General features: G+C 54.2%; 46 protein-coding genes and 4 tRNA genes (1 of these 50 running past the window's edge). 44 read left to right on the top strand and 6 right to left on the bottom strand.

The window, feature by feature from the left end:
* The 19 genes from mltG to DKB62_RS00095 all read left to right on the top strand — a co-directional run bounded on the left by mltG (position 1) and on the right by DKB62_RS00095 (position 26,155).
* The gene (mltG, locus tag DKB62_RS00005; protein ID WP_107195548.1) at positions 1–1,077 is read left to right on the top strand and encodes an endolytic transglycosylase MltG; all 1,077 of its coding nucleotides are present in this window, start codon (positions 1–3) and stop codon (positions 1,075–1,077) included.
* A complete protein-coding gene (locus DKB62_RS00010) occupies positions 1,074–1,664 on the top strand; it encodes an O-methyltransferase (RefSeq protein WP_107195547.1) in 591 nt (196 codons plus the stop codon). Before mltG ends, DKB62_RS00010 begins: the two co-directional genes overlap by 4 nt.
* An 18-nt stretch (positions 1,665–1,682) precedes the next feature.
* Positions 1,683–2,906 carry a peptidase U32 family protein gene (locus DKB62_RS00015; protein WP_107195565.1) on the top strand — a complete coding sequence of 408 codons (1,224 nt, stop codon included), beginning with the start codon at positions 1,683–1,685 and terminating at the stop codon, positions 2,904–2,906.
* Positions 2,899–3,144, top strand: a complete 246-nt coding sequence (locus DKB62_RS00020) for a DUF4911 domain-containing protein (protein ID WP_107195546.1) — start codon at positions 2,899–2,901, stop codon at positions 3,142–3,144. Before DKB62_RS00015 ends, DKB62_RS00020 begins: the two co-directional genes overlap by 8 nt.
* Positions 3,145–3,461: 317 nt before the next feature.
* A complete protein-coding gene (locus DKB62_RS00025; RefSeq protein WP_087477341.1) occupies positions 3,462–4,613 on the top strand; it encodes a glucose-1-phosphate adenylyltransferase in 1,152 nt (383 codons plus the stop codon).
* 3 nt (positions 4,614–4,616) lie between these two features.
* Positions 4,617–5,732 (top strand): glucose-1-phosphate adenylyltransferase subunit GlgD, encoded by a 1,116-nt coding sequence (gene glgD, locus DKB62_RS00030; RefSeq protein ID WP_232818745.1) that lies wholly within the window; start codon positions 4,617–4,619, stop codon positions 5,730–5,732.
* Between the two features lie 19 nt (positions 5,733–5,751).
* Positions 5,752–8,181 carry a glycogen/starch/alpha-glucan phosphorylase gene (locus tag DKB62_RS00035; protein ID WP_107195545.1) on the top strand — a complete coding sequence of 810 codons (2,430 nt, stop codon included), beginning with the start codon at positions 5,752–5,754 and terminating at the stop codon, positions 8,179–8,181.
* A 21-nt stretch (positions 8,182–8,202) separates the two neighbouring features.
* Positions 8,203–10,257 (top strand): 1,4-alpha-glucan branching protein GlgB, encoded by a 2,055-nt coding sequence (gene glgB / locus DKB62_RS00040; RefSeq protein WP_095628717.1) that lies wholly within the window; start codon positions 8,203–8,205, stop codon positions 10,255–10,257.
* Positions 10,258–10,297: 40 nt separating this feature from the next.
* Positions 10,298–11,737, top strand: coding sequence for a glycogen synthase GlgA (gene glgA / locus DKB62_RS00045; RefSeq protein ID WP_095628718.1), 1,440 nt, complete (start codon positions 10,298–10,300; stop codon positions 11,735–11,737).
* A gap of 66 nt (positions 11,738–11,803) precedes the next feature.
* Positions 11,804–15,202 carry a 4-alpha-glucanotransferase gene (gene malQ, locus DKB62_RS00050; RefSeq protein ID WP_107195544.1) on the top strand — a complete coding sequence of 1,133 codons (3,399 nt, stop codon included), beginning with the start codon at positions 11,804–11,806 and terminating at the stop codon, positions 15,200–15,202.
* Between the two features lie 30 nt (positions 15,203–15,232).
* Complete coding sequence (locus tag DKB62_RS00055) at positions 15,233–16,480, top strand: NAD(P)-dependent malic enzyme (RefSeq protein ID WP_232818744.1); 1,248 nt, start codon at positions 15,233–15,235, stop codon at positions 16,478–16,480.
* 161 nt (positions 16,481–16,641) lie between these two features.
* Positions 16,642–18,276: an ATP-dependent nuclease gene (locus tag DKB62_RS00060; RefSeq protein WP_233127846.1), complete on the top strand. Its 1,635-nt coding sequence runs from the start codon at positions 16,642–16,644 to the stop codon at positions 18,274–18,276.
* Between the two features lie 42 nt (positions 18,277–18,318).
* Positions 18,319–20,457, top strand: coding sequence for a DNA topoisomerase III (locus DKB62_RS00065; protein ID WP_107195543.1), 2,139 nt, complete (start codon positions 18,319–18,321; stop codon positions 20,455–20,457).
* Between the two features lie 71 nt (positions 20,458–20,528).
* The gene (locus tag DKB62_RS00070; protein WP_107195542.1) at positions 20,529–21,815 is read left to right on the top strand and encodes a PDDEXK family nuclease; all 1,287 of its coding nucleotides are present in this window, start codon (positions 20,529–20,531) and stop codon (positions 21,813–21,815) included.
* Positions 21,816–21,913: 98 nt separating this feature from the next.
* Positions 21,914–22,438: a dCTP deaminase gene (gene dcd / locus DKB62_RS00075; protein WP_107195541.1), complete on the top strand. Its 525-nt coding sequence runs from the start codon at positions 21,914–21,916 to the stop codon at positions 22,436–22,438.
* Positions 22,439–22,459: 21 nt separating this feature from the next.
* The gene (locus tag DKB62_RS00080) at positions 22,460–23,344 is read left to right on the top strand and encodes a DNA adenine methylase (protein ID WP_107195540.1); all 885 of its coding nucleotides are present in this window, start codon (positions 22,460–22,462) and stop codon (positions 23,342–23,344) included.
* Positions 23,345–23,426: 82 nt separating this feature from the next.
* On the top strand, positions 23,427–24,314 hold the full coding sequence (locus DKB62_RS00085) for a type II restriction endonuclease (protein ID WP_107195539.1): 888 nt from the start codon (positions 23,427–23,429) through the stop codon (positions 24,312–24,314).
* Positions 24,314–25,060, top strand: coding sequence for a TRM11 family SAM-dependent methyltransferase (locus DKB62_RS00090; RefSeq protein ID WP_107195538.1), 747 nt, complete (start codon positions 24,314–24,316; stop codon positions 25,058–25,060). The genes DKB62_RS00085 and DKB62_RS00090 overlap by 1 nt, the downstream gene beginning before the upstream one ends.
* Positions 25,061–25,171: 111 nt before the next feature.
* Positions 25,172–26,155 (top strand): P1 family peptidase, encoded by a 984-nt coding sequence (locus DKB62_RS00095; RefSeq protein WP_107195537.1) that lies wholly within the window; start codon positions 25,172–25,174, stop codon positions 26,153–26,155.
* A 66-nt stretch (positions 26,156–26,221) separates the two neighbouring features.
* On the opposite strand, the gene DKB62_RS00100 is transcribed toward DKB62_RS00095, so the two are convergent.
* Both DKB62_RS00100 and DKB62_RS00105 read right to left on the bottom strand, forming a co-directional pair.
* Entirely contained in the window at positions 26,222–26,548 is a 327-nt protein-coding gene (locus DKB62_RS00100) for a DMT family transporter (RefSeq protein WP_107195536.1), read from the bottom strand.
* Positions 26,538–26,906 (bottom strand): DMT family transporter, encoded by a 369-nt coding sequence (locus DKB62_RS00105; RefSeq protein WP_198643453.1) that lies wholly within the window; start codon positions 26,904–26,906, stop codon positions 26,538–26,540. The genes DKB62_RS00100 and DKB62_RS00105 overlap by 11 nt, the downstream gene beginning before the upstream one ends.
* A 100-nt stretch (positions 26,907–27,006) precedes the next feature.
* Between DKB62_RS00105 and DKB62_RS00110 the strand changes: the two genes are divergently transcribed.
* A complete protein-coding gene (locus tag DKB62_RS00110; protein ID WP_087477352.1) occupies positions 27,007–27,825 on the top strand; it encodes a MerR family transcriptional regulator in 819 nt (272 codons plus the stop codon).
* Positions 27,826–27,912: 87 nt separating this feature from the next.
* Here the strand turns inward: DKB62_RS00110 and DKB62_RS00115 are convergent.
* From DKB62_RS00115 to DKB62_RS00130, 4 genes are all read right to left on the bottom strand, one after another.
* A tRNA-Arg gene (locus tag DKB62_RS00115) sits at positions 27,913–27,989 on the bottom strand.
* Positions 27,990–27,999: 10 nt separating this feature from the next.
* Positions 28,000–28,073 (bottom strand) — tRNA-Gly (locus tag DKB62_RS00120).
* An 11-nt stretch (positions 28,074–28,084) separates the two neighbouring features.
* A tRNA-Pro gene (locus DKB62_RS00125) sits at positions 28,085–28,161 on the bottom strand.
* Between the two features lie 179 nt (positions 28,162–28,340).
* Positions 28,341–29,444, bottom strand: coding sequence for an NADH-dependent flavin oxidoreductase (locus DKB62_RS00130; protein WP_107195535.1), 1,104 nt, complete (start codon positions 29,442–29,444; stop codon positions 28,341–28,343).
* 211 nt (positions 29,445–29,655) lie between these two features.
* Between DKB62_RS00130 and DKB62_RS00135 the strand changes: the two genes are divergently transcribed.
* The 24 genes from DKB62_RS00135 to mfd all read left to right on the top strand — a co-directional run.
* Complete coding sequence (locus DKB62_RS00135) at positions 29,656–32,175, top strand: excinuclease ABC subunit UvrA (RefSeq protein ID WP_107195534.1); 2,520 nt, start codon at positions 29,656–29,658, stop codon at positions 32,173–32,175.
* A gap of 63 nt (positions 32,176–32,238) precedes the next feature.
* Positions 32,239–33,768 (top strand): cobyric acid synthase, encoded by a 1,530-nt coding sequence (locus DKB62_RS00140; RefSeq protein ID WP_107195533.1) that lies wholly within the window; start codon positions 32,239–32,241, stop codon positions 33,766–33,768.
* A gap of 2 nt (positions 33,769–33,770) precedes the next feature.
* Positions 33,771–34,715, top strand: coding sequence for an adenosylcobinamide-phosphate synthase CbiB (gene cbiB / locus DKB62_RS00145; RefSeq protein WP_087477356.1), 945 nt, complete (start codon positions 33,771–33,773; stop codon positions 34,713–34,715).
* On the top strand, positions 34,715–35,572 hold the full coding sequence (locus DKB62_RS00150; RefSeq protein WP_107195532.1) for a GHMP family kinase ATP-binding protein: 858 nt from the start codon (positions 34,715–34,717) through the stop codon (positions 35,570–35,572). The genes cbiB and DKB62_RS00150 overlap by 1 nt, the downstream gene beginning before the upstream one ends.
* A 5-nt stretch (positions 35,573–35,577) precedes the next feature.
* Positions 35,578–36,657 carry a threonine-phosphate decarboxylase CobD gene (cobD, locus tag DKB62_RS00155; RefSeq protein WP_107195531.1) on the top strand — a complete coding sequence of 360 codons (1,080 nt, stop codon included), beginning with the start codon at positions 35,578–35,580 and terminating at the stop codon, positions 36,655–36,657.
* Between the two features lie 263 nt (positions 36,658–36,920).
* Positions 36,921–38,249 (top strand): branched-chain amino acid transport system II carrier protein, encoded by a 1,329-nt coding sequence (gene brnQ, locus DKB62_RS00160; RefSeq protein ID WP_107195530.1) that lies wholly within the window; start codon positions 36,921–36,923, stop codon positions 38,247–38,249.
* A 135-nt stretch (positions 38,250–38,384) separates the two neighbouring features.
* Positions 38,385–39,761, top strand: a complete 1,377-nt coding sequence (locus tag DKB62_RS00165; protein WP_087477360.1) for an amino acid permease — start codon at positions 38,385–38,387, stop codon at positions 39,759–39,761.
* A gap of 327 nt (positions 39,762–40,088) precedes the next feature.
* Positions 40,089–40,164, top strand: a tRNA-Ala gene (locus DKB62_RS00170).
* A gap of 128 nt (positions 40,165–40,292) precedes the next feature.
* On the top strand, positions 40,293–41,462 hold the full coding sequence (locus DKB62_RS00175; protein ID WP_107195529.1) for an SLC13 family permease: 1,170 nt from the start codon (positions 40,293–40,295) through the stop codon (positions 41,460–41,462).
* 115 nt (positions 41,463–41,577) lie between these two features.
* A complete protein-coding gene (locus DKB62_RS00180) occupies positions 41,578–42,927 on the top strand; it encodes an MATE family efflux transporter (protein WP_107195528.1) in 1,350 nt (449 codons plus the stop codon).
* 70 nt (positions 42,928–42,997) lie between these two features.
* A complete protein-coding gene (gene pgeF, locus DKB62_RS00185) occupies positions 42,998–43,825 on the top strand; it encodes a peptidoglycan editing factor PgeF (RefSeq protein WP_107195527.1) in 828 nt (275 codons plus the stop codon).
* Positions 43,826–43,829: 4 nt separating this feature from the next.
* Positions 43,830–45,962 carry an ASKHA domain-containing protein gene (locus DKB62_RS00190; protein ID WP_107195526.1) on the top strand — a complete coding sequence of 711 codons (2,133 nt, stop codon included), beginning with the start codon at positions 43,830–43,832 and terminating at the stop codon, positions 45,960–45,962.
* Between the two features lie 30 nt (positions 45,963–45,992).
* Positions 45,993–48,455, top strand: coding sequence for a homocysteine S-methyltransferase family protein (locus tag DKB62_RS00195; RefSeq protein ID WP_232818743.1), 2,463 nt, complete (start codon positions 45,993–45,995; stop codon positions 48,453–48,455).
* 12 nt (positions 48,456–48,467) lie between these two features.
* Complete coding sequence (locus DKB62_RS00200) at positions 48,468–49,289, top strand: MBL fold metallo-hydrolase (RefSeq protein WP_095628830.1); 822 nt, start codon at positions 48,468–48,470, stop codon at positions 49,287–49,289.
* A gap of 9 nt (positions 49,290–49,298) precedes the next feature.
* Positions 49,299–50,279, top strand: coding sequence for a Gfo/Idh/MocA family protein (locus DKB62_RS00205; protein ID WP_107195524.1), 981 nt, complete (start codon positions 49,299–49,301; stop codon positions 50,277–50,279).
* A 205-nt stretch (positions 50,280–50,484) separates the two neighbouring features.
* On the top strand, positions 50,485–51,021 hold the full coding sequence (locus tag DKB62_RS00210) for an ECF transporter S component (protein WP_107195523.1): 537 nt from the start codon (positions 50,485–50,487) through the stop codon (positions 51,019–51,021).
* A 16-nt stretch (positions 51,022–51,037) separates the two neighbouring features.
* Entirely contained in the window at positions 51,038–51,865 is an 828-nt protein-coding gene (locus tag DKB62_RS00215; protein WP_095628833.1) for a pyridoxamine kinase, read from the top strand.
* A 13-nt stretch (positions 51,866–51,878) separates the two neighbouring features.
* Positions 51,879–52,535, top strand: a complete 657-nt coding sequence (locus DKB62_RS00220; protein WP_095628834.1) for a TatD family nuclease-associated radical SAM protein — start codon at positions 51,879–51,881, stop codon at positions 52,533–52,535.
* A 237-nt stretch (positions 52,536–52,772) separates the two neighbouring features.
* Positions 52,773–53,231 carry a low molecular weight protein-tyrosine-phosphatase gene (locus tag DKB62_RS00225; RefSeq protein ID WP_107195522.1) on the top strand — a complete coding sequence of 153 codons (459 nt, stop codon included), beginning with the start codon at positions 52,773–52,775 and terminating at the stop codon, positions 53,229–53,231.
* A 54-nt stretch (positions 53,232–53,285) separates the two neighbouring features.
* Positions 53,286–54,005 carry a TraX family protein gene (locus DKB62_RS00230; protein ID WP_107195521.1) on the top strand — a complete coding sequence of 240 codons (720 nt, stop codon included), beginning with the start codon at positions 53,286–53,288 and terminating at the stop codon, positions 54,003–54,005.
* A 109-nt stretch (positions 54,006–54,114) separates the two neighbouring features.
* Entirely contained in the window at positions 54,115–54,471 is a 357-nt protein-coding gene (locus DKB62_RS00235) for a molecular chaperone Hsp90 (protein WP_087477373.1), read from the top strand.
* Positions 54,472–54,562: 91 nt separating this feature from the next.
* Positions 54,563–55,471, top strand: a complete 909-nt coding sequence (locus tag DKB62_RS00240; RefSeq protein ID WP_107195520.1) for a PHP domain-containing protein — start codon at positions 54,563–54,565, stop codon at positions 55,469–55,471.
* The gene (locus DKB62_RS00245; RefSeq protein ID WP_232818741.1) at positions 55,468–56,214 is read left to right on the top strand and encodes an N-acetylmuramoyl-L-alanine amidase; all 747 of its coding nucleotides are present in this window, start codon (positions 55,468–55,470) and stop codon (positions 56,212–56,214) included. Before DKB62_RS00240 ends, DKB62_RS00245 begins: the two co-directional genes overlap by 4 nt.
* Before the next feature lie 138 nt (positions 56,215–56,352).
* Positions 56,353–57,671 carry the 5' end (the start) of a transcription-repair coupling factor gene (mfd, locus tag DKB62_RS00250; protein WP_107195518.1) on the top strand. It continues 1,972 nt past the right edge of the window, so 1,319 of the gene's 3,291 nt are visible here — the first part of the coding sequence; the start codon lies at positions 56,353–56,355; the stop codon falls past the right edge of the window.

Raw genomic sequence — 57,671 nt, forward strand, 5'->3', positions numbered from 1 at the left:
ATGGAACATAACAATAAGTATTCAGAAAAAAACAAAGAACATAAGGAAACGCAGGAAGTACGCAATACAGCTCCGGGCCGCCGAAAACGGCGCGCCGCAGGGGCTGTTCTTTGCGCGCTTCTTTTGTCTGCGGCCTTCGTGGCGGCGGCCTATGGCGCGCCGAATCTTTTCCTGCCGGAAAAACGAGGCTACGTCCATGTTCGCAGCGACATGACGGCGTCGGAGGTAGCCGATATGCTCAGTGAACAGGGCTATATTGCCAGCCCCCTCCTGTTCCGCGCGGCGGCCGTGGCTACGGGGCAGGCCGGCGATATCAAGGAAGGCGAGTACGTCATCGATACGTCTATGAGCGTCCACTCTATCCTGGAAAAGCTGACCAGCGGCAAGTCGGAGGCCCTGCGCCTGGTCGTTCCCGAGGGCTACACGGTGTGGCGCATTGCCAAGGAAGTGGCGGCTATGGGAAAAATTTCCGAAAAGGATTTCCTAGCGGCGGCTAAAAAGGAAGAATATCTCTATCCGTATATGAAGAGCCATCGCGACGTAACCTTCCCGACAGAGGGCTTCCTCTTTCCCGACACGTATTTTATTCCCCTGAACGCGACGGCCGACGACATCGTCAAGATGATGCTGAAAAACTTCGACGACCACTTGACGGAGGAAATGAAAAAGGGCATCGACGAGGAAAATCTGTCTATTTACCAGTTCGTCACCTTGGCGTCGCTCATTGAAAAGGAAGCGAAGTATGAAAAGGACCGGCCCCTCATCGCCTCGGTATTCCTCAACCGCTTGGACAAGCACATGAAGCTCCAGTCTGACGCCAGCATTTCCTATGCCATGGGGACCCATAAGGCGGCGTACAGCATCGCCGAGACGCGCTACGATTCGCCTTACAATACGTACATGTACGAAGGCCTGCCGCCGGGACCGATCGGCAATCCCGGCATGGACTGCATGAACGCCGTACTGAAAGCGCCTCATACGTCGTATTTGTATTTCGTAGCCGATGAAGACGGCCACAACTACTTTGCCGCGACGTACGAAGAGCACATGAAAAACGTAGAGGAGCATATGCCATGACGGAGCTGTGGGATGAGATGAAGGCCTATGCCAAGATCCATCAGGTTCCGATTCTGCGCGACGCTGAGCTGCCCTTATTCCGCGGCCTGGTGACGGCGGCTCGTCCGTCGTCGGTCTTGGAAATCGGAGCGGCTATCGCTTACTCGACCTTGCAGATTGCCTCGTGCCTGGCGGCGGAAAGCCGCATTACGACGATTGAAATCGACGCAGAACGGATTGCCGCGGCCCGGGATTTTATCGGCCGCTCGCCTTACGGGCCTATGATACGCCTTCTCGAAGGAGACGGCACGGCCCTCCTCGACGGGCTGGACGAGACGTGGGATTTCGTCTTCCTCGACGGCCCGAAGGGCCAGTATTCGCGGCAGCTGGCCAAAATCATGCCTAAGCTGCGGCCCGGCGCCGTCGTCGTAGCCGACAATATAAGCTACCATGATATGTTTTATATCGAAGGGACGGTGCCCCATAAGCACCGCACGGCCGTAGGCCGCCTGCACGAATTTTTGGACATGATCTATGACGATGACCGTTTTGAATCGGTATTTTTTGAAAATGGAGACGGCATGACCGTTTCCCGATGGAAAGGATAGATAATACGCATGCAGAAAATGGAGTTGCTGGCTCCGGCCGGCAATATGGATAAATTGAAAATGGCCCTGTTGTACGGGGCTGACGCCGTGTATTTAGGCGGCAAGTCCTTTGGACTGCGGGCGTTTAGCGACAATTTTTCCCTAGAGGAAATGGAGGACGCTGTCCGCTACGCCCATGGGCTGGGGAAGAAGGTTCATGTGACCGTTAATATCTTTCCCCACAACGCCGACTTAAACGGTTTGCCCGAATACCTGACCAGCCTGCGGGATATTCATGTCGACGCCGTGCTCATCGCCGACCCCGGTATTTTTAGCCTGGCCCGGCAAATCGTACCCGACTTGCCCGTTCATATTTCGACGCAGGCCAACGTGACCAACTGGGCGTCGGCGAAGTTTTGGCATGATGCCGGCGCAAAGCGCGTCGTCATGGCCCGCGAGGTCAGCTTAAAGGACGTAAAGGCCATTCACGATAAGGTGCCCGTCGAGCTGGAAGGCTTCGTGCACGGTGCGATGTGCATTTCCTATTCGGGGCGCTGCCTGCTGAGCAATTACTTTACGGAAAACCGCGATTCCAACCGAGGCCAGTGCGTCCAGTGCTGCCGGTTTAAGTACAACGTCGTCGAAGAAAAGCGGCCGGGCCAGTATTTCCCGGTCATGGAAGACGAACGGGGCACGTATATCTTCAATTCCAAGGACCTGTGCCTTCTGCCGTATCTGCCCGACTTGTACGACGCCGGCTTGTGCAGCCTGAAAATCGAGGGGCGCATGAAGAGCGTTCACTACGTCGCGACGGTCGTCAAGGTATACCGTCAGGCCATCGACGCCTATGAACGGGACCCGGAACATTTCCGCGTCCTGCCTGAATGGGTAGAAGAATTGGAAAAAATTTCTCACCGCCCCTATACGCGGGGCTTTTCCGTGTCCCGTCCGACGGAAGCCGATCAGGTGTACAGCCATTCGAGCAATACGCAGACTCATGAATTCATCGGCCTCGTCCGCTCTTATGATGCGGAACGGAAGCTGGCCTTGATCGAGCAGCGCAACCACTTCAAGGTCGGGCAGACCGTCGAATTTCTCCAGCCCAAGGGGCGTCTGGTACGCTGTGCCGTCCGCCGCATTCTCGATGAAGACGGACAGGACCTCGACGCGGCCCGCCATGCCCAGCAGGTCGTCGCCGTACCTGTAGACGAGCCGTTGGAGGCCTATTCTATGATGCGCCGGGAGATGAAGAACCATGCTTGAGCCGGAATGGGTATACTTCCGCATCCCGCCGCAGGAAATGACATATCTCACGCGGATTCTCGAGGGCTGCGAGTACCTGGGCGTCGTCACGGCCATAGACGGAAAAGCCGGCGTCGGCTTCGTCCGGACGACGGCTGATACGGTAGCGGAGACGCAGGACGTTCTGCAGTCCTTGCCCTTTCCTGTCACCTTACTTTCGTATGAAGAAGCCTGCCGTTGGCAAATGGGAAAAGGATAAATTATTAATTTATAAATATTTATAATATGCGTGAAAGCTTACGAAACCGCTTCTGTTCGCCAGAGGCGGTTTTTTTGTTGCAAAAGGGTAATCTTTCCGTAAAAAGTCAATAATATCTGTGAAAAAGGCGCAATTTGCAGCGTGATTTGCTCTTAATTTTCTCGGCAAAATGGTGTATAATTAGCGTATATTATTTAAAATATGCATAGCTATTCGCGGAAGTATATTTACAAAAGAAAATCCTATAGCATATAGACATAACGTGTGTATTCGGTGGAGTATTGCTGGGATTTTCTTGATGTGAGGAGGAATTTTATATGAGAAAATCCAATTGTCTGGCAATGATTCTGGCGGGCGGGCGAGGGAGCCGTCTGGGCGTCCTGACGAAGGACCAGGCCAAGCCCGGCCTCTTGTTCGGCGGCAAATACCGCATTATCGACTTTCCGCTCAGTAACTGCCGCAACTCTGGTATCAACACTGTCGGCATCCTGACCCAGTACCAGCCGCTGGAGCTGAACTGGTATGTCGGCAACGGCAGCTCGTGGGACTTGGACTCCGACCGGGGCGGCGCGTATATCCTGCCGCCGTATGAAAGCGATGGCGGTTCCAACTGGTACCGTGGCACGGCCGACGCTATTTATCAGAACTTGAATTTCGTCGAAATGGTCGGAGACGACTACGTCCTCATCTTGTCGGGCGACCATATCTATTCTATGGACTACGCTAAAATGCTGGCCTTCCACAAAAAGCATCAGGCGAAAGTCACCATTGCGACCATCCGCGTTCCCTGGGACGAAGCCAGCCGCTTCGGCATCATGGTCGCCGATGAAACGATGCGCATTAATAAATTCCAGGAAAAACCGGCTAAGCCCGAAAGCAACCTGGCTTCCATGGGCATTTATATCTTCGACCGCGACGTATTGGAAAGCTATTTGAAAGCCGACGCAAAGGACGAAAAATCGGAACATGACTTCGGCAAAAACGTCATTCCCGCTATGCTGAAGGACAAGCTGCCCCTGTACGCCTATCCCTTTGAAGGCTACTGGAAGGACGTCGGAACGATCGACAGCCTGTGGCAGGCTAATATGGACCTCATCGCTGACGAACCGCCCCTCGACCTGAACAATCCGGCATGGCGCATTTATTCTGCCAGCCAGAGCATGCCGCCTCATTTCGTAGGTCCCGAAGGCAGCGCCAAGAGCTCTATCGTCGCCGAAGGCTCGGCTATCCTGGGCAACGTCATCAACTCGATCATCTTCTATGACGTGACGATTGAAAAGGGCGCGAAGGTAAGCAATTCCGTCATCCTGCCGGGCACGGTCATCAAGAAAGGCGCCGTCGTCGACAAGGCGATTATCGGCGAACGCTGCGTCATCCATGACGGCGCCGTCGTACAGAACGAAGACGGCTCTATCGCCGTATTGGGCAGAAACGAAGAAAAGCTGGCAGCTAAAAAAGGGGAGGCATAACATATGAACAGCAACATGATTGCAATAATTAACCTTAGAAACGAAAGCCCGCTCCGCGAGCTCAATGAAAAACGGCCCTTGGCGACCATTCCCGTAGGCGGCAAATTCCGCCTCATCGACTTTACGCTGTCCAATCTGGTCAACGCCGGCGTATCGCAGGTCGGACTCTTGTTGTCGGCCCAGTCGCGCTCCGTATTGGACCACATCCGCTCCGGTAAGGAATGGGGCCTGGCACGCAAAGGCGACGGCCTGTTCTATCTGCCGGAAGAAGTAGAAGATGTCGTTCATCCTACAGAAGGCGACGTACCGGCTTACTATAAAAACCTCATGTTCGTCGAACGGGGCAATAAGCCGTACATCTTGCTGACAGGCTGCGACATGGTGCAGAACATCGACTACGACGAAGTGCTCCATTTCCACCGCCGTCACAACGCCGACGTCACCCTCATTTACCAGAAGCAGAAATACGAATTTAACCGCAGCGGCTACGCCCTGAATATCGGCGAAAACGACCGCGTCCTGGACATTGAATCGCGGGAAACGCTGGCAGCCGGCGAAAACCTGTATCAGCGGGGCGTCCTCATCGACAGCAAGGTCTTTGAAAGCTGCATCCGCAAGGCCTATACGCAGGGGTACAACTACCTGATTACGGACGTGCTGAAGCGCAATGTAGACCGCTTGCGCATTTTCGGTTATAATTATCAAGGATATGCGAAGCGGATCGATACCATCGATTCGTACTTCCAGGTCAACATGGATCTGCTCGACGCCAAGACGTGGCACGACTTGTTCCTCAAGGACAAGCAGCACCACATCTACACGAAGATCAAAGACGAAGCGCCGGCTAAGTACATGGAAGAATCGCATGTCAGCAATTCTCTCGTAGCAAACGGCTGCATTATCGAAGGCCGCGTCGAAAATTCCATCTTGTTCCGCAAGGTCAAGGTCGGCAAGAACGCCGTCATCCGCAACAGCATCATCATGCAGCATACGGTCATCGGCGACGATGCCCAGCTCGACTACGTCGTATGCGACAAGAACGCCGTAGTGCAGCCTGAGGCCATTTTGTCCGGCACCAAGGACAAACCGCTGTGCATCGGAAAATGCACTGTAATTTAAGAAGAGGTATAGAAGAACAATGAAAAAATGGCAGGATAAGGAAGAATTCAAGAAGATATTTACTGAAAAGGCGCATGTCTTGTGGGAAAAAGAACTCAGAGATCTGACGCTCAACGAAGTATACCAGACGATTGCCTACATGATACGCGACTTGGTCAGTGAAGATTGGATTCGTACGAACGAAGTGTACGCCGAGCAAAAGGCGAAACAGGTCTATTATTTCTCGATTGAATTTTTGCTGGGACGCTTGCTCCAGTCCAACCTCATCGGCATCGGCTTGGAAGATATTTGCCGGCAGGGCTTGGAAGATCTGGGCTGGAAGCTGGAAGACGTCGTTCCGCAGGAACGGGACCCGGGCTTGGGCAACGGCGGCTTAGGCCGTCTGGCAGCCTGCTTCATCGACTCCCTGGCGGCGCTGCAGCTGCCGGGACACGGATGCAGCATCCGCTACCAGTACGGGCTGTTCAACCAGCGCATCGTCGACGGCCAGCAGGTAGAGCTTCCTGACAACTGGCTGGTCAACGGCTATCCCTGGGAAGTCAAGCGAGTAGATAAGGCCGTAAACGTCCGCTTCGGCGGCAACGCCTACATGCGGCCGACGGAAGACGGAGAGCTCGAATGCGTTCACGAAAATTATTCGTCTGTCCGCGCCGTCCCGTACGACGTTCCTGTCATTGGCTATCATAACGACACCGTCAATACGCTGCGCCTGTGGCGGGCCGAATACTCCCGGGAAGACTTGTACCGCGAGCTGACCCTCGGCGACCGCCACCGGGCGTTCCGCTACAAGAACAACGTACAGCTCATTTCCCGCTTCCTCTATCCGGAAGACAGCACGGAAGATGGCCGCCGCCTGCGCCTGATGCAGGAATACTTCATGGTTTCGGCAGGCCTGCAGAGCATCGTACGTCACTATAAGAGAAAATACAAGGAAAGCATGTACAAGTTCGACCAGTACATCGCCATCCACATCAACGACACCCATCCGGCTCTGGTCGTGCCGGAACTGATGCGCATCCTCCTCGACGAGGAAGGCATGGCCTGGGAAGACGCATGGGATATTACGTGCCGTACCGTGGCCTATACGAACCACACGATTTTGCCGGAAGCCATGGAAAAATGGTCTATCCCCATGTTCCAGTCGCTCCTGCCGCGCATTTATCTCATCGTCGAAGAAATCAACAACCGCTGGCTCAAGGAAGTGCGCCGCCTCTATCCGGGCGACGAAAACAAAGCCCGCAGCGTAGCCATCCTTTGGGACGGTCAGGTTCACATGGCTCATTTGTCCGTACTGGGCAGCCACAGCGTCAACGGCGTTGCGGAAATCCACTCGCAGATCCTGAAGGATTCGACGCTCCATCAGTTCTACACGATTTTCCCGAACCGTTTCTCCAACAAGACCAACGGCGTTACGCACCGCCGCTGGCTTATCGAAGCCAATCCGCAGCTGTCGGACCTCATCGACGAAGCGATCGGCGACGAATGGCGTCTTGAACCGTCCAAGCTCATCCGCTTGAAGACCGTTTCCAGCGACAGCGCCTTCCTGGATAAGCTGGCGAAGGTGAAGAAAGCCCGCAAGGAAATTCTGGCTGACTATATCAAGAAGGAATACGATACGAATATCGCCGTCGATTCGATTTTCGACATTCAGATCAAGCGCATTCATCTATACAAACGGCAGCTGTTGAATATCCTCGGCATCCTTCACCTGTACTATACGCTGAAAGCAAATCCGGACCTGCGCGTCCGCCCGCACACGTTCCTGTTCGGCGGCAAGGCTGCGTCGGGCTACGGCGAAGCTAAGCAGACGATCAAGCTTATCAACGTCGTGGCCAACATGATAAACCGCGACAAGCAGGTGAACAAGCAGCTGAAGGTACTGTTCCTGGAGAACTACAACGTATCCTTGGGACAGCTCCTGTTCCCGGCGGCCGACGTGAGCGAGCAGATTTCCACGGCCGGCAAGGAAGCGTCCGGCACGGGCAATATGAAATTCATGATGAACGGGGCCATTACGCTGGGTACGATGGACGGGGCCAACGTAGAAATCTGCCGCGAAGTCGGCATGGAACACTGCGTCATCTTCGGCCTGCGGGCGGAAGAAGTCATGAATTACTACATGCACGGCGGCTATTCGTCGTGGAACATGTACAGCTCGGACCCGCGTATCCGCCAGCTCATGAACTCGCTTGTAGACGGCTCCATCAACGGCGAACATTTCGGCATGCTGTACGAATCGCTGCTGGACCGCAACGACGAATTCTTTGTCCTCAAGGATTTCGCCGCCTACTGCGAGGCCCATACGGAAATATCCCGCCGCTACGCAAATCAAAAGCAGTGGTTCCATTCCAGCGCCATCAACATCGCCCATTCGGGCTACTTCTCCAGCGACAGGACGATTCAGCAGTATGCATCTGACATTTGGCGTATTAAACCCGTCAAGGTATAATCAGTCAGGGGGAATGCTTACATGAAACTCAGTGCAATTGACGAATACGGTACGTTTCTGTACCATCAGGGAACAAACTACGCCAGCTACCGTTTGTTCGGCGCTCATTTTACCGTTCTCCGCCGCAGATCGTGCGTGCGCTTTTCCGTCTGGGCTCCCCATGCCCAGAAGGTAAGCGTCGTCGGCGATTTCAACCAGTGGGACATTGAAGCCAATCCTATGGAACGGTGCGGCGCCGGCAACGGCATCTGGGTTACGTATATCGAAGGCCTTCAGGAAGGGGACATTTACAAATACGCCGTCACGACGGCGTCGGGCGAAGTGCTCATGAAGAGCGATCCCTATGCCTTCTGGTCGGAAGTGCGCCCCAACACGGCCTCTAAGATCACCAAGCTCCGCTATACGTGGAAGGACAAAAAGTGGCAGAACAGCCGCGAGCAGTACGACTCGTACCGCAAGCCCATGCTGACCTATGAAGTGCATCTCGGCTCGTGGTGCCGCGACGAAGAAGGCAATATGCTGACATACCGCGAAATCGCCGACAAGCTCGTGGAATACGTCACGTCTATGAACTATACGCACATCGAAATCATGCCCCTGTGCGAATATCCCTTCGACGGCTCGTGGGGCTATCAGGCGACAGGGTACTTCTCGGCGACGAGCCGCTACGGTGCGCCGGAAGACTTCATGTACCTCGTCGACACATGCCATAAGCACGGCATCGGCGTCATCCTCGACTGGGTGCCGGGCCATTTCTGCCGCGACGCCCACGGTCTGCGCTATTTCGACGGCGAGCCCTGCTATGAATCGGGGAACCCCATGCTGGCAGAAAACAAAGAATGGGATACGATGAATTTCGACTACGGACGGACGGAAGTACAGTCCTTCCTCATTTCCAGCGCCATGTTCTGGCTCAGCCAGTTCCACATCGACGGCCTGCGCATCGACGCCGTGGCCAACATGCTGTATCTCGACTACGGCCATCCCGATGGAAATTGGCAGCCCAATAAGTACGGCGGCCGGGAAAACCTCGAAGCCATTGATTTCCTGCGCAATTTGAATAAAGCTGTGTTCAGCGAATTTCCCCATGCCCTCATGATTGCCGAAGAATCGTCGGCCTGGCCGCTAGTGACCAAGCCTGTCGACGTCGGCGGCCTGGGATTCAACTATAAGTGGAATATGGGCTGGATGAACGACATGCTCCGCTACATGTCCATGGACCCGCTGTTCCGCAAGGATAATCACAATCTCGTTACGTTTTCCCTGTGCTACGCCTTTTCGGAAAACTTCATCCTGCCTTTGTCGCACGACGAAGTCGTCCACGGCAAGCACTCGCTCTTGGACAAGATGCCCGGCGACTACTGGCAGAAATTTGCCGGCCTGCGGGCTTTCTACGGCTACTGGATGTCTCATCCCGGCAAGAAGCTCCTGTTCATGGGCAGCGACTTCGGCCAGTTCATCGAATGGAAATACGACGACAGCCTCGACTGGCATCTGCTCGAATATCCCATGCACAAGGCCATGCACGACTACGTCAAGGAGCTGAATACGTATTATGTAGAGCATCCTGAATTCTGGGAAGAAGACTGCGACTGGTCGGGCTTCTCGTGGATCAGCTGCGACGACCGCGACAACAGCGTCATCGCCTTCTTCCGCAGCGGCCAGGAAACGGATGACATGACCGTCGTCGTATGCAACTTCACGCCTGTCGTCCGCCATTCGTACCGCTTCGGCGTGCCGCGCAAGGGGACGTATGTCGAAGTATTCAACAGCGATTCCGAAGCCTTCGGCGGCTCCAACGTCCTCAACGAAGGCGAATTTGAAGCGCAGGATATTCCCATGCACGGCATGGAACAGTCTCTGGAGCTGACGCTGCCGCCGCTGGCGACTATATATTTACAGCTCAAGACGTCGGCCGATAAAAAAAAATCTCTGAAGGCTGGCAGCAGTACTGCCAAGACGCGGAAGACGACTGGCTCGGCTAAAAAGGCCAAGAGCAGCGAAAAGAAACCGGCTTCCAAGACGACGAGAAAACGCGCCGTTAAAAAGACGACGAAAAGCGACGCGGCGAAATAAATAGTAAACTGCATTCCAAAGGGAAAGTGGGGGAGTTAAGATGGAAAAAATATTATTCGTGGCGTCAGAAGCCGTGCCTTTTATCAAGACGGGCGGCTTAGCCGACGTCATGGGCGCTTTACCGAAGGAATTGGCCGCCAAGGGCATGGACGTCCGCCTGGTCATTCCGAAATACAGCCTGATTAAAGACGAAGCAAAGCAGCAGATGAAGCAGGTGACGACGGGGATCGTCAATCTGGCCTGGCGTCAGCTGTACTACGGCGTCGACGAAATCGATATGGACGGCGTCAAGGTATACTTCATCGACAATGAATGGTACTTCAAGCGCGACCGCCTGTACGGCTATGCCGACGACGACGAACGGTTCGCCTATTTCTGCCGCGCCGTGCTGACGATGCTGCCGCGCATCGGCTTCCAGCCCGACATCATTCACGGCAACGACTGGCATACGGGCATGCTGGGCGTCTTCTTGAAGGAAGATTTCTACCATGACGATTTCTACAAAAATATGAAATTCGTCTATACCATTCATAACCTGAAATATCAGGGGATTTATCCGGCGTCTATCATGCAGGATATCATCGGCCTGCCGCAGCACTTGTTCGACAACGGCAATCTGGAATGCGACGGCTGCGTCAACTACATGAAATCGGGCATGGTCTACGCCGACTACATCACGACGGTCAGCCCGACGTACGCTCAGGAAATTACCTATCCGTACTTCGGCGAACGGCTGGACGGCTATATCCGCAGCAATCAGGACAAAGTCGTCGGCATTATCAACGGCCTCGACGAAGATGCCTATAATCCCGAAACGGACCCCTATATTGCCCAAACGTATACGTCGAAGGACGCCCGCGCCGGCAAGCGCGTCAACAAGGACGCCCTGCGCAAGGAATTGGGGCTGCGCATCAAGCGCGGCGTGCCCATGGTCGCCATGGTATCGCGCCTCGTCGAAGACAAGGGCATGGATTTGGTAACGCGCATTATGGACGAGCTCGTCGAAGACGACGTACAGCTGGTTATCGTCGGGACCGGCGACTGGCAGTATGAAGAAGCCTTCCGCGATTTGGCCCGCCGCTATCCGACAAAGGTATCGGCCAACATCATGTTCAACGAAGGCCTGGCGCACCGCGTCTATGCGGCGGCGGATATCTTCCTCATGCCCTCGCGGTATGAACCGTGCGGACTGAGTCAGCTCATCGCCCTGAGATACGGCGCCGTGCCCGTCGTCCGCGAAACGGGCGGCCTGCGAGATACCGTCGTTCCCTTTGATAAATACAAAAATCAGGGCAACGGCCTGACGTTCCCGAACTTCAATGCTCATGAACTGTTGTTTACGGCAAAGACGGCTTTGGGATACTACGAAGATACCGCCTTGTGGGATCACATCGTCAAGAACGCCATGGAAAGCGACTACAGCTGGAAGCGTTCGGCTCAGGCGTATGCAGACTTGTACAAAAAGGTATTGAACCGATAAGAACAATACAGCCAAATCCCCCGCCGTACTTGCTCGGCGGGGGATTTTACAAAAAAAGGAGATTTCATGGATTTAGGACTGTATCACAATTCACATGAATTTTATTGCCGCTCTGTTTTCGGCGCCGTTCCCTCGGGTAGCCAGGTCGTCCTGCGCCTGCGGGCCGACAAAAATATAGAAGAAAACTGGCAGGCCAGCGTGCGCCTGTGGCAGAGCAACGCCGGCGAAACGATCGTTCCCATGACTTGGGAAGGCGAGGCCTTCAAGGCGACGCTGACCATGCCGGATAAGGGGTGCCTCCTTTGGTACTATTTCATCGTTTCCTACGACGGCAAGACCGTCTATTACGGCAATAACCACGAGCAGCTCGGCGGCAAGGGCCGCATTACGGCTCAGGAGCCGCCGTCCTATCAGATTACCGTATACGATAAGGACGTCAAGACGCCGGACTGGTTCAAGAATGCCATCGTCTATCAGATTTTTCCCGACCGGTTCCGCCGTGGCAAGGATACGACGGCGGTGCTTACGGGCAAGAAGGGCGCTGTCATTCACAGTGACTGGGACGACATACCGGCCTATTGGAAGAACCCCGATACGGGAGAGATTGCCTTTTACGATTTTTACGGCGGCAACCTGGCGGGTATCCGGGAAAAGTTTTCGTATCTGAAAGAATTAGGCGTGACGGCGATTTATCTCAACCCTATTTTTGAAAGCTGCACGAACCATCGCTACAGCACGGCCGATTATCACCGCGTCGATCCCTTCCTGGGGACGAACGAAGAGTTTGCCGCGTTCTGCCGGGCAGCTAAGGAAGAGGGCATGGCCGTCATCCTGGACGGCGTGTTCAGCCATACGGGGGCCGACAGCATTTATTTCAACCGCTTCGGCCATTATGACAGCGTCGGCGCCTACCAGTCCAAGGAATCGCCGTACTATTCGTGGTACCGGTTTAAGGAGTACCCGAACGACTACGAGTCGTGGTGGGGCGTCATGGACTTGCCCAACGTAGAGGAAACGGAGCCGTCGTATATGGACTTTATCATCCACAACGACGACAGCGTGCTGCGCTACTGGATGCGCCAGGGCATCAGCGGCTGGCGTCTCGACGTCGTCGACGAGCTGCCGGCGGCGTTTCTCCGCGATTTCTATAAGACGCTGAAGGAAGAAAATCCCGACGCCGTGCTCATAGGCGAGGTGTGGGAGGACGCGTCGAATAAAATCAGCTACGGCGAACAGCGCGAATACCTGTGCGGCTACGAGCTCGACAGCGCTATGAACTACGCCTTGCGGACGATTGCCGTCGATTTCATCATGGGCCGCAAGGAAGGCCGGCGCATGCTGGCTGAAATGACGCACCTCATTGAAAATTATCCGCCGGAGCACTTTTACGCCATGCTTAACCTCATCGGCAGCCACGACATCGAACGCATCTTGACAGTCCTGGCAAAAGACGCCGACTCCAATACGCTCTCGGCCGAGGACATTGCCAAGAAGCGCCTGCGCATGCTTCTGACCTGGCAGATGACGATGCCCGGCGCACCCTGTATTTATTACGGCGATGAAGCCGGCGTGACCGGCGGAAAGGATCCGGACAACCGCCGCACCTATCCGTGGGGGCATGAGGACGAAGAAATCCTGTCGTGGACGAAAGGGCTGACGGGACTGCGCCGTAGCAGCGACGCCCTGCGCACGGGCCGTTTCATCCCGCTGTACGCCGACGGCGACGTCTTCGCCTATGCCCGCAGCATCGAAGGCGGCCGGGATATATTCGGACAGAAAAAAGAAGACGGCTTCTTTATCATCGCTATGAATAAAAACACTACGTCCCTGCGGACGGTCAGCGTGTACACGAACGGATTGGCCTACGGCGAGCTGACCAACGCCCTGTATCCCCGCATGAAGCCTATCCGCACGATCAACAGCCGGTTCACCCTGACGCTGCCGCCGCTGAGCGCCGTCGTCCTGAAAGGGCAGGAAGCCCGCAAAAAACGGGCCGGCGTCTTCCTGCATCCGACGTCGCTGCCTTCGGCCGGCGGGAACGGCGACCTGGGGCCTAACGCCTATCGGTTTATCGATTTCCTCAAGACGGCCGGCCAGAGCCTATGGCAGATTCTGCCGCTGACGCCGCCGCTCATGGGCGATTCGCCCTATCTGGCCCGATCGGCCTTTGCCGGGAACGAACGGCTCATTTCCCTCGACGTGCTCCACGAATGGGGATGGCTGTCTGCCGAAGAACTGTGCGAATATAAGGAAGTCGTCGGGAATACGAAATCCTGGGACGAAGCCTGGAAGGTCAAGAAGGACGCGCTCTGGCGTATGTCCCATAAGAAAGACCTGAACGTGCCGTGGTCGCCTTACGCCGATTTCTGCAAGGAAAACGCGTACTGGCTCGACGACTACGCCTTGTTCCGTTCTGTCGGCGATTTCTTCGGAGGCAAGGTCTGGACAGAGTGGCCCGACAATATCCGCTGCCACGCTGCCGACGGCATAGCCTATTATAAAAAAGAATTGTCCGGCGCCATATCCCATTATAAATTCTTGCAGTATATTTTCTACTGCCAGTGGCAGGCTCTTCGGAAATATGCCCATGACAACGGCGTGCAGATCCTCGGTGACATGCCCATGTTTGTCGCCCACAACAGCGCCGACTGCTGGGCTCATCAGGAGCTGTTCCAGCTGGACGAAGGCGGCAATCCCACGGCCGTCGCCGGCGTGCCGCCCGATTATTTCAGCGCCGATGGCCAGCTGTGGGGCAACCCGCTGTACGACTATGAGGCCATGGCTGCCGACGGCTATCGCTGGTGGGTAGAGCGGTTCCGCGCGATATACCAGTTTGTAGACGAAGTGCGCATCGACCATTTCCGCGGCCTCGAATCGTACTGGGCTGTGCCCGCCGAAGCCAAGACGGCCCGCGAAGGCGCCTGGGTCAAAGGGCCGGGCCTCGACCTGTTCCGTGCCGTGTATAAAGAGCTCGGTTTCCTGCCCATGGTGGCGGAGGATCTGGGCATCATTACGGACGACGTATGCGCCCTGAAAGACGCCCTGCGCCTGCCAGGCATGAAGATACTCCATTTCCACATGGCAGAACGGGCCGACGGCCGGTATTCCTTTGATACAGAGCCGAACTGTCTCGTCTACACGGGAACGCACGACAACAACACGACGCTGGGCTGGTATGAAGAAGACCTGGACGAATCGGAACGGCTACAGCTGCGCCAGGCCTTGGGCCTGCCGGACGACGCTGCGCCGGAAGCTGTCGTCCGCGCCGTCATCGCCTACGTTTACAGCCGCCGCGCCGAAACGGCCGTCGTACCCCTGCAGGACATACTGGCCCTGCCGGGAAACTGCCGCATGAACGTGCCCGGAACGGCTGAAGGAAACTGGCAGTGGCAAATGGACGGCGGCATGCTCAAGCTGGACATCGCCAAATGGCTGTCTGAATTATGTAAAGAATACGGACGATAATTGCGCCCGTTTCAGAGGGGGAAAAGACGCATGTCTGATATGACAGATAAAAATGAAAAATTTAAACGGGCCTTGGAAGTCCACGCCCAGCTGCACGGCAAACTAGCCATTCACAGCAAATTGCGGGCCGATTCCAAGGAAGCCCTGTCCATCTTATATACGCCCGGCGTCGCGGCGCCGTGCCTGGAAATCGCCCAGGATAAAGAGCTGGCCTATACGTATACCGGCAAGGGCAACGACGTGGCCGTCATTACCGACGGCAGCGCCGTCCTGGGGTTGGGGAATATCGGCCCTGATGCGGCCATGCCGGTCATGGAAGGGAAGTGCCTGCTGTTCAGCGAGTTTGCCGGCATCAACGCCGTGCCCCTGTGCGTAGGCACGCAGGACGTAGACGAATTTGTCCGCTTCGTCCAGCTGGCCAGCCCGTCCTTTGGCGGGATCAACCTGGAAGATATCAGCAGCCCGCGCTGCTTTGAAATCGAAAAGCGGCTTCGCGAAACGCTGAATATCCCCGTGTTCCACGACGATCAGCACGGCACGGCCATCATCGTCCTGGCCGGCGTCATCAACGCGCTGGAGTATTTAGGAAAGTCTGCCGAAACGGCGTCGGTCGTCATCAACGGCGCCGGCGCAGCCGGCATCAGCATCGCCAATCTGCTGCTGGAATACGGTTTTACAGATGTGACGCTCTGCGACATCAACGGCGCCGTCTGTGAAGGCGACGATACGCTCAATCCGGCTCAGGCCGCCATGGCGAAGCGGACGAACCGCCGTCATGCCAAGGGCAGCCTGAAGGATGTACTGGCAGGCAAGGACGTGTTTATCGGCGTGTCCCGCGGCGGCCTCGTGTCCCAGGAAATGATTGCCTCGATGGCTGAGAAAAACGTCGTCTTCGCCATGGCCAATCCCATCCCGGAAATCTATCCCGACGAAGCGAAGGCTGCCGGCGCGTCCGTCGTCGGCTCGGGCCGGTCCGATTTCCCCAATCAGGTCAACAACGTCCTCGTATTTCCTGGAATTTTCCGCGGGGCCATCGACTGCCATGCGTCGGATATCAGCGAGGGCATGAAGCTGGCTGCGGCGAGAGCCATTGCCGACGTAGCGAAGCAGGACGGCCTGCGGGAAGACTACATCCTGCCCGACGCCTTTGACCATCGCGTCACCATCGCCGTAGCGGCTGCCGTTGCCGAGGCTGCGGCAAACGAAGGCATCGCCGGCAATCCCTTGACCTATGAAGAAGAAGCGGCGAAGGCCGAAGCCTTTTTGAACGAAGTATAGCAGGATATGAAAGCACTGGCGTCATCTGGCGGTGACGCCAGTGTTTTTTCGTTTCTGCTCGGGAAAAGCAGGGACGCAAGGCGCCTGCGTCGAATATTATACTATTACGGTATGTTGCGAACGGATTCTATACAGGCGGTGATATTGTGCATATCCATTACATGCATATTGAAAATTATCGAAATTTGACAGACGTGGAGATGACCTTTCATGAAAAGGCCAACTATCTCGTCGGCGAAAACGCTATTGGCAAAAGCGGGTTTCTGCGCTTGCTGTCGGTCATGAGCGAAGGCTTCGGCATCAGGGAAGACGATTACGCCGACCCGGCGCGGCCTATCGTCATTACGCTGGAAATGCACCTGCTTCGGAACCAAAACGAGTATTTCGCCGCGTTTCCCGATGAGCGGCGGGAGACGATGAAGGTGCGCCTGGAAAAGAGGGTGGAAGAAATCTACCCGCGGCTGTACGATGCAGAGAGAAACGAAGAACTGCCTCTCGACCTGATACGCTGCATCCATTATCTGCCCAATTCCGTCGTCGACCCGGAAGAACTCAAAGTGCCGGCAACGGTATACCGCGCGTTGGAACGGCGGCTGTATCAGTGGGAGCATTCCCATGACGACGGGCTGGACGAAGATACGCAGGCCTTTATCCATCATGAAGTGCAGGTAGGCAGCCTCGACTCGTCGTATTTTGTCAATATCTTCCTCTTGTCCCGCATCCTGAGCCGCCAGGATCGCTCGACAGCCGACAACATGAAGTTTATTTCCCTCGTCGCCCTGCGTATCCTCACGCAGATTTTCATCATGTCCCGAAGCAAGGCCATGCCCCTGGAGCAGAGCCTGATTATCGACGGCAAGGGGCGGCGCTATTTGCCTCTCGTCGTATCTATCGACGAGCCGGAGGTGCACCTCCATCCATACATGCAGCGGTCTATTTTAAATTATTACAAGCAGCTCCTGAGCAACGGCGATTCCCGCTTCTGCGAGCTCCTGAAGGATTTGTTCGGCATCGACGGCCTGCGGGGGCAGCTGTTCATCGTCACGCACTCGACAGACGCCCTCGTCGACGATTACCGCAATATCGTCCGCCTGTACCGCGGCGACGCCGGTCAGGTCTGCGCGGCCTGCGGAGCGACCTTTCATTTCAGCGAGGAAATCGAGAAGCACCTGATCATGCATTTCCCCGAAGTGAAGGAGGCCCTGTATTCGCGGAGCGTCCTCGTCGTCGAAGGGGAAACGGAGTTCGGCTGCTTCCAGCTGTTCGGCACGACGCTGGGGCTGCCCTTTGACTACTACGGCATCTGCCTCATCAACGCCCGCGGCGAAAGCTCGATTTCAAAGATAAAGAAGCTTCTGGAATACTTCAAGATTCCCACCGTCGCCTTATACGACGCCGACGTAAAGGGCGGCCATAAGGGCGAGACGGGCGTGTTCTTTACCGACGAAATTTGCTTTGAAATGGATTTGGCCAAGACGATGATCGACATGGGCCGCCGCCGCGAGCTGGACCGCATCATCAATACCGTAGCCGGCGAGCACGGCCGGGCCACGTCGGACATGATTAAAAAGGCCTGCCGCAAGCTGGACGTCAATTTCCACGACTATCCGCCGCGCATGCTGGGCAACGTCAACGCCCGCAATATCAAGGCACTGTACATCTATTATTTTGCCTGGCTGTACAGCAACAAGGGCGTCATCCTAGGTCGGCTCCTGGGGCAGTCCCTGCGCAGCCAGGAAATCCCCAGGGCCTTTGTCAAGGTCATCGAAGAGGCCGGCAAACTGGCAAAAGTATAAGCTGCCTTGCAGCAGACATTAGAGCAGGAGTTATCGTATAGTATGAAATTGTTTATCGCAGAGAAGCCCAGCATGGCTAGGGAACTGGCAAAATGCCTCCCGCAGCCGCAGCGGCAGGAAAAGGGCTTTATCCGTACGGGCGGCGGCATCGTCACCTGGGCCTACGGCCACATGCTGCAGCAGGCGGAGCCGCAGGATTATAATCGGCAATACAAGCAGTGGAAGGACGCCGATTTGCCCATTATTCCAGAGCATTGGAAGCTGCTCGTCAGCCCGAACAGCAGGGAGCAGTTCGACGTCATCTGCCGCCTCATCGGCGACGCCGACTCCATCGTCCATGCCGGCGACCCTGACAGGGAAGGGCAGCTTCTGATTGACGAAATACTCGATTATGTAGGCAATACGAAGCGCGTCGAGCGCATCCTTTTAAATGCCCTCGACGAAAAGAGCATCGGTGAAGCCCTTCATGATTTGCGGGATAACGGCGATTTTTCTCATCTCAAGGAATCAGCTTTGGCCCGCAGCCGTGCCGACTGGCTCATCGGCATGAACCTGTCGCGGGCTTATACGCTGGCCGCCCGCCGGCAGGGACACCGCGTCGTATTTCCCATCGGCCGGGTTAAGACGCCGACGCTGGCCTTAGTCGTCCGCCGCCAGCGGGAAATCGACAATTTCAAGCCCGTGACCTATTACGTCGTCAAGGCGCAGTTCAATCATGCCAAGGGCGTCATTACAGCCCAGTGGCAGCCTGGCGATACGCAGGCCGGCCTCGATTCGGAAGGGCGCTGCATCGATAAAAAGAAAGCTGAAGAAATAGTAGAAAGGCTGCGCGCTCAGCCCGATGGAACGATTGCCGAAGGGAAGAAGACGAAAAAGAAGGAAGCGCAGCGGCTGCCCTTGTCCTTGTCGTCCCTGCAGGTGCTGGCAGGTAAGCGCTACGGCTACAGCCCCCAGCAGGTATTGGACGCAGCTCAGCAGCTGTACGAGCGCAAGCTGACGACGTATCCCCGTTCAGACTGCGAGTATCTGCCCTTGAATCAGCGAAAGGACGTGCCGGCTATTTTAGCTAATTTAGGCCGCCTTTCAGATAAAACCTTGTCCCAATGGGCCGGGCGGGCCGATGGCAGCATCAAGAGCCGGGCCTGGAACGACGGCAAGATTACGGCGCACCACGCGATCATCCCGACGACAGTGCCCTGTCCGTACGATAAGCTGACAGCTGTCCAACGAAATATATATTTCCTCATTGCCCAAGCCTACATGGCGCAGTTTTATCCTGTCCACGAATATATACAGAACCGCATCGTCATCGCCGCCGCCGGCGAGCAGTTCGTCGCCCACGGCAAAACCGTCGTCGTGTTGGGCTGGAAAGAGCTGTATCAGTCCGATGGAGACGATGATGACGAAAAGGGAGAGTTGCCGCCGGTCCGCAAGGGCGACGGCGTCCAGTTCCGCCGCGGCAAGGTCGAAGAAAAGGCTACGAAGGCGCCGCCGCGGTTCACCTCGTCGACGCTTCTTCAGGCGATGAAGGAAATTTATAAATACGTCAAGGACGATTCGCTGAAGAAAAAGCTTAAAGAAGTGCAGGGCATCGGTACGGAAGCGACGCGGGCCACGATTATCGGCGAGCTCATCGAGCGGAAATTTTTAGTCGAAGAAGGGAAAAAGAAGTACCTGAAACCGACGGATATGGCCTATCTTCTCGTCGATTCCCTGCCGGACGAGCTGCTGTATCCCGATGAAACGGCTGTTTGGGAAGAACGGCTGTACCAGATGAGCCTGGGAAAGGACAGCCTAGCCGACTTTCTCAGCGCCCAGGAATTATTTTTGCGCAAGCTCATTGCGGCAGCCCGGAACAATGACGGAACGCCGCAGCCAAAGGAAGGGCGCGTATGTCCTCAATGCGGCGGCGCTATGGTACGCCGCCATGGAAAGTACGGCGATTTCTGGGGCTGTACCAACTATCCCAAATGCCGCCATACGGAGCGCATCGACGCACCGCCTGCGTCGGCGGCAGGCGACGGGGAATCTTATGTTTGTCCGCGCTGCAAGGAAGGAATCTTTGTCCGCCGCAGCGGCCCATACGGGCCGTTTTGGGCCTGCAGTAAGGAAGGCTGCCGTACGACCTGTGCCGACGTAGACGGCGTTCCCAGCATTTATGCTGCCTCGTCCGAAAAATAAACCTGTCGGGGACGGCGTACGGTGTAAGCGTCTGTGCCGTATAGTACAGCAGAGGAGAGGAGGGGTGAAGGATGGATACAGCGCAGGCCCGGCGTTGGTGCCGCCAGCAGAAATACGACCAGGCAGCGGCTATGTATGCCCGGCAAATTGCCGCAATGGATGCATGGGGGCCGTGGGACTATTACTACTACGCCTACAGCCTGAGCAAACTGAGAGAGTATGCCGAAGGACGGGAGATTTCCCGCCGGTGCATCATAGCCTTTCCCGGCTTCACCCAAATCCGGGATGTATACGGCTGGTGCCTGTATCATCTGTACGTGCGTCCTTTTATACCCGGACAGTCTGACGAAGACGATTTCCGACGGGCCGTTGAGGCCATCGTCAAGTATACCGAGCAAACGGCTCAATCCCCTTATGAACGGGCCGTCTGGAAGATGATCGACGTGCTGCGCCGGCAGAAAAAAGCTACCGCTGAAGAGATAGACTCCTGGCTGACTCTCCTTAATCCTAACAGGTTGTCTTTGCAGCCGCAGGAGTACGTCAAAGACGGCGAATGGCTGAGCGGCGCGTCGTACCGCGAGCGGTGGTATGCTCTGAAGAGCGGCGTATTGGTCAAGAAGGGGGAATATGACGCCTGCATTGCTGTCTGTGAAGAGGGGCTGCGTATTTTTACGGACTTTCACTATGACAATGATATCTGGTTCAAATATCGCATCGCCCTCTGCCGCCTCCGCCTCGGCGACGTAGACGGCGCAGAGCGAGAATTTTCCGCCCTTTTGCAGTATAAGCAGCATTGGATTATATACCGCGGGCTTTTCTACACAGGGCAGGCGCGGAAAAGCCTGCGGAAGATGAAACAATACGGCGCCGCAGCCCTGCTCCTGCCGGGGGATATGGCTGATAAAGTCCAGTTCCTCGCTGAATTTGCCGATTCCCTGGCGGGCCAGGAGGACTTGCGGACGGAGCGGGCCCGGCACTATGCCCTGGCCCTGCGCATTCGGCAGGAAAAAGGCTGGTTCGTTCCGGAGGCTCTGCGCAGGCAGGCCGCGACGTATGAAGGGCAGATTCCCCGTAAGGCGGAGTTGCTCCGCTCGCTGCAGGCATTCTGGATACGGTGCCGGCACGACGGCGAAGAAGAAAAGCAGGGCTTTATCTCGGCCGTTCTGCCGGGAGGACGGGCCGGGTTTATCAAGGAATACGGCGGGCCGTCCTATTATTTCAAACGCGATGCCCTCCTGGGGCTGGACGCCGAGGCAGGGACGTACGTCACCTTTTTCGTCGAAGTCGGCCAGGATCGCTTTGGCGGCAAGGCGTCGCGGCGGGCTGTCGATATCCGGAAAAAAGAAAGCCTGTTCTGACGATGAATTTTTCGCATATACTATCTCATTTTGTATGGCGACGCGGCCTGTTTTGGTATATAATTTTGGTATACCACATGGAAAGGTGAAGGCACAACATGATTTTATCAGGCAAGGAAATCGTAAAGCATTTGGGTAAGGAAATTATCATTACGCCCTTTCATCCCGAACGGGTCAATCCGAACAGCTATAATTTATCGTTATATAATCAGCTGATGGTATATGATGACTACGAGCTGGACATGGCCAAGCCCAATCCGGCGTCGATTATCGACATCCCCGAAGACGGCTACGTACTGCAGCCGAATAAGCTCTATTTGGGGCGGACAAACGAGTATACGAAGACTGACGGCTATATTCCTATGCTGGAAGGCCGCTCATCTGTCGGCCGTCTGGGCGTGTTCATCCACGTGACGGCAGGCTTCGGCGACGTTGGCTTTGCTGGCTACTGGACGCTGGAAATCTTCTGCGTCCAGCCGATCCGCATCTATCCCAACGTAGAAATCTGCCAGATTTATTACCACGACATCGACGGCGAGTACGACACATATCAGCACGGAAAATACCAGAACAATTCGGGAATTCAGCCGAGCATGCTGTGGAAGGATTTTCAGAAGAAATGAGAGAAGTAAAGTGAGGAAAATATGGCTAAACCTTTTTTGAAATGGGCAGGTGGAAAAAGTCAGCTTTTAAATGAAATAGAGATGTATTATCCTTTTGAAGATAATCAGGTCACGAAATATGCAGAACCTTTTGTAGGCGGCGGTGCTGTTCTTTTTGATGTATTAGGGCGTTATAAGGTAAGCGAAGTATACATCAGTGATATTAATGCAGAACTTATTAATACCTATTGCAGCATTCGTGACCATAGCGGTGATATTATAAATCTGCTTAAAAAATATCAAGCGGAATACATCCCGCTTGAAGCTGTTGCCCGAAAAGAATATTATAATATACAGCGGATGAAATTTAATAAATTAAAATTAAATAATGCGGCTTTTGAAAATATTGAGAAAGCTGCATTGATGATATTTTTAAATAAGACTTGCTTTAATGGATTGTATCGAGTTAATAAAAAAGGATTATTTAACGTGCCTATGGGCGCATACAAGAATCCCCTCATTTGTGATGAAATGAATTTACGTTCTGCGGCAGAGGCGCTGCAGAACGTAACTATTGTCTGTGGAGATTATCGGGAAGCGTCTGCGTTTATCGATAGGCATACATTTGTATATTTTGATCCTCCGTATAGACCGTTAACTGGTACCTCAAGTTTTACAGCGTATACGGAACAGCTGTTTAATGATGAAGCACAAATTGAGCTTGCAAAATTTGTTGATGCTATGGATTGTAGAGGAGCAAAAATAGTAGTAAGTAATTCGGATCCTAAAAATGTGAATAGAGAAGATAACTTTTTTGATTCTATCTATGCGGCTCATAATATTAAAAGAGTTCAGGCAAGTCGCATGATTAATAGTAATAGTAAGGCAAGAGGAAAAATTAAAGAATTGCTTATATCAAATTTTTAATAAGAAGAAGCCATATTGTAAATGTAGATTTGCAGCCATATATTGGCAATATTGACGATGATGATGAGATGAGGTAATTCGCATGTTTAAAAGAAATTTCGATACATGGCTGGATAGTTTTCGAAACAGTATTGCCACTTATGGGTATTATATTGATTTTGAAAAAGTTCATCATAACGTGGAAGCGATTAAAGTCGAACTCAATATTTTAAACGCATTGATTGGTTCTGCGAATATCAAAGCTGACTTCGAAGCATTGCTGAAGAAATATCCAGAAGTTTTACCGTGTATTCCGTTGCTATTAGCTGTCAGATTGAAAGAAAAGGACTCGAAAATTTATTGTCAAGATGAAAATGGTGGATATTTATATGAGTTTGATAATAAAAAATTAGATCCTTTAATTTCATTTGAACAGTACTCATATTTTATGGAAAAAACAGGTTTATTTGATTTATTGCAAAATCATGTGATCCACAATCTTGTTGATTATGTTACGGGAGTTGAAACTGGTTTAGACAGCAACGGTCGTAAAAATCGCGGCGGACATCTTATGGAAGATTTAGTAGAAGGATTTATCCAGCAAGCCGGTTTTGTCAAAGGTGAGACATATTTTAAAGAAATGTATATTCATGAAATTACTGATACCTGGGGAGTCAATTTATCGGCTATTTCTAATCAGGGAAAGATGGAAAAGCGTTTTGATTTTGTTGTCAAAACAGACGTGATGATTTACGGAGTAGAAACTAATTTTTATGGGAGCAGCGGAAGCAAATTAAATGAGACTGCCCGTAGCTATAAAACACTTGCTTTGGAATCCGATTCGATTCCAGATTTTACATTTGTATGGTTTACGGATGGAAAAGGTTGGACCAAAGCTCGCCATAATCTTGAAGAAACTTTTGATGTTATGGAGCATATTTACAATATTGCTGATTTAGAAAATAATATAATTAATGAGGTTTTCAAATAATGGCAAAGAGAATTACAAAATGGGAACCTGAGAATTTTGAATTAGAAATGACGACCCATTGGTCTTTTCCAAAACGTGGAGATTGGGCTACACATGATGCTAAATGGAGAGGAAACTGGTCTCCGTATATTCCACGCAATATTTTGCTTCGATATTCTCAAGAGGGAGATTTAATCCTTGACCAATTTGCGGGAGGAGGCACAACGTTAGTTGAGGCAAAACTACTGAATAGAAATATTATAGGTGTGGATGTGAACGATGCGGCTCTGACGCGGTGTAAGGAAAAAACGGCGTTTGAGCATGATGGTGCTGATGGCAAAGTGTTTATTCGAAAAGGAGATGCCCGGAATCTTTTTTTTATTCCTGATGAAGGTATTGATTTAATTTGTACACATCCTCCTTATGCTAATATTATTCAGTATAGCGAAGATATAGCGGAAGATTTGTCCTTATTAAAAGTTAAAGATTTTCTGAAAGAAATAAACACGGTAGCTGCTGAATGCCACCGTGTTCTAAAAAAAGATAAGTTTTGTGCAATTTTAATGGGTGATACTCGGCAGAAAGGGCATATGGTTCCAATGTCATTTGAAGTCATGCGCATTTTTGAAAACACCGGGTTTAAATTAAAAGAAATTATTATAAAAGAACAACATAATTGTCGGGCAACAGGATATTGGAAAACAAATAGCATAAAATATAATTTTCTCTTAATTGCACATGAGTATTTATTCATATTTAGAAAATGAGGGCAACTTAAAACATAGTCTTAATATATTAAAATGAATTTTTTGAGGGTATTCTACGACTATTACTTTAAATGCTTAACAGTTACTATTATGTATAAGGGAGAGAATACAATGAAAGAAATTGCATTACAGGATATTCAGGGATTTCGCATCGGCAGCGCCCAGGATGAGCAGGGCGGTACGGGCTGTACTGTCCTTATATTTCCTGACGGCGCGCCTTGCGGCGTCGATATTCGCGGCGGTGGGCCGGCCAGCCGGGAATCGGAGCTCCTCAATCCGACGGCGGCGGCGGAAAGAATCCATGCCGTATTGTTAAGCGGCGGCAGCGCCTTCGGTTTGAACGCTGCCGGCGGGGTCATGCAGTATCTGGAAGAAAAGGGCATCGGTTTTCCGACGGGCATCTGCAACGTGCCCCTCGTCGTAGCGTCGTGTATTTTTGACCTGGGATGCGGCGACAACGTCCGTCCCGATGCAGCCATGGGCTATGCGGCCTGCGTCGAATCGGAGAGAAACGTGATTCGCGAAGGCAATTACGGCGCAGGAACCGGCGCGACAGTGGGCAAGCTCTGCGGCCCTAAAGGCATGATGAAGTCCGGCCTCGGCGTATACGCCGTCCAGGTCGGCGAGCTGAAGGTCGGCGCTGTCGTCGTTGTCAACGCCGTCGGCGACGTATTGGACGAACATAATGAAATCATCGCCGGCATGCTGACCGACGACGGAAAGGGTTTTGCCGATACGCGCCGCGTCATGCTGGAAGAATACGGCATGCACGATACGCTCTTTTCCCTGCGGGCGGCGGCCGGTACGACCAATACGACGATCGGCGCCGTCGTCACGAACGGCAAGTTCGACAAAAGTCACATGAAAAAAATCGCCGCCCTGGCCAGCAACGGCTTTGTGCGGACGATCCGGCCGGTCAACACGACGGCTGACGGCGATTCCTTGTACGCCCTGAGCGTCGGCGACGTAGAAGCCGACGTCAGCACGACGGGAACGATTGCCGCCTACGTCGTAGAACAGGCCGTACGCCGCGCCGTATTGACGGCAGAACCGGCATACGGCGTTCCGGCGGCTAAAATCTTAACTATCGGCTAATACAAAACGGATTTACCATGCAGGCGTCTGATTCGCCAGACTACAGGTAAATCCGTTTTCTAGTTTTTATACGAGCTTAATCAATACGACGCCGGCAATCATCGTCGCTACGCCGCATATGCCCAGGGGACGTATGCGCAGGCCGAAGAAGCGGGCGTCTACGGTCGTTGTCAAGATCAGGCCCAGGGCGCCGAACATGGCGTAGGCGATGCTCAGATCCATGATGCGGATGAGATGGGCCAGGCAGAGGAAGGACAGGACGACGAAGGAAAGAGCGGCTATGCCGTATCGCTTGTGCGTAAAACCATTTGATTTTTTCAGGCAAATATTGGCGCACAGGTCTAACCCAACGGCGCCGACGAGGAGCAGTATGCCCAGAAGATTAACCGTCATGAGAAACAGCCTCCTTTTCCGGCAGGGACGTGCCCAGTTTAATCATGGCGAGTCCTGACAAGATGACAAAAAATCCTAAGAGTTTCAGCGGCGGCATGGGTTCGTGAAATACGGACCAGGCGATGCATACCGTGCCGATGAGGCCGACACCTTCCCATACGGCATAGGCCAGGCTGATGGGGATGCGGACGACAGCTTTACTGAGGGCGAAATAAGAGAATAACATACAGGAAATCATCGTAATATAGCCTTCGGAACCGCCCTGCATGGTAAAGAACTTCATCGACGACGTGCCCGTCAACTCCAGCATAATCGCTAAAAACAACATAGACCAACAATACGCTGCGGTGTGCTTCATAGATAAAACATCCTTTCTGCTATCCTGTTGTCTTTTTTAGTTCCATTGGCTATACTAAGTATAAAGTATGGTGCAGCACCATAGTCAAGAGGTGAGTTTTATGTCAAAGAAATACCTGAAAACAGGAGAATTTGCCAGCTTGTGCGGTGTGACAAAGGATACGCTGTTTCACTATGATGACATCGGCCTGCTCAAACCGGCCCGGGTCGGCGAGAACGGCTATCGTCTCTACGGCCTGTACCAGCTGGATACGTTCGATTTAATCAGCGTGCTCAAAGAAGTAGGGCTGACCTTACATGAAATCAAAGCGTATATTGAACGGCGAAATACGACGGAGTTTTTGCAGATGCTCAAAGAGCAGGACAAAGCCCTGGCGGCGGAAATTGAACGATTGAAACGCTTGCGGCGTATTTTAAAAAATACCATAGAGACTACGCAGAAGTCTCTTCATGTTCCTATCGACACTATTCAGTTTGTAGAAAAAGAGGAAGAATACTTTATCATTACGGACGGCCAGCGGAAGCAGGATGAAAAGTCCGTCGTAGAGGCAATCAGCGAACACTTCAAATACTGCAACGCCCACCGTACGTACAACACCTTTACAATCGGCGAAATCATCGGGGAACAAGCGATTGCAGATCGGACCTATTACACGCAGTATTATTGCTCTAAAATCGACAAGCCCGTCCGGAGCAGGCACTGCCACGTCAAGCCGGCCGGCTTGTACGCCGTCAAATACATACAGGACTCGTACGACATGCTGCCCGAGGCGTATCGGCAGTTTGTCAACGAGGTGCAAGCCTTGGGATACAGGCTGTGCGGCAAGATATATGAAGAGGATATGCTCAATTATTTGACGGAAAAAGACGACGAAAACTATTTGCTGCGAATTGAAGGGCAGGTAGAGCCTGTGACCTGAGCGATGTATACGAAGAAAGCTATTGACTTTTGCAGACAAAAAAAGAAAGCATGAGGACGACGATGCGTATCTCATGCTTTCTTATATTGGTGACCCAGTAGAGATTCGAACTCTAGACCCACAGCTTAGAAGGCTGTTGCTCTATCCAGCTGAGCTACTGAGTCATAACGAAAATGGAGCGGGTGATGGGAATCGAACCCACGTAACCAGCTTGGAAGGCTGGCGCTCTACCATTGAGCTACACCCGCATGCTGCGATATGGTCGGAGCAGCAGGATTTGAACCTGCGACCCCCTGGTCCCAAGCCAGGTGCGCTACCAAACTGCGCTATGCCCCGCCAACAAAAAGTATTATATCGTGAATGAGTAATTTTGTCAAATTATTTTTTCACAAAGACGAGGACTATCGTATCGGCCCTTATCTATCCCAAAGCAATAGCCCGGCGAGGTTGGGCTCGTCGGGCTATATTGCTGCGTGATGAAAGAGCCGGCGTGACGCAGCGGGCGTTTTGTACGTTTACAAAATGCGTTCCGGCGCGCGGCTGGAGAGAATTTTAAATGCCAGAGGAGAAATTTTCAGGATCTCCCTGTCTTCCGGCGCTAGCTTGGTACGGATTGCTTCGTCGTGCCCGTTTAAAAGCTTCGCAGCCCAGTTCGGGTCGATCAGGGCGGAACCGCCGACGGCGGCGATATCCGAGTGTTCGAGGGCCTGCTGTACGTCGCTGCGGGTCTGGATGTTGCCGACGGAAATGATGGGCAGCCGGCCGCGGACGGTTTCGTCAATATGCGCGAGAATCGGCTTGCCGCAGTATTCCGGCTCGGTAACCGTGCTGGTAATATGGCTTTGGGAAATATGCAGGTAATCCAGCTTCAAAGAGGCGAGCTTGTCTACGAGGTACAGCGTATCGCCGAGGGCAATGCCCGGCGTCCATTGCTCGCGCGGAGACAGGCGATAGCCGACGATAAAATCTTTGGCTCCCATTTCCCGGACTGCGTCTAAGACGGCGTCGGCGACGGCCAGGGGAAAGGCGGCGCGGTTTTCCAGCGAGCCGCCCCAGCAATCGGTCCGATTGTTGGAATGGGGAGAGAAAAACTGATGGATAAGATAGTTATTGGCCCCGTGGATTTCTACGCCGTCAAAGCCGGCTTTCATCGCGCGGACGGCGGCGCCTTTGAAATTTGCAATGACTTCGGCAATTTCTGCATCAGTCAAGGGACGTGGCGTACGGTATCCTTTCAAGGGCGCGGCGACGTCGCCGGCCGATACTAAATCATAGCCGAAAATAGCATCCTCTTCGGCCATGCGGCCGGCGTGGAAGATCTGCATGATCGCCTTAGTGCCGTTTCGTTTGATTGCGGAAGCCATCTTGGACAGGCCGGGAATAAATGAATCGTCGTAAATGGCTTCTTCACCGAGCCAGCCGCGGCCGTTCGGCTGGATGTAGGAACAGCCTGTAATGTACAGGCCCACCTCGCCCGTACGGGAGGCGTAATAGTCGACTTCCTGCGGCGTGACATAGCCGTGGGGGTCGCTGAGGCAGACTGTAAGCGGAGCAATGGCCAAACGGTTTTTCAGCACAACGCCGTTGGGCAGCGTCAGTGTATCGTGGAATGAACGCATCGTATCACCTCTCTATACCATGTAAGTTGATTAAAAAAGTATAAATTTATAGGGCCATTATATCATGAAACAGAGGCGATGCAAAGAGTGCCGATACAGTTCGTCATAAAAGGCACCGTCATTGTCATAGTGAAATCAGAAGCAATCAATGATACAATAAGAAGAACACCGAATCTTGTTGTCGTCGGCGAAGGAGGCATAGCTGTACGGTATGGAACAGAATAAACGCGGGGGCGCGGCGCCCGACTGCATTCAGATACGGGGCGCGCGAGTCCATAATTTAAAAAATCTCGATATAGACATCCCTTTGGGGAAGTTGGTAGCCATAGCCGGCGTATCCGGCTCAGGGAAATCGTCGCTGGCCTTGGGCGTATTATATGCCGAAGGGTCGCGGCGGTATTTGGAAGCCTTGTCAGCCTATACGAGGCGGCGCATGACCCAGGCAGCGGAAGCGAAGATCGACAGCATTGAAAACGTGCCGGCGGCCTTAGCCCTTCATCAGCGGCCGGCTGTGCCGGGTATCCGCAGTACCTTCGGCACGGCGACGGAACTGCTGAACAGCCTGCGCCTATTGTTTTCCCGTCTCGGCAGCCATCGTTGTCCCAACGGCCACTATTTGGAGCCGTCGGCTGCCGTGGCTATGGGGAAAAGGCTCGTTTGTCCTGTATGCGGCGTTGCATTTGACGGTCCGGCGGCGGAGGATTTTTCTTTCAACAGCGGCGGAGCCTGCAGGACCTGCGGCGGCACGGGCATCGTGCGGACTGTCGACGAGGCGTCGCTGGTTCCCGACGAATCCTTGTCCATCGACGAGGGAGCTGTCGCGCCGTGGAATTCTCTCATGTGGTCCCTTATGACCGACGTGTGCCGGGCTATGGGCGTCCGTACAGACGTGCCCTTTTCGGAACTGACCGATAGGGAACGGGACATCGTCTTTCACGGCCCGGCAGTTAAAAAGCACATCTTTTATAAGGCGAAGAGCAGCAACCAGGCCGGCGAACTGGACTTTACCTATTACAATGCCGTGTATACCGTAGAAAATGCATTGGCGAAGGTCAAGGACGACAAGGGTATGAAGCGCGTAGAAAAATTTTTAAAGCAGGACGTCTGCCCCGACTGCGGCGGCACCCGCCTTAGCGAGCGGGCCCGGTCGACGCGCCTCTGCGGATTGGATTTGGGTGAGGCCTCGGCGATGACGCTGGATGCCCTTATCCCGTGGGTCCAGGCCGTACCGGCGGCTATGCCCGAATCGCTGCGAGACATGGCTGACAGTATAGCGGCTCAATTTCTCCATACGGCGAAGCGCCTTGTGGAATTAGGTCTGGGATACTTGTCTATCGACCGGGCCGGCGCGACGTTGTCTACCGGCGAGCGTCAGCGCGTCCAGCTGGCCCGGGCTGTTCGGAACCGTACGACAGGCGTGCTGTACGTGCTGGACGAGCCGTCTATCGGTCTTCATCCGGCTAACGTCGACGGCCTTCTGGGGATGCTGGGCGATCTGACTGCACATGGAAACTCCGTCGTCCTCGTAGACCACGACGTGCAGGTCCTGAAAGCGGCGGACTGGCTCATAGAAATGGGCCCTGGAGCCGGAGCGCACGGCGGCCGCCTCGTCTGCGCCGGTACGGTGCAGAATGTAGCTCTGAATCCTTCGTCGCGTATCGGGCCCTTTCTTGCAGGGAGCGGCTCGCCAGTTGTGCGCCGGCGGGCTGATAAAGAAACGATGTTTGACTATGGAACGATACGCATGGTTTCCGGGCCGATTCACACGGTTCAGCCGTTAGACGTCGCGCTGCCCAAAGGAAGGCTAGTCGCTGTGACCGGCGTGTCCGGATCAGGCAAGACGACGCTGATTTTGGAAAGCCTGATACCGGCGCTGCAGCGTCAGGCCGACGGGCAGCCTCTGCCAGGACATGTCCTGGCCATAGAAGGCGGCGGCATACGAAGGGTCCACCTGATCGATGCCGCGCCGATCGGCGCAAATGTCCGCTCGACAGTAGCGACGTACAGCAACGTCCTGGACGACCTGCGCCGGGTCTATGCGGCCCTGCCGGCAGCGAAGGAAAAGGGCTATGGCATGAAGGACTTTTCTTACAATACGGGCTCGCTGCGCTGCCCGGCCTGCGACGGCACGGGACAGATTACGATGGACGTGCAGTTTTTGCCCGACGTGGCTGTGACTTGCCCGGCCTGCGGCGGCTCGCGTTACGGCAAAGAAGCCGCAGCCATTAGACGTCCGGCAAAGGACGGCGGCCAAGGGCTGTCTCTGCCGGAATTGATTGCACTGACAGTGGAACAGGCTTTGGAAGCCGTAAAGAACGTGAAAAAAGTCCGCGACCGCTTGCAGACATTAGTGGATTTAGGACTAGGGTACTTGACCCTCGGCGAAGCGACGCCGGCCTTATCGGGCGGTGAAGCCCAGCGGCTGAAGCTGGCCGCCGAAATCGGCAGGGGACAGGACAAGGCGCTCTTTGTCTTTGACGAGCCGACGATTGGCTTGCATCCCTTGGACGTGCGCAGCCTCATTGCGATTTTTCAGCGCCTCATCGACCAGGGAGCGACAGTAATCGTCATCGAACACGACCTGGACATGATTGCCAACGCCGACTATATCATCGACATGGGTCCCGGCGGCGGTGCGCAGGGCGGCCGCATTGTAGCGGCAGGGACGCCAGGAGACATCGCGGCGGCTCCGCAGAGCGCGACTGGACGATATCTTCGCCCTTTGCTATAATCAGAGCGGCGAATGGTAAGCCGATGAAGTTATAGATATGAAATTGGAAAGGAGCATGACGGCATGGCCGAATATATTATGCTGCAGGGGACGAGTTCCCATGTCGGCAAGAGCGTATTAGCCGCGGCACTATGCCGCATTTTTCTGCAGGAAGGAAAGAGCGTCGTCCCTTTTAAGGCGCAAAACATGGCGCTGAACTCCTATGTGACGGCTGACGGCCGGGAAATGGGCCGGGCCCAGGTGGCGCAGGCCGAAGCGGCAGGATTGGAGCCGGCTGTCGATATGAATCCTGTCCTGCTCAAGCCTACGGGAAACTCCTGCTCCCAGGTTATCATCGACGGCCTGTCCGTAGGCAATATGTCCGCTAAGGAATACCATAATGGATATGCCTTGGAGGCCTTTTCGGCAGTACAGAACGCCTTGTCGCGCCTGACAAAGGCCTATGACACTCTGGTCATCGAAGGGGCCGGCAGTCCGGCGGAAGTAAATTTGAAACCATACGATATCGTAAATATGCGCGTAGCTAAATATCTGCATGCGCCGGTCCTTCTCGTAGCCGACGTCGACCGGGGCGGTTCGCTGGCAGCCTTGGTAGGTACGCTCGCATTATTGGAGGAAGACGAACGGGATTTGGTCAAGGGGCTCATCGTCAATAAATTCCGCGGCGACGTATCCTTGTTTGCCCCGGCCGTAGACTTTTTGGAGAAGAAGACCGGCAAACCCGTCTTAGGCGTCATTCCCTATATAGAAAATTTAAACATTGACGACGAGGACTCGGTGTCATTGGAGGATAAGCCGGCAGATAGACAGGAAGGCGACCTGGATATTGCCGTAATCCGCCTGCCGAAGATTTCCAACTTTACCGATTTTGACAGCCTTCAAGGCGAAGGGGACGTATCCCTGCGCTATGTCCGCGAGGCGGCCGAGCTGGGCCGTCCCGACGTCGTTATCCTCCCGGGAAGCAAGAATACCATTGAAGATATGGCCTGGCTGCGAGACAGCGGCATGGCGTCAGCCCTTTACCGGGTGCTGTCGGCAGGCGCGCCCGTCGTCGGCATCTGCGGCGGATATCAGATGCTGGGCCGGTATATTTACGACCCGGATCATACGGAGTCGTCGACGGAAGGCATAGGAGGATTGGATTTGCTGCCCATAGAAACGACCTTTACAGCCGGGAAGACCTTAGCCCAGGTCAAAGGCGAATGCTGCGGCCTGCCGTTTTTAGGGCAGGCGCTGTCGGCGGAAGGGCTGGAAGGCTATGAAATCCATATGGGGCATACGGCTGATGCCGAAGCAGGGCTGCTTCACCCCATCGTTGTGACGGAGCGGTCTCAGCAGGCCTGCCATGTCGTGCACGGCACGGCACGACGCGACGGCTTGGTTTGGGGGACGTATATGCACGGTATATTTGACAACGACGCCTTCCGTCGGGATTTCCTCAACTGCCTGCGGCAGCAGAAGGGACTGCAGCCCTTGGCGGTGCGGCGGAATTTCCGGGCGGAAAAGCAGAAGAGCTACGACCGGCTGGCTGCCGTCGTCCGCGCGCATTTAAACATGGATATGCTGCGGCGCATCATGGCTGGGAGGGACTGATTATGGCGGTTATCTGGGCGCTGCTGTTCGACACGCTGTTAGGCGACCCGCGCGTCAAAATACATCCTGTGGCACTGATAGGGTCGCTTATCGCTTGGCTGGAACGGATATTTTACCGTTCGGCAGCAGGAAAAAAGGAGCAGTTCCTTGCCGGCATGGTCTTGTCTATCATTGTTCTGCTGGCCGTATATGATATCGTTTACGCCGTCATGCTGGGGATATCGTATATAGACAATGCCTATGTATCCTATGCGGCCGAAGGATTTATCTTGTTCTGGACGATTTGCCCCCGCAGCCTGGCCCAGGCGGCCAACGAAATCCGTCATTATTTGCTTCATCACCGCCTGCGCATCGCCCGGGCGAAGGTAGGATGGATTGTCGGCAGGGATACGGAGAACCTGAGCGAGGGCGAGGTCGTGCGGGCGACGGTCGAAACGGTAGCGGAAAATACGATCGACGGTATTTTGTCGCCGCTGTTCTTTTTTGCCCTCGGCGGCGCGCCCCTGGCGGCATGTTACAGAGCGGCGAATACCCTCGATTCGATGATTGGCTACAAGAATGACAAATACTTGTATTTCGGCCGGTTTGCTGCCCGGCTGGACGACGTGCTCAATTACATACCAGCCCGCATCGGCGCATTGCTGTACATCCTGATGGCCGCGTTGCTGCGCTATGACTGGAAGGGAGCGTGGCGCATCGTACGGCGCGACGCGTCCAAGCACCCCAGTCCGAACGGGGGCTATGCAGAAGCTGCCGTAGCCGGCGCGCTAGGCATTCGGCTGGGCGGATATAATTCCTATTTCGGCAAGGTTTCCTTCCGGGCCTATATGGGCGATCCCAGGCACGAGCTGGGGCCCGGCCATATTCGTCAGGCCGTCCATCTCATGTATGCTGTTGCGTTGTCTGCGGCGGCGCTGACGGCGTGGTACTGCTGGCAGGTGGCGTGATGGAATTGATCGTGCGCGTTCCTGGTTCGTGCGGCGAGCTGGCGCAGGGCTACGCCAACGGAGAACCTTTTCTCATTACCTGCCCTATCGACCGCTGCGCCGAGGCCGTTGTCAAAGACGACGGCCTTCGATGTATTGACGCCGGGGAAAAATCGCGGGCCGCTTTGGCAAAAACGCTGCAGTATCTGGGCGTCAGCCAGTTTCCGTTCAGCCTGTATGTGACGTCGGAGCTGCCGGCAGGGAAGGGGATGGCGTCGAGTAGCGCCGACATAGGGGCCGTCGCTGTAGCCGTTGCAGCGGCTTGCGGACGGTCGATAACGGAGCAGGAAATCGCTTCCATCGCCGCGTCTATCGAGCCGACAGACGGCGTATTCTGCCGCGGCATCGTGGCAATCAATTATCAAACCGGCAACATACTTCATTCTTTTGGCGTCATGCCGGCCTTGGCTATTGCTATGTTCGATTTGGGCGGGACCGTCGATACGCTGGCCTTTCATGAACAGTACGATGAAGCCGCCAGGATGTACAGCATTGACGCGGAGCAGATACTGCCGCTGCTGACGCCGCCATATACGGCGGAAAAGCTGGGAGCTGCCGCGACGTACAGCGCCCTGGCCCATCAACGCGTCGTCTGTAAGCCGCAGCTGCCGGCGCTGCTGGAACTAGGGAAGGCATTCGGAGCTGTCGGCGTGAATATCGGTCACAGCGGCACGGTTTGCGGGTTGCTGTTTCCAGAACGTTGCTCTTTACAATGGCTTGACGACTGCGTGGGACCATACGCAGCGGAACGGCTGGCGGCGGACTATATGGGCGCGGCTTCGTTAAGCGGCGGCGGATGGACTATCGAGAGGAGATGAGGGCCTTGCCCGAACGATTTGAACACGGCGGAAACGTATACATACCTAATGAAGGCAGGAAGTGGCTGGATTTCAGCGCCAACATCAATCCTCTCGGATTGTCGGAATCGGTCCGTACGGCGATTGCGGCGGAAATCGATACAGTCGTCCACTACCCGGACCCGCAGGGGCGGCGGCTCAAGGAGGTTTTGAGCAGCTATTACGCCGTGCCGGAATCCGCACTCCTGCTGGGGAACGGCGCGGCTGAACTATTTTACGTGTACATGCACTGTGTTCGGCCGAAGCGCGTTCTCATTCCCGTTCCCTCCTTTAACGAATACGAGCGGGCGGCGTTGGCGGCGAGGGCAGATGTAATTTATTGCTATATGAAATGTGAAGACGGCTTCGCCATGCCTGTCAACGAATTGCGCCGGCAAGCCGGCAACGCAGACTGCATCCTGCTTGGCAATCCCAATAACCCGACGGGAACGCTGACGCCGGCAAGCGACATAGAGTCCTTGGTATGGACGGCGCAGAAGGCCGGGACAGACGTTGTCGTCGACGAGTCCTTCCTCGATTTCCGCAGCGATAGAGAGCGGTACGCCGCCCGTTCGCTGGTAAAGCAGTATGACAACTTGTTCGTCGTACAATCCCTTACGAAATATTACGCTGTTCCCGGCTTGCGCCTGGGCTTTGCCGTCGTGCCGGAGGGGAAACGCAGGTGGCTGGAAATGCACAAGGATGTGTGGAACGTCAATTGCCTGGCCCAGTCCGCCGGCATCGCCGCCCTGAAAGACAGGGCGTATCAGGAGAAAACGCAACAATACGTGCGGAATGCGGCAATGCGTTTGTACGAAAAAGTACGAGCCATACCCGGGCTGGAGCCGCTGCCGCCGACGGTTAATTTTATGCTGACCGACGCTGTGGGAACGGGACTGACAGCCTGTCATATCGGCGCCGTGCTGCGCAACGAGGGTATACTAATTCGCGATTGTGCTAACTATCCCGGCCTGACGCCCTTTTATTTTCGCCTCGCCGTGCGGACAGAGGAAGAGAATGAAATGCTTTGCAAAGCCCTTAAAAATGTTGTTTCTATTGAAAGTTAAAGGACGGTATTTAAATTTTACCGTCTTTTTATTGCCCAACATAAGTTACAAAAATCACATATTTATTAAATTTAAATTAAAATGAAATTAGAAGAACATTAAAAGTAGGGTTTGCAAATGATTTTTTTTTGATTTTATGATACAATAACATCATAGATTAGATAACGTAATCGCAAAGATTAAATTATTTAATGTATGCTACACTTTATTCCCGTCCTTATTTATATGTAGCGAAAAATTTAAAAGGGTTAGGAGGAATTCATATGGGAGAAAAGAAACAAAACAGAACCGTAGCTATCGGGTTAATGCTGTTCGCCTTGTTCTTTGGCGCCGGCAACTTGATATTCCCGGCATCTATGGGGCAGAACGCAGGCGTGAATGTCTGGTGGGCCGTTTTGGGCTTCGTTCTGACAGGCGTTAGCCTTCCGCTGCTGGGCGTACTGGCTATCGGCTATTCGGGCTGTAAAGACTTGGAGGAGCTGGCAGGCCGCGTGCATCCGAAGTTCGGATTGTTCTTCGCAGTTATTTCATCGCTTACGATCGGGCCTTGCTTTGCTACGCCGAGAACGGGCAGCGTTTCCTATGAAATCGCCGTTCGTCCGTTCTTGTCTGACGGCGGCAGCGACATGGTTATGACCATATTCCTGGTCGTTTTCTTCGTCGTTTCGTGGTGGCTGTCCGTATCGCCGAGCAAGCTCGTTGACCGTATCGGCAAGATTCTGACGCCGACCTTGCTGTTTGTCATTTTAGTTCTTATCGTTAAGTCGTTCATTACGCCGCTCGGCACGCCTCTTGAAGCGACGGAAAAATACGCGACGCCTATGCTGGCGACCGTACAGGGCTTCATCGACGGCTACGGCACGATGGACGCCATCGCATCGCTTATCTTCGCTATCTTGGTCGTAGAATTCGTCGTAGAAGACGGCACGTCTACGCCGGAAGAAGTGACGAAGGAAGTATTTAAGGCCGGCATCATCGCCGTCGGCTGCCTGGCTTTCGTCTACATCTTTATTTCCAAGATCGGCGCCGACAGCGTTATGGCATTCGGCATTCAGGACACGGGCGCGCCGGTACTTTCCAAGAGCGCTATGATCCTCTTCGGCGACGTAGGGGCTATCATCCTGGCTATCATCGTATTGCTGGCCTGCTTGTCCACGGCTATCGGCCTGATTTCGTCCTGTGCGAGATACTTCAACCGCTTGATTCCGAAGATCAGCTATAAAGGCTGGGTAACGATTTTCTCCGTTTGGTCCTTCGGCGTCGCTATGTTCGGTTTGAAGACCATCATCGTTGCGGCTATTCCCGTTTTGATGTTCATTTATCCGCAGGTTGTCGCGATCGTATTCCTGACGTTCCTGCACAAGTCCTTCGGCGGCCGTCAGTGCGTATACGCTTGGACGATGGGCCTGACGATTATTCCGTCCCTCATCGCTGGTACGCAGACTGCCGGTATTTCCCTCGGCGGCATCGATACATTCTTCAATACGATGGTTCCGTTCCATTCCATTGGTATGGGCTGGATTTCCTTTGCCATCGCCGGGTTTATCATCGGCCTGATTTGGAAGGGCGCAGTAAAATCTAAAGCAAGTTAAGAAAATTTTGTTGTCAACTGCCAAGTGACATGATATACTCTTAGGCAAGCATAATAAAACAGCTCTTAGGAATCCTAATTCTTAGGAGCTGTTTTGTTCATTACGCTGAATTTGTAGTGTAAAGGGGAAAAAAGCATGAACATTTTGCGCCGTAAATCCTTCGAAGATTTGATGGAGACTACGGAAGAAAAAAAATTGACGAAAGCCTTGGGAGCGTTCGACATCACCCTCATGGGGTTGGGAATCATCATCGGGACGGGGATTTTCGTCCTGACCGGCATTGGCGCGGCTAAATATGCCGGCCCTGGCCTGATGCTGTCCTTCGTGCTGGCAGCCGTTACCTGTACCTTCGTTTGCCTGGCGTATTCGGAGTTGGCCTCGTTCCTTCCTGTATCAGGGAGCTCGTATACCTATGCCTATGCGTCGCTGGGTGAAGTATTCGGCTGGTGGGTAGGCTGGAGCCTGATTTTGGAATATTCCGTTGGAGCCAGCGCCGTCGCCGGCGGCTGGTCGGCATACTTTGTCGGTATTCTTCATTCGTGCGGCATCGATTTGCCTAAAGCGCTTACGGCCGTGCCGGCTGAAGGCGGACTCATCAATCTGCCGGCAGCCTTTATCGTCCTCGTCACGACGGCGCTGCTGGTCATCGGCGTAAAGGAAAGTACCCGTGTAAACCGGATTCTCGTGTACATCAAAATCGGCACGATTTTCGTATTCCTGTTTTTAGCAGCTCCCCATATTGAACCGGCGAATTGGCAGCCCTTCCTGCCGTACGGCATTCACGGCGTCGCCGCCGGCACGGCTGTGCTGTTCTTTGCTTACCTTGGTTTCGATGCCTTGTCCACAGCGGCGGAAGAAACGAAAAATCCGAAACGGGATATGCCTATCGGCATCATCGCCGCCTTGGCTATCTGTACGATTTTGTACATCGCCGTATGCGCCGCTATGACCGGCGTCGTGCCGTATCCCCTTCTTGATACGGCTGCTCCGGCATCGTTTGTATTGGAATACATCGGCCTTCATTTAGGCTCGGCTGTCGTCGGCACCGGCGCATTCTGCGGGTTATCGACAGTTGTACTGTGCATGCTCTATGCCCAGAGCCGGGCCCTCTATTCCATGAGCCGCGACGGCCTGATGCCCATGAGCTTGTATAAGGTCCATCCGAAATTCCACACGCCGTATATTATTCAGATTGTCGTCGGCATTCTCGTTGCGTGCATCGCCGGTTTCACGCCGATTCACATCGTCGCCGAAACGTGCAGTGCCGGTACGATTTTCGCTTTCCTGTGCTCGTGCGTCGGCATTCTCGTTCTGCGCCGCAAATACCCGGACAAGCCGAGAGGTTTCCGCTGCCCGGCAGTACACGTCATTGCTCCCTTAGGGTTTATATTCTGCGCCTTTGTCTTTTCCCAGCTGTCGTGGCATACGCTCGTGCTGTTTGCCATCTGGTCGGTTTTGGGCTTGGTCATTTACTTGGCTTACGGCTATGGCCACAGTACGTTAAACAAGTAAAGCCGTTGGAAAAGGCAGAAGAAACTGCATTTCAAGGGATATATCTGTAAAACTGAAAACACCGCATCCTGCAGTTGTCCTGTGCGATGCGGTGTTTTTGGCTAAGTAAGACCACTAGCCTTGAAACCTTGTGCAGCCCGTTTAGAGCAGCTGTACCTTTCAAAGGATTATCTTTGCAGGTAATGGTATCGTTTTCTTTTTCTCCTGTTTTCAAGCGTTTGATCTATTGTGAGGCTATGAAATGACGTTTTTGCTAAGGGAATGGCAGGAAAATTAAAAATAGGACTTGTAAAACTCCATGAATCTTGTATAATAAATACATGTCATGGGGATGTAGCTCAGCTGGGAGAGCGTACGGTTCGCATCCGTGAGGTCGAGGGTTCAAGCCCCTTCATCTCCACCATGAAAAAGACCCTGAGCGGGGTCTTTTTTTTTGTGAAAAAATTGAATGCAGCTAGTAGCATTCTGCCGTGCGGCATGCTATAATACAGTAGCTTACTAGAAATCATTGCAGGGAGGAAGACAAGCCGAATGAAAGTACAACAGCGAGTACGAGTTGCCATGTCGGTTTCCGTACCGGGAATAGCCGCGCTGAAGCGGATAGAATTATATATGCGGCAAAATCCGGATTTGACGATAGCTTCGTTGTTTGCCTTAGCGACGACGATTGCCGTTCCCGTTTCGCCGGAGCAGCTGGTCGGGAGCATCAACGCGCCGCTGCTGGCGACGTTGTTCTGCCTGATGGCGATTATTGCCGGCTTTCGCCGCGGCGGCGTCTTGACCTATGCCTACGGGCGATTGTTTTCCGGAGCCGTATCGGCGCGCCGTCTCGTGCAGTTTTTCGTATTCAGCTGCTTCTTTTTCTCCATGGCCGTGACGAACGACGTGTCGCTCATCATCTTTGTGCCCCTGGCCATTGCCGTACTTTCGGCGGCAGGCATGGAAGACCAGCTATTGTTTGTCCTGACCTTTCAGACGATTGCGGCGAATATGGGCAGTATTCTAACGCCTATCGGCAATCCGCAGAACCTGTTTATCTATTCCTATTATCAGATGAATTTAGCCGAATTTCTTCGTATTACGGGGCCGCTGACGGCGTTCAGCGGGCTGCTGCTGTGGGCTGTTACGTATTATATTCCCAAGACGGCTGTCTCCGTGCCCGACGGCGAGGCGCCGACGATGGGGCGGCGAAAAGGGCTGGTCTTTGCCCTGTTGTTTGGGGTGTGTATCTTAGCAGTCCTGCGCCTGATCACGCCGCTGGTGATGTTTCTCATCGTCTGCCCGGCCTTGGTTTTGGCGGACAGGCGGGTATTTCGCGACGTCGATTACAAGCTGCTCTTGTTGTTCATCTTTCTATTTATCGGCGTAGGCAATATCGGCCGTCTGCCGATTATGACGGCAGGCCCGGCTCAGCTGCTGCAGGGCCATGAGTTTATGCTGTCCCTTCTGCTCAGCCAGGTTCTGAGCAACGTGCCGACTGTCGTTCTCCTCGCTCCCTATACGGATGCAGCGCGGGAACTGCTGCTGGGCGTCAACGTCGGCGGCTTGGGTACGATTATCGCTTCTATGGCCAGCATCATCTCTTTTAAGGCCTACTTGGGAACGGCTCATTGCCGTCCTCTGCGGTATTTGGCCTTTTTTACGGCGGCAAACGTCGTGTTTTTAGCCGCTGTCTTGGCAATGGAAAGCGTTTTTATCTAATTCCATACGAATCTACTAAAAGTCATCTGTGGACTTTTCCGGACATTGTCATCTTTTAGCCACACGATTGTCGTCATGCAGTCGTGCGGCTTTTTTGCGTGTAGGAGGTAATTGTATGAACGAAACCTTTATGAAAGAGAAACCGATATTGCCGCTCATCGCGTCTATGTCGCTGCCGGCTGTCGTATCGATGATCGTCAATTCATTATATAACATTATCGACAGCTTTTTTGTCGCCATGATCAGCGAAGATGCCCTGACTGCCGTATCACTCGTATTTCCCATGCAGAACTTCGTCAACGCCGTGAGCATAGGCTTCGGCGTCGGCCTGAACGCGGTCATTTCCATCTGCCTGGGAGCTAAGCAGAACGATACAGCCCATACGGCGGCGACGCACGGCATGGTACTATCCGTTGTCCACGGCGTCGTGCTGACAGCCGTGACCTTCGCCCTGATTCCGTCTTTCCTGCGCATGTTTACCGACGACGAGGCTGTCGTATCCATGGGGCTAACCTATGCCTATATTGTTTTTGGGTTTTCTACGATATTGACCATCGGCCTGGCCTATGAAAAGATGTTTCAAGCCGTCGGCAGGATGAATGTGACGATGATAGCCCTTATCTGCGGATGTCTGACGAATATCGTCGGCGATCCCATTTTGATTTTCGGCTTCGGCCCCATTCCGGCTATGGGGATCGCCGGCGCGGCCTGGGCGACGGGACTGGGGCAGACCGTGTCGCTGGCCGTATACCTTGCCGTATGCCGGTATAAGCCTCTGCAGGTACGTATTTCGTCGGCCTATCTGGTATGGAATCCCCTGCTGGATAAGCGCCTATACGGCATCGGCATTCCCGCCGTGCTCAATATGGGCCTGCCGTCGCTGCTCGTATCGGCTCTCAACGGCATGCTGGCGCCCTTTTCGCCGATATACGTCGTCATCCTCGGCATCTACTATAAACTCCAGACCTTTTTGTATATGCCGTCCAACGGCATCATTCAGGGCGTGCGGCCTCTTATCGGCTATAACTTCGGCGCAGGGGAATACGGCCGCGTCGGCGCGTTGTATAGGACGACGTTAGGGCTGAACAGCCTCATCATGATCGGCGGAACCGTTGTCTGCTTTGCTGTTCCAGATGTACTCATAGGTTGGTTTACGGAAAATCCCGAAACGATACGCCTCGGAGCGTCGGCCCTGCGCATTATCAGCTGCGGCTTTATCGTGTCGGCCCTATCCGTTACGGCGTCGGGAGCTCTTGAAGGACTGGGGAAGGGCGTACCGTCCCTGCTGATTTCCCTCCTGCGCTACGTCGTCGTCATCATTCCGGCAGCGTTTGTCTGTGTCAGCCTGTGGGGCCCCGACGGCATTTGGCACTGCTTTTGGATAGCGGAAGGCGTTGCGGCATTGCTGGCCTTCTTCATCTACAGGAGAACGGCGTCGGCTGCCATGGGGAAGGCAGGTAAATAGCTGGTTTTTTCAGGTATTTTTCTGTATAATGGTAACGATGTCACTTGTATGTCAGCAAGGAGGAACTGCGATGCTGCAAGAAAAAAACGGTATTTTTTATATTACCTTTGATATATTTAAAGCGCTGTCTAATGTGACCGCCGCCGTATCGGCGCGGAAGGGCGGCGTGAGCGGCGCTCCCTTTGCATCTCTCAACATGAGCTTTTCCAGCGGCGACGATCCGCGGCATGTCCTGGAAAACCGCCGCCGCTATTTGTCGGCCCTGCACGTCGTGCCGGAACACATCATCTGCTGCAATCAGGTACACGGCGTCAACGTCGTTCAGGCCGGACGAGCCGACTGGGGACGGGGGGCCTTGGAGCGGGAGAGCGCAATTCCGTCGTGCGACGGCCTGATGACCGATGAAGCCGGCGTGCCGCTGACGATGAATTTCGCCGATTGCACGCCCTTGTTGTTCTGCGATCCCGTGCACCATGCTGTCGCCGTAAGTCACGGCGGCTGGCGGGGAACGGCGGGAAACATCGCGGCAGAGACGCTGCGGCGCATGGGCGAGGCCTACGGCACGAAGCCGGATGACGTGCTGGCTGCCATAGGGCCGGCTATCGGGCCCTGCTGCTTTGAAGTAGGGCAGGAAGTCGTCGATGCATTTGCCAAGCTGTTTTCTCCCCTGGAGATGGAAGAACTGACCCGGCCGGCAGGAAATAAATACTATTTCGATTTGCCGAAGGCGAATCGGCTGCTTTTGCTGCGCGCCGGCATTCGGGCGGAGCATTTGGAAGATGCAGGCCTTTGCACCTATTGCCGCGACGACCTCTTTTTCTCGTACCGAAAAGCCAGCAAGGCCGGCGAACAGACGGGTCGCCATATGGCGGTTATCATGTGGAACGAAGGAGACTGAGGCCGTGAAGGATATTCGCATCATTGCAGGACGAGATATTCGGCCTGACGCCGCGGCATCCCTGGCTTTGGCCGGATATGGAAAGGACGAGGCCAGTCAGGCCCAGGGCAAGGCCTTATTTGCCGAGCTGGAGCGCCCCGTCCGTCAGGTTGTCCGGCCGAAAGCCGCCCTGGCCTTTGCCGACGACGGACAGGGGCGTATGGGATTGTACGCCGTCCTGACTATAGGGGCTGCCGTGAGCCGGCAGAGTGCTATGTACGTCGCCCGCAAGGAGTATTCGGAGGCCGTCCTGTTCAGCGCCATGGCGGACAGCTGTCTGTTTTCTTTCGAACGGCAGCTGGGCGAAGCGATACGGGGCCTTTGCCGTGAAAAGGGCTGCGGCATTGCCAGTCGGCATGAGGCCGGCGTGGACTGCGGCTTTTCCCTGCAGGAACAGGCGGTGCAGGCCGTCGAAGCCGGACGTACCTTAGGCGTGACCCTGACGGAGCATCATATGCTGCAGCCCGAGAAATCCATGGCAATTTTATATGAATTGACAGACGACCCGGACGTATTTCATATAGAACACGATTGCCGGCGCTGCGGCAATGCGTCCTGCGCCTTGCGGAAGGAAGAGACGCAGGAAGAGTATATTCGTTGTCCCAAGGGCATGCGTATCAGCCGATGGCTGCGGCAGCAGGGATATATGGACAGCTTTCCCTGCGGCGAAACGGGCCGGTGCGGAAAATGCCGCGTCCGCGTCGCAGAAGGGACGGTCGCCGCATCGCCGGAGGACCGCGAACTGTTTACGCCTGCCGATTTAGCTGCCGGCTGGCGGCTGGCCTGTAAAGCCGTACCGTCAGAAGATGTGCAGATTGTGATTCCCAAGGGGAACCGCGGCGTTCTGGCGGTCCTTGGCCAAGATGGCGACGCCCATGAAGCAGACGCCGGGCATTCGTACGGCCTGGCCGTCGATATCGGCACGACGACGCTGGCTCTTTCCTTGGTAGATACGACGACTGGCCGCACGGTTCATACGATTACGGCGGCTAACAGCCAGAGGGCCTTTGGAGCCGACGTCGTAAGCCGCATACAGGCAGCGAAGGGCGGCAAGGGGCCGCAGCTTCGCAAGGCTGTCTGCCATGATTTGCAGCAGATGTTTCACCAGATGTGGGATACATATCCGCAGGCTAAGGAACGATGCCTGAAGGCTGCCGTTGCCGGCAACACGACAATGCTCCATTTGCTGATGGGCTGGGACTGCGGCGGGTTGGGTTCCTGGCCCTTTTATCCTGTCTCCTTAGGCGGAGATTGGTACTTGTGGAAGGATGTATTCGGCAAGTCCGATGGGTTTTCCAGTCAGCCCGTCGCCTTGCTTCCAAGCATCAGCACCTACGTAGGGGCTGATATAACGGCCGGCATTTGGGCCTGCGGCCTCATGAAGCCGGAAGAAACGACGCTTCTGATCGATTTAGGGACGAACGGCGAAATGGTTCTGCGCAGCGAAGCAGGCCTTCTGACGACGGCGACGGCTGCCGGTCCGGCATTGGAAGGAGGCAGCCTGCAATGGGGAACGGCCAGCGTATCCGGAGCCATCTGCGCCGTGACGATGAACGGCGTCCGGCCGAAGGTACGGACCATTGACAGCGCGCCGCCTGTCGGCATCTGCGGTACCGGCGTTATCGAGGCTCTGGCGGGCCTCGTCGAGACAGGTCTTGTCGATACGACGGGAAAGCTGAAGGAACCGTATTTTCGACGGGGTTTTCCCTTGGCGACGACGCTGGACTGCGAGCAGATCGTCATGACGCAGAAGGATATCCGCGAGGTTCAGTTAGCAAAGAGCGCCATCCGTGCCGGTATTGAGACCCTTCTCTACGAAGAACGGATGACCTGCGAAGATATAGACCGCGTGTATGTTGCCGGAGGGTTCGGCTATTATTTGCAGCCGGCCAAGGCCGCGGCCATTGGATTGCTGCCGCCGCAGCTGGTTTATAAGACGGCAGCGGCCGGCAATACGTCTCTGGCTGGAGCTGCCGCCGTACTGGCCGACGAAGCTGTTTTGGATGATATGAAGAATATCTGCCGTCATGCCGATGAGGTCATACTGGCCAATAACGACTTTTTTCAGTCGGCATACATCGAATACATGAATTTTTAACGCTGCGGCGTTATATATAAGGGGTAATGGATGATGACACGAGAAGAATTTCGCTGCCTGCTGGAGCAGGGAATCGTAGTCCTGGACGGGGCGACGGGGACGAATTTGCAGCAAGCCGGCATGCCTGTCGGCGTATGCCCGGAGCAGTGGATATTGGAACATAAGGAAGCCCTGCTGGATTTGCAGCGCCGCTTCGTGGAGGCAGGGACGCAGATCCTCTATGCGCCGACCTTTACGGGAAACCGGCTGAAGCTGGCCGAATATGGTCTGGAAGACAAGCTGACGCAGATAAACGGAGAACTCGTCGCCCTCTGCAAGGAAGCGGCCCAGGGCAAGGCCTATGTTGCCGGCGACATGACGATGACGGGGCAGCAGCTCTATCCGATGGGCGAGCTGACGTTTGACGAATTAGTATCTATCTATAAAGAGCAGGCGAAGGCCTTGTATGACGGCGGCGTCGACTTGTTTATTGTCGAAACGATGATGAGTCTCCAGGAGACGCGGGCCTGCGTGCTGGCCATTAAAGAAATCTGCGATTTGCCGATTATGGCCAGCCTGACCTTTGAAAAAGACGGCCGCACCCTGTACGGTACGCCGCCGGAAGCAGCCGTCGTCGTGCTCCAGTCTCTCGGCGTCGACGCCGTCGGGGTGAACTGCTCGACGGGACCGGAAGACATGGCAGCTATGATTCGGACGATGTACGATTACGCTGATATTCCCTTGCTGGCCAAGCCTAACGCTGGATTGCCGGAATTGGAAGACGGCCGGACAGTGTATCGCATGACGCCGGAAGAATTTGGCCGCGACGGCAAACTTCTCGTCGAAGCGGGGGCCCGCATCGTCGGCGGCTGCTGCGGCACGACGCCGGAACACATCAAGGCTTTGAGCGGCGCCGTGCGGGATATGCCGCCCCGACCGATTCGGGCCGTACGCCGCCGTGTACTGGCCTCGGAACGGCAGGTGACGGAAATTTCCTTATCCGGGCCCTTTCAGATTATTGGCGAACGCATCAATCCGACGGGGAAGAAGGCCCTGCAGGCGGAACTGCGCCAAGGGAAGCTGTCGTTAGTCCGCCAAATGGCCCGGGAACAGGAACAGAACGGCGCGGCGATTCTCGACGTCAACATGGGCACGAACGGCATCGACGAAAAGGCTATGATGGTCAAGGCTATTTATGAAATCACGGCCGTATCGGGATTACCTCTGAGCATCGACTCGAGCTATCCTGAGGTCATTGAAGCAGCGCTGCGCATATATCCCGGCCGTGCCCTGATCAATTCTATTTCCTTTGAACGGGAAAAGATAGACAAGCTCCTGCCGATCGCCAAAAAATACGGGGCCATGTTTATCGCCTTGCCCTTGTCGGACGAAGGCATTCCCGCTTCGCTAGAAGAAAAGCATGCCGTATTGGATGCCCTGTTGGCCGAGGCCTACGCCCAGGGTTTTACGAAAGAAGATATCGTCGTCGACGGCTTAGTCGCCACTGTCGGCGCAGCGCCGTCAGCGGCTCTCGACTGCCTGGCAACGTTTATCCACTGCAAGCACGGCCTGGCCCTGCCGACGGTATGCGGCTTGTCCAATATTTCCTTTGGCCTGCCTGGCCGGGCTTATGTCAACATGACCTTTTTGGCTATGGCTATTGCCAGCGGCCTGACCATGGCTATTGCCAATCCGTCGCAGGACATGCTCATGAACGTCGCCGCGGCGTCGAATATGCTTATGAACAAAGAGGGCGGCGATATGGCGTATATCAAGCGGATGCAGTATTTTACCGCAAAGGAAGAAGAACGAAAGCGGCAGGAAGCGGAAACGGCACAGCGCTCTCAGGCAACTGGAGGGCAAACTGCTATCCTATCTTCCGATAAAGCGGCTGCCGATCCGGTATATCAAGCCGTCCTCGATGGGGAACGCGACGCCGCTGTCCGCTATGCTGAAGAAGCCGTAGCTCGGGGCATGTCGCCGGAGCAGGTTATCGACGAGCTCCTGATTCCGGCCATTAACCGCGTCGGAGAGCTGTACAACCAGCAAGTGTATTTCCTGCCCCAGCTCATCGCCAGTGCCAGCGCTATGGAACGGGCTATTGCCCTGCTCGAGCCGCTTATTGAAAGGAAAGGCCAGAAAGAATCGGCTACGGTCGTCATCGCGACGGTAGAAGGCGACGTCCACGACATCGGCAAGAACCTCGTCGGCCTGATGCTGCGCAACTACGGCTACCGCGTCGTTGATTTGGGAAAAGACGTGCCCGCTTCGGCCATCGTTGCCGCGGCGCTGGAAGAAAAGGCTTCGATTATCGGTTTATCGGCCTTGATGACGACGACGATGATGCGCATGAAGGACGTCATCGCCGAAGCGGCGGCGAAGGGCTACGGCGGCAAGATCATCATCGGCGGAGCCGCCGTAACGGCCAGCTTTTCCGATGAAATCGGCGCCGACGGCTATTCGAAGGATGCGGCGGACTGCGTCAAGCTCGTGTCGGATTTGTTGTCCTGCTAGGAGGAAACGCCTGTGAAGCTGCGAATATTAGTAGACAATTATACCTTTATCGACCAGTACTACGTCGGCGAGCCCGGCCTTTCCTACTATCTGGAAGAAGACGGCAAGACATGGCTGTTTGACGCCGGCTATTCAGATATATTCCTGAAAAATGCCTTTTCCATGAATCTGCCGATGCATGCCCTCGACGGCGTCGTCATTTCTCACGGCCATAACGACCACACGCGGGGCCTGCTGTATCTGCACGAATGGTATGAGAAGCTGGGACGCTACGGCGTGCCCCTGCTGGCCCATCCGGCGGCCTTTGCTCCCAAACGCGTCGGAACGCTGGACATCGGCTCGCCAATGACGGCTGAAGCCCTTTCAGGCGTTTTCGCCCTGCGCTTGGAAAAGCAGCCCTTATGGCTCAGCCCTAAGCTGGCGTATTTGGGAGAAATCGAAAAGACCAATTCTTTTGAAGGCCATCGTCCTATCGGCAAGACGAAGGTCGGCGGCCAGTGGGAAAGCGATTTCGTTTGCGACGACACGGCGCTGTCCTATCGGTCGGAAGATGGGCTGGTCGTCATTGCCGGCTGCTCTCATGCCGGTATCTGCAATATTATCGAGCAGGCCAAGCGCGTCTGCCGGGACGAGCGGATTGCCGCCGTCGTCGGCGGATTCCACTTGATGAATCCGGATCCAGATGTATTGGAGCAGACCGTTGCCTATTTTAAGGCCCTTCAGCCCGGCGTCGTCTACGCTGCCCACTGCTGTGATTTCCCGTCGAAGCGCGCCTTAGCCGACGTCGTGCCGGTCAGGGAAGCCGGCGTAAATTTGGAGTTGGAATGGGTATAGGAGGTCGTTATGAATCAACTGCGGTATAACTGGGCGATAATCGGCTGCGGTACTATTGCCCATGAATTTGCCCAAGGTGCGGAACGCCTCGGCGGCCGCATATATGGCGTAGGGAACCGGACCCGGGAGAAGGCCGTAGCCTTTGCCCGGCAGTACGGCATAGAAACAGTGTACGACCGGCCGGAAGACGCGGCGCACGATCCCAACGTAGACATCGTCTATATCGCCACGCCCCATAATCGTCATATCGAATACATCCTGCCGGCGCTGCAAGCGGGAAAGCACGTCTTATGTGAAAAGGCCATTACCCTCAACAGCGGCGAGCTGAACCAGGCCATGGAAGCGGCACAGGAAAATGGCTGCATTTTAGCCGAAGGCATGACATTATATCACATGCCTTTGTATGAAGAACTGCGGAAGCGCTTCGAAGGGGGAGCGTTAGGCCGGCTGCGCCTGGTGCAGGCCAGCTTCGGCAGCTATAAGCCGTACGATATGACCAATCGCTTTTTCAGTAAGGAACTGGCTGGCGGCGCGCTCCTCGACATCGGCGTGTACGCCTTATCCTTTGCCCGCTGGTTTTTATCGTCCAAGGCGACGCAGGTCCTTTCGCAAGTCTCCTTAGCGCCGAGTGGCGTAGACGAGCAGTCCGGTATCCTCCTGCAGAATGAAGCGGGAGAAATGGCCGTGTTATCTTTATCCCTTCACGCCAAGCAGCCTAAGCGGGGCACGGCCGTTTTCGACAGGGGATATATAGAAATCTATGATTATCCCCGCGGCAGTAAGGCTGTCGTTACGTATACAGATAACGGCCGCCAGGAAATCATAGAAGCCGGCCATACGGATATGGCTTTATGCTATGAAATCCTGCACATGGAGCAAGCAGCAGCAGGCGAAGGCAACGCCATGTATTTGCAGTATACGGCCGACGTGATGGAAACCATGACGACGCTGCGGCGGCAATGGGGATTGACTTATCCCGAAGAAGTATAACGATATTCATGAAAAAGGCTCTGATCAGGGCCTTTTTTTGTATGCTTTTTGGCAGCAAAAACAAAAAATATGGGGATGTCTAAGTGATTTGACAGAAAAAACGCAATCTGTCCTATTTACTATGGCGTTTTATTGTAATAAAATAAGGTACAGATTAAAGAACATCGTCTTGTGCCGGCGTCGAGACCGAAAGGAAGGATGCGTTATGTATTCGCACACAGCAAGAAGACAACAACCTGTTTCGACAAAATCACTTTGCATGACTGCCGTTTGTATGGCTGTCGTATTTATGATGACGTTTATGCCGCGTATTCCCATTCCCTTTGGCTATGCGCACTTAGGCGACGCCGTTATTTTTCTGCTGATCCTGTTTCTTCCGCGCCGTCAGGCTGGATTCGCCGCATCTATCGGCTCGGCATTTTCTGACTTGTTAGGCGGATTCCCCATATGGATTCTTCCGACGCTGGTTATCAAATGGGTCATGGTAGAGATAGTTTTCCGTATGGCTGCGATACCCGCAGCGGGAGAACGGCCCTCGGTCTTGTCCATGCGGATGCTGCTGGCCTTTTCTGTATCGGCGCTGTGGATGGTCATTGCCTATGCCGGGGCAGGCGCCTTGTTATACGGCAGCACCGGAGCCGGCTTGCTCATGACGCCGGGACTGATCGGTGAAGGAGTGATTAACGTCGCAGCGGCTATGGCCGTCGGAGCGGCATTGCAGAAGGCAGCGGAGTGTTTTTAGGGAAACGAGGTAGCGTATGAAGCATCAGAAAAAAATTGCCTTGATCAACGACGTGACAGGATACGGACGCTGTTCCGTCGCCGTAGAACTGCCGATTATTTCGGCGCTGAAAATACAGGCCTGCGTATTGCCGACGGCGATCTTGTCGGTTCATACGGGATTTCCGACGTACTATATTGACGATTATACGGACCGAATGAAGCCGTACATGGAAAATTGGAAGGAAAACAATTTGACCTTTGACGGCATATCGACGGGATTTCTCGGTTCGGTGCAGCAAATCGAGCTGGTGCTGGACTTTTTGCGGACCTTTAAGAAAGAGGGCACGACGGTCATCGTCGATCCTGTCATGGGAGATTACGGCAAGCTCTATTCCTCGTATACGGAGGAACTGTGCCGCGGCATGCGGCATCTGCTGCCCTATGCCGATGTCATCACGCCGAACCTGACCGAAGCGTGCCGACTTTTACGGATTCCTTATCCTGAAGATGGCCGTACCACGCTGGCAGAGCTGCGCGATATGGCTGGAGCATTATCGGGGTTAGGGCCGGAAAAACTGGTCATTACGGGAATTCACTGCGGGGAAGACATCGGCAATTATATTTATGAACGCGGCGCAGAGCCGCAGCTGCTGAAGACAAAGAAAATCGGCAGCGACCGATCGGGAACGGGCGACGTTTTCGCCGGCATCGTGTCAGGCATCGTCGTTCAGGGCCGTCCGCTGATAGAAGCCGTCTGTACGGCCGCCGATTTCATCACTAAGACCATGATATACACGGAAGAATTAGACTTGCCGCACAACTGCGGCTTGGCTTTTGAAGAATTTTTGACAGAATTGAAGTAGGGAGGAAATACTCATGATAGTGTATGCTTATGACAAGGGAGAATATATCACTCTCGAAGAAAGCTTAAAACGCCAGCCTGAAGGAAAACGCGCCATATACGTGAACCTGACCAACCGCTGCACTTGTTCGTGCACCTTTTGTCTGCGCAGCATGAAGAAGATGGCCGAAGAAACGACGCTGTGGCTTAAAAAAGAACCAACTGTCGCCGAAGTACAGGCCTTGCTCGACGCTGCGCCGTGGGACTACGTGGGCGAAGTCGTATTCTGCGGATTCGGCGAACCGACAGAACGGCTGGAAGATTTAAAGAATTTGCTGGCTTATGTAAAGCAGACCCATTCCGATGTGCTGACGCGGCTGAATACGAACGGCCTGTCCGACCTGTCCTATGGCCGCGATACGGCGCCGGATTTTAAGGGCCTTCTCGATACCATTTCTATCAGTCTGAACGCATCCAATAAGGAACGCTATTTGGAATTGACCCGCAGCCGCTTCGGCATACAGTCCTATGACGCCATGCTGCAGTTCGCCCAGCGATGCAAGCAATACGTGCCGAACGTCGTCCTAACCGTCGTCGATCACGTTGAAGACAGCGAAGAAATCGCCAAGTGCCGGGCCATATGCCAGGAACGAGGCCTGACGCTGCGCGTGCGTGTCTATGAAGACTCGTAAAACGTTGTCGCATTCACAACTGCATATCGCCGACTCATATACTGTTCAGCTTAACCTGGACAGTATTTTTTATGGCAATTATTATTTTGCTGAAAGATATAGTTAGCATAGAGCGCAATGATAATCGTTTGACAATCAGAAATATGATATGCTATTCTCAATACATGCAGCAGGTTACAGTGACGGCTCAATGTTTTTTATCAAGTATAATATGTTGACTTCAGGAGGAGATCATAGATGATAAAGGTGCTTTTTGTCTGCCACGGCAATATTTGCAGATCTACCATGGCGGAGTTTGTCATGAAGGAATTGGTGCGGCAGCGGGGGATTGCTGATTTGTTTTATATTGCTTCAGCGGCGACGAGCCGGGAAGAGATTGGCAACGATACTCATTGGGGAACGAAGGAGAAGCTGCGCGAGCAGGGGATTCCTTTTACGAAGCGCAAGGCCGTGCAGATTACCAAGGCCGATTACGAGGCGTACGATTATATTGTCGGCTTTGACCGGGAAAACGATTATGAAATTCGCCGCATTTGCGGGCCGGACGATGACGGCAAGGTATACTCTCTCTTGTCCTTTGCCGGACTTGACCGCGAAGTAGCCGACCCGTGGTATACGGGGAATTTTGATAAGACCTATGAAGATGTCGATATGGGCTGCCGGGCGTTATTAGCGTATATATTGCAGAATAAGTAGGTGGAAACTGTGAGACGATGGTGAAGCTGATGTTTTCATGAGGGAGGGAAGAAGATGCGGGAGGTAAGCTGTTGGGACGGCTTGTGTGTCGGCATCAGCGGGACGACGCTGAAATGGCTGGCCTTGATTTCCATGACCATCGATCATATAGGCGTGTTTTTCTTTCCCGGATGCATGGAGCTGCGTATGATTGGCAGGGCAGCGTATCCTATCTTTGCCTATATGGTAGCCGAAGGCTGCGCTCATACGCGTCGTAAGCAGCGATACTTTCTTTCTGTTTTGGGAGTAGGACTGCTGTGCTCTGTCGTCAGTTATATAGCCGATGGTAATTTGTACCAATCTATTTTCATTACCTTTGCCTGTTCGATTGCCCTTATTTTCGGATTATCTTATGTGACGCAGTACCGTCAGGTCCGACGGAGCGCTTGCCTGGCGATGTTTGGAACGGCAGGAGGCCTCGTTTTCTTATATGTTCTGTGTCATGCTTCCTTTGTGCCGGGCTTTGCTATAGATTATGGGTTTTGCGGCGCCGTTACGCCCGTCATGATTTGGCTAGGAACGACGAGGACGCAGAAACTGGCTGTTCTGACGTTCGGGCTGTGCTGTATTTCTCTGGAGCTGGGCGGCGTTCAGGCCTTTTCCTTAGCGGCACTGCCTCTTTTAATGTTATATAACGGCCGGCGCGGAACGAACGGCGGGAAATATATATTTTACCTGTATTATCCGGCTCACTTAGCCATTTTGTACGGCATTGTCCAAAGGCTTCGGCTATGATACCGGGATTGGCTGTTGTATAATATGCGTAAATTGTCTTTTGTCTCTTTTATGATGTGGTATAATATGTATATGTAAGGATATTCCGTTATAGAAAGAGGTGCCGTATATGGATAAGCAAATATTGGATTTTGTAGTAGAACAGACGCATGCGCTTATGGCCGCCCCGTCATGCAGCCAGGAAGCGAAAGCCGCGGCCCAGGCTTGGCTTGATGCCGTTGGGACAGACCGGGAAGCGGAAGAAACGAAGAAGTATATTGCCGAGCTGGAAGGGGATATCATGCCGATCGACATGCTGATCCAGTTTGCTGAATCAGACGGCGGCGTCCAGGTTTTCGGCGAAGAAACGGCGAAAGCTATTGCAGCCCATGCCAGAGATATTCAGTCTAAGGGCGCTGTATATTGTGATTGTCCGGCCTGTTCGGCGGCTGCTGCAATTTTGGAAAAGAAAGACAGCCTGTTATAATTCAATATAGTTTTCTAAATGACACCTATCTACGGTGTCATTTTAGTATTCAGATATAAATTGATATATGAGATTGGAAGGATGGTACATAGTGGAAACATGGCTTGATTTGCATATGCATACGAAATACAGCATGGATGGGGAGTTTGAGCCGGCTGATTTGATGCGGCAGTGCGCTGGCGCCGGTCTGCGGGCGGCAGCCGTTACGGATCACGACGCCGTAGGCGCTCTGGACGAGGCAAAAGCCGCGGCGTCAGCCTTGCAGCTATCCTTTATTCCGGGAATCGAAATCAGCTGTCAGCATAAGGGCAAGAATTTCCATTTGCTGGGATATGGCATTCGCTATCAGGCTCCGGTCTTTGCCGAATTGGAACAGGACCTGCACGCCCAGCGGCTGGCTATTTCTGAAAAGGTCCTCGATGCCGTCGAAGGGTTAGGCATCTATCTGGATCGGCAGGCCATATGGGACATGGCTTCCAGCGGCGTCGTCGCTTCGGTCAATATTGCTAAAACGGCGTTAGAAGACCCGCGTAACGACGGGAATCCCCTGCTGGCCCCCTACCGGCCCGGCGGCGCTCGCAGCAATGCACCGTATGTCAATTTCGGCTGGGATTTCTGCGGCCAGGGAGGGCCGGCCTTCGTTTCCATGGTCCTCATGCCGTTCTCCCAAGCCGTCCGCATCATACAGGAACACGGCGGCGCTGCCGTGCTGGCCCATCCGGGAGCGAATATGAAGCAAAATCGGGACATAGCGGAAGACTTAATCGCTCAAGGCATAGACGGCATCGAAGCGTACTGCAGCTATCACGACGACGATACGGCGGCTTTTTATGCAGCTATCGCTAACGAGCACGATTTGCTTGTTACGATTGGCAGCGATTATCACGGGCGGGCTAAGCCGCATATTCGCTTGGGGCAATACGGTCATCCTGCGCCGCAGGCTACGTTCGACGCGCTGTGCCGCATCATTCAGGACAGAGACGGGGACGTATGCCTATGAGCCAGATGAAATTTTATATACACGCGCTGGTTTGCTGTATCTGCTGGCTGGGAGTTTTAACTGTCGCCGGGGCTGAGGCGAAGCCGGCAGATGCAGCTGCCGTACAGACAGAGGCAGTACAAGCCATTCCGGACAAGGGAAAGTTGCCGTCTGCTAGCGGAAAAGAAGAAATGCGCCGATATGATCCCGCTGCTGACAGAAGCCCAGCTGAAGACATTCCCGTTGTCGAGACGAATTTTTCCTTTGCCGAACCGCTTCTGGTGCGGCCTGATACGAAAGGGATCGTCATTCATCATGTAGGCATGCCGTCCGGCGACACGTCGGCAGAGGCTATTCACAAGGCTCATTTGGCGAAGGGCTGGGCCGGTATCGGCTATCATTACGTCATCCGAAAGGACGGTACGATTGAACGAGGCCGTCCATTGGCTGCTGTAGGAGCCCATGCTCAGGGCCATAATTTCGACACAGTCGGCATCAACGTAACGGGGAACTTCGATACGGAACGGCCGACGGCTGAACAGCTTGCCTCGCTGGAGCGGCTTCTGGTGTTTCTGTGCCGCATATACGATATCGAGGCGGGCGTTACGACGATCGAAGGCCATCGCGACATGAACGCGACGGATTGCCCCGGCGACAACTTATACCGTCTGCTGCCGCAGATACGCCGCGACGTCAAGGTGCAGACGGCAGAAAAAGAGCTGGAAGACGCCGATATATGGGAGCTTCTCAAGAAAGACCGGTAATCCCGGCAAGTCATGCCTATGCGTTTAGCAGGAAAATATGATATAATACAAACCGTGTATATAGTAAGACAACGTAAAACATTACTAAATAGGGCTTTAGCGTACTGTCTAAAGCCCCATTTTCTATGAGGTCAAGCAATGAATCAAGTATTTCAATGGATGAATGACGATGAAAATATTAAAAAGGCAGCGGAGCAGTTTCAGCTGCCCGGGCGGCACAGCATTTACGGACTGGGAGGCTCGGCCAAAAGCGCCTTCGCAGGGAATGCGCTGGCTGAAATAAAGGGGCCGGCGCTGATCGTCGTGCCGGGAAAAGAGCAGGCTGCGGCCTGGCAGACCGATTTGCAGTTCTGGCTGCCTAATATGCCGGTTTTGGATTTTCCTTTCGTCGACAAAGCCGTCTTTACGACGACGGCGAAAAGCATCGAGCGGTCGGCGCAGCAGATGCGCGTTCTCGGTTTTCTGCGTGAAGGCCGGCCCGGCGTCATATTGGCGACAGCGGAGGAGGCTTTTCAATATGTATTGCCGCCGCAGCGCATTGACGACGGCGCCGTCGATATAAAAGCCGGCGCGGAGTACGAACGGGATATGCTCCTGCAGCATCTTGTAGAAGGCGGATACGAACGAGTCGATCTCGTTGAGCGGCGCGGCCATTTTTCCGTTCGCGGCGACATTATTGATATATATGCAGTCAATCAGCAGGACCCGCTGCGCGTCGAGTTTTTCGGCGATGATATAGACAGCCTGCGCTTTTTCGACGTCAACAGCCAAAAATCGAAGGAAGCGGTACGGCAGGTCCGCCTGCTGCCGATTTCCCTGGAAGAAGAGCAGGACGAACGGGCTTGTACAGTCCTCGATTACATCGGCGACGGCATCATTATCTGGGACGAGCCCAACCGGATACGGGAAAGCCTGAAAAAGCTTTTGAAGGAGTCCGACGATTATAAAGGCCGCCTCTGTCCTTGGCAGAAGGCCGTGACAGCAGAACGGGTTGCTAGTCAAATCATGCTGTCCCTTATGGCCCAATCCGTGCCGGACATGCCGGCTGACTCTTCGTCGAGCTTCGCCGCAAAGATGATGGCAAGCTTTCAAAAGCAGTTTACCCTGCTGAAGGATGAGCTGAGCCACTGGCAGAAAAACGGCAATACGGTTCTCTTCGTATTGGGCAGCCGCGAGCGGACGGCGTCTTTGACAGCTTGGCTCCGTCAGCAGGACGTGGAGCCGCAGTTGTATGCCGCAGACAAACCCTTGCAGAAAGGGGCCGTGTACACAGCAGACGGCGAAATCCGCAGCGGCTTCGAGCTTCCCTACGCCAAGCTCGTCGTTTTGGCCGAGCGGGACGTATACGGCATGCAAAAGCGCCGCCTCCGCCATCATGCGGCCAAGGGACAGGAAATCAACGTATTTACGGACCTGAAGCCCGGCGACTACGTCGTCCACGAGTCCCACGGCATCGG

Origin of the sequence: Megasphaera stantonii (assembly GCF_003367905.1) — a bacterium.
Lineage (GTDB): Bacteria > Bacillota > Negativicutes > Veillonellales > Megasphaeraceae > Megasphaera > Megasphaera stantonii.

Coding starts and splice junctions, on each gene's coding strand:
- DKB62_RS00070 (WP_107195542.1), top strand. CDS start 20,529: ATGGATACAGCGCAGGCCCGGCGTTGGTGCCGCCAGCAGAAATACGAC.
- DKB62_RS00140 (WP_107195533.1), top strand. CDS start 32,239: ATGGCCGAATATATTATGCTGCAGGGGACGAGTTCCCATGTCGGCAAG.
- mltG (WP_107195548.1), top strand. CDS start 1: ATGGAACATAACAATAAGTATTCAGAAAAAAACAAAGAACATAAGGAA.
- DKB62_RS00150 (WP_107195532.1), top strand. CDS start 34,715: ATGGAATTGATCGTGCGCGTTCCTGGTTCGTGCGGCGAGCTGGCGCAG.
- DKB62_RS00105 (WP_198643453.1), bottom strand. CDS start 26,906: ATGAAGCACACCGCAGCGTATTGTTGGTCTATGTTGTTTTTAGCGATT.
- DKB62_RS00085 (WP_107195539.1), top strand. CDS start 23,427: ATGTTTAAAAGAAATTTCGATACATGGCTGGATAGTTTTCGAAACAGT.
- DKB62_RS00215 (WP_095628833.1), top strand. CDS start 51,038: ATGAAGCATCAGAAAAAAATTGCCTTGATCAACGACGTGACAGGATAC.
- DKB62_RS00035 (WP_107195545.1), top strand. CDS start 5,752: ATGAAAAAATGGCAGGATAAGGAAGAATTCAAGAAGATATTTACTGAA.
- DKB62_RS00065 (WP_107195543.1), top strand. CDS start 18,319: ATGAAATTGTTTATCGCAGAGAAGCCCAGCATGGCTAGGGAACTGGCA.
- DKB62_RS00205 (WP_107195524.1), top strand. CDS start 49,299: ATGAATCAACTGCGGTATAACTGGGCGATAATCGGCTGCGGTACTATT.
- DKB62_RS00060 (WP_233127846.1), top strand. CDS start 16,642: ATGCATATTGAAAATTATCGAAATTTGACAGACGTGGAGATGACCTTT.
- DKB62_RS00165 (WP_087477360.1), top strand. CDS start 38,385: ATGAACATTTTGCGCCGTAAATCCTTCGAAGATTTGATGGAGACTACG.
- DKB62_RS00090 (WP_107195538.1), top strand. CDS start 24,314: ATGGCAAAGAGAATTACAAAATGGGAACCTGAGAATTTTGAATTAGAA.
- DKB62_RS00210 (WP_107195523.1), top strand. CDS start 50,485: ATGTATTCGCACACAGCAAGAAGACAACAACCTGTTTCGACAAAATCA.
- glgA (WP_095628718.1), top strand. CDS start 10,298: ATGGAAAAAATATTATTCGTGGCGTCAGAAGCCGTGCCTTTTATCAAG.
- DKB62_RS00245 (WP_232818741.1), top strand. CDS start 55,468: ATGAGCCAGATGAAATTTTATATACACGCGCTGGTTTGCTGTATCTGC.
- DKB62_RS00100 (WP_107195536.1), bottom strand. CDS start 26,548: ATGACGGTTAATCTTCTGGGCATACTGCTCCTCGTCGGCGCCGTTGGG.
- DKB62_RS00110 (WP_087477352.1), top strand. CDS start 27,007: ATGTCAAAGAAATACCTGAAAACAGGAGAATTTGCCAGCTTGTGCGGT.
- DKB62_RS00225 (WP_107195522.1), top strand. CDS start 52,773: ATGATAAAGGTGCTTTTTGTCTGCCACGGCAATATTTGCAGATCTACC.
- pgeF (WP_107195527.1), top strand. CDS start 42,998: ATGCTGCAAGAAAAAAACGGTATTTTTTATATTACCTTTGATATATTT.
- malQ (WP_107195544.1), top strand. CDS start 11,804: ATGGATTTAGGACTGTATCACAATTCACATGAATTTTATTGCCGCTCT.
- DKB62_RS00175 (WP_107195529.1), top strand. CDS start 40,293: ATGAAAGTACAACAGCGAGTACGAGTTGCCATGTCGGTTTCCGTACCG.
- glgD (WP_232818745.1), top strand. CDS start 4,617: ATGAACAGCAACATGATTGCAATAATTAACCTTAGAAACGAAAGCCCG.
- DKB62_RS00025 (WP_087477341.1), top strand. CDS start 3,462: ATGAGAAAATCCAATTGTCTGGCAATGATTCTGGCGGGCGGGCGAGGG.
- DKB62_RS00095 (WP_107195537.1), top strand. CDS start 25,172: ATGAAAGAAATTGCATTACAGGATATTCAGGGATTTCGCATCGGCAGC.
- DKB62_RS00135 (WP_107195534.1), top strand. CDS start 29,656: ATGGAACAGAATAAACGCGGGGGCGCGGCGCCCGACTGCATTCAGATA.
- DKB62_RS00020 (WP_107195546.1), top strand. CDS start 2,899: ATGCTTGAGCCGGAATGGGTATACTTCCGCATCCCGCCGCAGGAAATG.
- dcd (WP_107195541.1), top strand. CDS start 21,914: ATGATTTTATCAGGCAAGGAAATCGTAAAGCATTTGGGTAAGGAAATT.
- DKB62_RS00015 (WP_107195565.1), top strand. CDS start 1,683: ATGGAGTTGCTGGCTCCGGCCGGCAATATGGATAAATTGAAAATGGCC.
- brnQ (WP_107195530.1), top strand. CDS start 36,921: ATGGGAGAAAAGAAACAAAACAGAACCGTAGCTATCGGGTTAATGCTG.
- DKB62_RS00055 (WP_232818744.1), top strand. CDS start 15,233: ATGTCTGATATGACAGATAAAAATGAAAAATTTAAACGGGCCTTGGAA.
- cbiB (WP_087477356.1), top strand. CDS start 33,771: ATGGCGGTTATCTGGGCGCTGCTGTTCGACACGCTGTTAGGCGACCCG.
- DKB62_RS00080 (WP_107195540.1), top strand. CDS start 22,460: ATGGCTAAACCTTTTTTGAAATGGGCAGGTGGAAAAAGTCAGCTTTTA.
- DKB62_RS00130 (WP_107195535.1), bottom strand. CDS start 29,444: ATGCGTTCATTCCACGATACACTGACGCTGCCCAACGGCGTTGTGCTG.
- DKB62_RS00235 (WP_087477373.1), top strand. CDS start 54,115: ATGGATAAGCAAATATTGGATTTTGTAGTAGAACAGACGCATGCGCTT.
- DKB62_RS00230 (WP_107195521.1), top strand. CDS start 53,286: ATGCGGGAGGTAAGCTGTTGGGACGGCTTGTGTGTCGGCATCAGCGGG.
- DKB62_RS00195 (WP_232818743.1), top strand. CDS start 45,993: ATGATGACACGAGAAGAATTTCGCTGCCTGCTGGAGCAGGGAATCGTA.
- DKB62_RS00180 (WP_107195528.1), top strand. CDS start 41,578: ATGAACGAAACCTTTATGAAAGAGAAACCGATATTGCCGCTCATCGCG.
- DKB62_RS00010 (WP_107195547.1), top strand. CDS start 1,074: ATGACGGAGCTGTGGGATGAGATGAAGGCCTATGCCAAGATCCATCAG.
- DKB62_RS00220 (WP_095628834.1), top strand. CDS start 51,879: ATGATAGTGTATGCTTATGACAAGGGAGAATATATCACTCTCGAAGAA.
- glgB (WP_095628717.1), top strand. CDS start 8,203: ATGAAACTCAGTGCAATTGACGAATACGGTACGTTTCTGTACCATCAG.